This window comes from Eubacterium ramulus ATCC 29099, assembly GCF_000469345.1.
Classification (GTDB): Bacteria; Bacillota; Clostridia; order Lachnospirales; family Lachnospiraceae; genus Eubacterium_I; species Eubacterium_I ramulus.
Genome location: NZ_KI271169.1, coordinates 29,517 through 80,366 on the forward strand (window position 1 = coordinate 29,517; position 50,850 = coordinate 80,366).

Annotated in this window: 48 protein-coding genes and 1 pseudogene; 47 read left to right on the plus strand and 2 right to left on the minus strand. The window is 43.5% G+C overall.

Annotated elements, in window-relative coordinates; genetic code table 11:
* The first annotated feature begins 190 nt into the window (after window positions 1–190).
* The 11 genes from lepA (at window position 191) to thiI (ending at window position 14,614) form a co-directional block, all read left to right on the plus strand.
* A complete protein-coding gene (gene lepA / locus HMPREF0373_RS12480; RefSeq protein ID WP_021740104.1) occupies window positions 191–1,999 on the plus strand; it encodes a translation elongation factor 4 in 1,809 nt (602 codons plus the stop codon).
* 82 nt (window positions 2,000–2,081) lie between these two features.
* Complete coding sequence (gene hemW / locus HMPREF0373_RS12485; RefSeq protein ID WP_021740105.1) at window positions 2,082–3,314, plus strand: radical SAM family heme chaperone HemW; 1,233 nt, start codon at window positions 2,082–2,084, stop codon at window positions 3,312–3,314.
* Window positions 3,315–3,562: 248 nt separating this feature from the next.
* Window positions 3,563–4,606 carry a heat-inducible transcriptional repressor HrcA gene (gene hrcA / locus HMPREF0373_RS12490; RefSeq protein ID WP_022036341.1) on the plus strand — a complete coding sequence of 348 codons (1,044 nt, stop codon included), beginning with the start codon at window positions 3,563–3,565 and terminating at the stop codon, window positions 4,604–4,606.
* A gap of 37 nt (window positions 4,607–4,643) precedes the next feature.
* Complete coding sequence (grpE, locus tag HMPREF0373_RS12495; RefSeq protein ID WP_021740107.1) at window positions 4,644–5,255, plus strand: nucleotide exchange factor GrpE; 612 nt, start codon at window positions 4,644–4,646, stop codon at window positions 5,253–5,255.
* A 74-nt stretch (window positions 5,256–5,329) separates the two neighbouring features.
* A complete protein-coding gene (gene dnaK / locus HMPREF0373_RS12500; RefSeq protein ID WP_021740108.1) occupies window positions 5,330–7,207 on the plus strand; it encodes a molecular chaperone DnaK in 1,878 nt (625 codons plus the stop codon).
* 199 nt (window positions 7,208–7,406) lie between these two features.
* Window positions 7,407–8,576, plus strand: a complete 1,170-nt coding sequence (dnaJ, locus tag HMPREF0373_RS12505) for a molecular chaperone DnaJ (RefSeq protein WP_021740109.1) — start codon at window positions 7,407–7,409, stop codon at window positions 8,574–8,576.
* A gap of 18 nt (window positions 8,577–8,594) precedes the next feature.
* Window positions 8,595–10,304: an ABC-ATPase domain-containing protein gene (locus tag HMPREF0373_RS12510; protein WP_021740110.1), complete on the plus strand. Its 1,710-nt coding sequence runs from the start codon at window positions 8,595–8,597 to the stop codon at window positions 10,302–10,304.
* Window positions 10,305–10,465: 161 nt separating this feature from the next.
* The gene (prmA, locus tag HMPREF0373_RS12515) at window positions 10,466–11,416 is read left to right on the plus strand and encodes a 50S ribosomal protein L11 methyltransferase (RefSeq protein ID WP_044964347.1); all 951 of its coding nucleotides are present in this window, start codon (window positions 10,466–10,468) and stop codon (window positions 11,414–11,416) included.
* A 2-nt stretch (window positions 11,417–11,418) separates the two neighbouring features.
* Complete coding sequence (locus tag HMPREF0373_RS12520; protein WP_044964350.1) at window positions 11,419–12,168, plus strand: 16S rRNA (uracil(1498)-N(3))-methyltransferase; 750 nt, start codon at window positions 11,419–11,421, stop codon at window positions 12,166–12,168.
* Complete coding sequence (locus tag HMPREF0373_RS12525; protein WP_021740113.1) at window positions 12,162–13,325, plus strand: cysteine desulfurase family protein; 1,164 nt, start codon at window positions 12,162–12,164, stop codon at window positions 13,323–13,325. Before HMPREF0373_RS12520 ends, HMPREF0373_RS12525 begins: the two co-directional genes overlap by 7 nt.
* Window positions 13,326–13,426: 101 nt before the next feature.
* Complete coding sequence (gene thiI, locus HMPREF0373_RS12530) at window positions 13,427–14,614, plus strand: tRNA uracil 4-sulfurtransferase ThiI (RefSeq protein ID WP_021740114.1); 1,188 nt, start codon at window positions 13,427–13,429, stop codon at window positions 14,612–14,614.
* 80 nt (window positions 14,615–14,694) lie between these two features.
* Here thiI and HMPREF0373_RS12535 read toward each other — a convergent pair whose 3' ends face one another.
* Window positions 14,695–14,928: an HPr family phosphocarrier protein gene (locus tag HMPREF0373_RS12535; RefSeq protein WP_021740115.1), complete on the minus strand. Its 234-nt coding sequence runs from the start codon at window positions 14,926–14,928 to the stop codon at window positions 14,695–14,697.
* An 89-nt stretch (window positions 14,929–15,017) separates the two neighbouring features.
* On the opposite strand from HMPREF0373_RS12535, the gene mtaB reads away from it, so the two are divergent.
* From mtaB to HMPREF0373_RS12580, 9 genes and pseudogenes are all read left to right on the plus strand, one after another.
* Window positions 15,018–16,301 (plus strand): tRNA (N(6)-L-threonylcarbamoyladenosine(37)-C(2))-methylthiotransferase MtaB, encoded by a 1,284-nt coding sequence (gene mtaB / locus HMPREF0373_RS12540; RefSeq protein WP_021740116.1) that lies wholly within the window; start codon window positions 15,018–15,020, stop codon window positions 16,299–16,301.
* Between the two features lie 38 nt (window positions 16,302–16,339).
* Window positions 16,340–16,603: an IreB family regulatory phosphoprotein gene (locus HMPREF0373_RS12545; RefSeq protein ID WP_021740117.1), complete on the plus strand. Its 264-nt coding sequence runs from the start codon at window positions 16,340–16,342 to the stop codon at window positions 16,601–16,603.
* Window positions 16,604–16,612: 9 nt separating this feature from the next.
* Window positions 16,613–17,050, plus strand: a complete 438-nt coding sequence (ruvX, locus tag HMPREF0373_RS12550) for a Holliday junction resolvase RuvX (protein WP_021740118.1) — start codon at window positions 16,613–16,615, stop codon at window positions 17,048–17,050.
* A gap of 7 nt (window positions 17,051–17,057) precedes the next feature.
* On the plus strand, window positions 17,058–17,315 hold the full coding sequence (locus HMPREF0373_RS12555; RefSeq protein WP_021740119.1) for a DUF1292 domain-containing protein: 258 nt from the start codon (window positions 17,058–17,060) through the stop codon (window positions 17,313–17,315).
* Window positions 17,316–17,410: 95 nt separating this feature from the next.
* Window positions 17,411–19,012: a ribonuclease J gene (locus tag HMPREF0373_RS12560; protein WP_129899184.1), complete on the plus strand. Its 1,602-nt coding sequence runs from the start codon at window positions 17,411–17,413 to the stop codon at window positions 19,010–19,012.
* A gap of 42 nt (window positions 19,013–19,054) precedes the next feature.
* Window positions 19,055–19,279: pseudogene (locus HMPREF0373_RS17810) on the plus strand (YlbF family regulator); the annotation flags it as partial.
* A gap of 23 nt (window positions 19,280–19,302) precedes the next feature.
* Window positions 19,303–19,962: an O-methyltransferase gene (locus HMPREF0373_RS12570; RefSeq protein ID WP_021740121.1), complete on the plus strand. Its 660-nt coding sequence runs from the start codon at window positions 19,303–19,305 to the stop codon at window positions 19,960–19,962.
* Between the two features lie 10 nt (window positions 19,963–19,972).
* Window positions 19,973–21,253, plus strand: a complete 1,281-nt coding sequence (locus tag HMPREF0373_RS12575) for a peptidase U32 family protein (RefSeq protein WP_021740122.1) — start codon at window positions 19,973–19,975, stop codon at window positions 21,251–21,253.
* Between the two features lie 2 nt (window positions 21,254–21,255).
* Window positions 21,256–22,311: a lactonase family protein gene (locus HMPREF0373_RS12580; RefSeq protein WP_021740123.1), complete on the plus strand. Its 1,056-nt coding sequence runs from the start codon at window positions 21,256–21,258 to the stop codon at window positions 22,309–22,311.
* 115 nt (window positions 22,312–22,426) lie between these two features.
* Here HMPREF0373_RS12580 and aroC read toward each other — a convergent pair whose 3' ends face one another.
* The gene (gene aroC, locus HMPREF0373_RS12585; protein ID WP_021740124.1) at window positions 22,427–23,527 is read right to left on the minus strand and encodes a chorismate synthase; all 1,101 of its coding nucleotides are present in this window, start codon (window positions 23,525–23,527) and stop codon (window positions 22,427–22,429) included.
* 152 nt (window positions 23,528–23,679) lie between these two features.
* Between aroC and tgt the strand changes: the two genes are divergently transcribed.
* The 27 genes from tgt to HMPREF0373_RS12720 all read left to right on the plus strand — a co-directional run.
* Window positions 23,680–24,810 carry a tRNA guanosine(34) transglycosylase Tgt gene (gene tgt, locus HMPREF0373_RS12590; protein ID WP_021740125.1) on the plus strand — a complete coding sequence of 377 codons (1,131 nt, stop codon included), beginning with the start codon at window positions 23,680–23,682 and terminating at the stop codon, window positions 24,808–24,810.
* A gap of 144 nt (window positions 24,811–24,954) precedes the next feature.
* Entirely contained in the window at window positions 24,955–25,266 is a 312-nt protein-coding gene (yajC, locus tag HMPREF0373_RS12595) for a preprotein translocase subunit YajC (protein WP_021740126.1), read from the plus strand.
* 99 nt (window positions 25,267–25,365) lie between these two features.
* On the plus strand, window positions 25,366–26,466 hold the full coding sequence (gene leuB / locus HMPREF0373_RS12600; RefSeq protein WP_021740127.1) for a 3-isopropylmalate dehydrogenase: 1,101 nt from the start codon (window positions 25,366–25,368) through the stop codon (window positions 26,464–26,466).
* An 18-nt stretch (window positions 26,467–26,484) separates the two neighbouring features.
* The gene (ilvD, locus tag HMPREF0373_RS12605) at window positions 26,485–28,152 is read left to right on the plus strand and encodes a dihydroxy-acid dehydratase (RefSeq protein WP_021740128.1); all 1,668 of its coding nucleotides are present in this window, start codon (window positions 26,485–26,487) and stop codon (window positions 28,150–28,152) included.
* Between the two features lie 42 nt (window positions 28,153–28,194).
* On the plus strand, window positions 28,195–29,874 hold the full coding sequence (ilvB, locus tag HMPREF0373_RS12610) for a biosynthetic-type acetolactate synthase large subunit (RefSeq protein ID WP_021740129.1): 1,680 nt from the start codon (window positions 28,195–28,197) through the stop codon (window positions 29,872–29,874).
* A 374-nt stretch (window positions 29,875–30,248) separates the two neighbouring features.
* Window positions 30,249–31,334, plus strand: a complete 1,086-nt coding sequence (gene serC / locus HMPREF0373_RS12615) for a 3-phosphoserine/phosphohydroxythreonine transaminase (protein WP_021740130.1) — start codon at window positions 30,249–30,251, stop codon at window positions 31,332–31,334.
* 97 nt (window positions 31,335–31,431) lie between these two features.
* Entirely contained in the window at window positions 31,432–32,595 is a 1,164-nt protein-coding gene (locus tag HMPREF0373_RS12620; RefSeq protein ID WP_021740131.1) for a phosphoglycerate dehydrogenase, read from the plus strand.
* Window positions 32,596–32,674: 79 nt separating this feature from the next.
* Entirely contained in the window at window positions 32,675–33,916 is a 1,242-nt protein-coding gene (locus HMPREF0373_RS12625; protein ID WP_021740132.1) for a DUF1015 domain-containing protein, read from the plus strand.
* A gap of 26 nt (window positions 33,917–33,942) precedes the next feature.
* Window positions 33,943–34,842: a mechanosensitive ion channel family protein gene (locus tag HMPREF0373_RS12630; RefSeq protein WP_021740133.1), complete on the plus strand. Its 900-nt coding sequence runs from the start codon at window positions 33,943–33,945 to the stop codon at window positions 34,840–34,842.
* Window positions 34,843–35,061: 219 nt separating this feature from the next.
* Entirely contained in the window at window positions 35,062–36,300 is a 1,239-nt protein-coding gene (locus HMPREF0373_RS12635; RefSeq protein WP_021740134.1) for a dicarboxylate/amino acid:cation symporter, read from the plus strand.
* Between the two features lie 381 nt (window positions 36,301–36,681).
* Window positions 36,682–36,885, plus strand: coding sequence for a cold shock domain-containing protein (locus HMPREF0373_RS12640; RefSeq protein WP_021740136.1), 204 nt, complete (start codon window positions 36,682–36,684; stop codon window positions 36,883–36,885).
* 213 nt (window positions 36,886–37,098) lie between these two features.
* Entirely contained in the window at window positions 37,099–40,020 is a 2,922-nt protein-coding gene (locus tag HMPREF0373_RS12645; RefSeq protein ID WP_049946844.1) for an insulinase family protein, read from the plus strand.
* 13 nt (window positions 40,021–40,033) lie between these two features.
* The gene (gene era / locus HMPREF0373_RS12650) at window positions 40,034–40,936 is read left to right on the plus strand and encodes a GTPase Era (protein WP_021740138.1); all 903 of its coding nucleotides are present in this window, start codon (window positions 40,034–40,036) and stop codon (window positions 40,934–40,936) included.
* A gap of 58 nt (window positions 40,937–40,994) precedes the next feature.
* Window positions 40,995–41,186 (plus strand): hypothetical protein, encoded by a 192-nt coding sequence (locus tag HMPREF0373_RS12655; RefSeq protein WP_022036329.1) that lies wholly within the window; start codon window positions 40,995–40,997, stop codon window positions 41,184–41,186.
* On the plus strand, window positions 41,125–41,856 hold the full coding sequence (recO, locus tag HMPREF0373_RS12660; protein ID WP_021740139.1) for a DNA repair protein RecO: 732 nt from the start codon (window positions 41,125–41,127) through the stop codon (window positions 41,854–41,856). Before HMPREF0373_RS12655 ends, recO begins: the two co-directional genes overlap by 62 nt.
* A gap of 169 nt (window positions 41,857–42,025) precedes the next feature.
* Window positions 42,026–42,646 (plus strand): hypothetical protein, encoded by a 621-nt coding sequence (locus HMPREF0373_RS12665; protein WP_021740140.1) that lies wholly within the window; start codon window positions 42,026–42,028, stop codon window positions 42,644–42,646.
* A 45-nt stretch (window positions 42,647–42,691) separates the two neighbouring features.
* On the plus strand, window positions 42,692–44,089 hold the full coding sequence (locus HMPREF0373_RS12670; RefSeq protein ID WP_022036326.1) for a glycine--tRNA ligase: 1,398 nt from the start codon (window positions 42,692–42,694) through the stop codon (window positions 44,087–44,089).
* Between the two features lie 267 nt (window positions 44,090–44,356).
* Window positions 44,357–44,701 (plus strand): YlxM family DNA-binding protein, encoded by a 345-nt coding sequence (gene ylxM, locus HMPREF0373_RS12675; protein WP_022036325.1) that lies wholly within the window; start codon window positions 44,357–44,359, stop codon window positions 44,699–44,701.
* A 2-nt stretch (window positions 44,702–44,703) separates the two neighbouring features.
* Window positions 44,704–46,059, plus strand: a complete 1,356-nt coding sequence (ffh, locus tag HMPREF0373_RS12680) for a signal recognition particle protein (protein WP_021740143.1) — start codon at window positions 44,704–44,706, stop codon at window positions 46,057–46,059.
* 51 nt (window positions 46,060–46,110) lie between these two features.
* The gene (gene rpsP, locus HMPREF0373_RS12685; RefSeq protein WP_021740144.1) at window positions 46,111–46,356 is read left to right on the plus strand and encodes a 30S ribosomal protein S16; all 246 of its coding nucleotides are present in this window, start codon (window positions 46,111–46,113) and stop codon (window positions 46,354–46,356) included.
* A gap of 21 nt (window positions 46,357–46,377) precedes the next feature.
* On the plus strand, window positions 46,378–46,608 hold the full coding sequence (locus HMPREF0373_RS12690; RefSeq protein ID WP_021740145.1) for a KH domain-containing protein: 231 nt from the start codon (window positions 46,378–46,380) through the stop codon (window positions 46,606–46,608).
* Window positions 46,609–46,662: 54 nt separating this feature from the next.
* On the plus strand, window positions 46,663–47,172 hold the full coding sequence (gene rimM, locus HMPREF0373_RS12695) for a ribosome maturation factor RimM (protein ID WP_081695270.1): 510 nt from the start codon (window positions 46,663–46,665) through the stop codon (window positions 47,170–47,172).
* A 3-nt stretch (window positions 47,173–47,175) separates the two neighbouring features.
* Window positions 47,176–47,907 carry a tRNA (guanosine(37)-N1)-methyltransferase TrmD gene (gene trmD / locus HMPREF0373_RS12700; RefSeq protein WP_021740147.1) on the plus strand — a complete coding sequence of 244 codons (732 nt, stop codon included), beginning with the start codon at window positions 47,176–47,178 and terminating at the stop codon, window positions 47,905–47,907.
* Between the two features lie 193 nt (window positions 47,908–48,100).
* Window positions 48,101–48,454, plus strand: coding sequence for a 50S ribosomal protein L19 (rplS, locus tag HMPREF0373_RS12705; protein ID WP_021740148.1), 354 nt, complete (start codon window positions 48,101–48,103; stop codon window positions 48,452–48,454).
* A 157-nt stretch (window positions 48,455–48,611) separates the two neighbouring features.
* Window positions 48,612–49,196 carry a signal peptidase I gene (lepB, locus tag HMPREF0373_RS12710; protein WP_336302453.1) on the plus strand — a complete coding sequence of 195 codons (585 nt, stop codon included), beginning with the start codon at window positions 48,612–48,614 and terminating at the stop codon, window positions 49,194–49,196.
* 19 nt (window positions 49,197–49,215) lie between these two features.
* Window positions 49,216–50,067 (plus strand): ribosome biogenesis GTPase YlqF, encoded by an 852-nt coding sequence (gene ylqF, locus HMPREF0373_RS12715; RefSeq protein ID WP_021740150.1) that lies wholly within the window; start codon window positions 49,216–49,218, stop codon window positions 50,065–50,067.
* On the plus strand, window positions 50,067–50,850 hold a 784-nt coding region (locus HMPREF0373_RS12720), incomplete at its 3' end, for a ribonuclease HII (RefSeq protein WP_021740151.1). The genes ylqF and HMPREF0373_RS12720, both read left to right, overlap by 1 nt.

Genomic DNA, 50,850 nt, shown 5'->3' on the forward strand with positions numbered 1-50,850 from the left:
TAGCTACGGAGAAGTCCTGAAAGGACGTTTTGAGAATGGCGCGTGTGAATAGTAACGATTTGTAAGATTTGATTGATCAGTTTTTGTATGGAAAACTTGCTATTTTCCGGCTTCAATGTTAATATTGTCAATATATTGGGCTTTTATGCACTTTTGAGAAAAGAGAGACAATGTACTAGGAGGAATTTTAGTGATAGATCAGAGTAAAATCAGAAATTTTTGTATTATTGCACATATTGATCATGGAAAATCAACCCTGGCAGACCGTATTATCGAAATGACAGGTTTGCTGACCAGCCGTGAAATGCAGTCTCAGGTATTAGATAATATGGATCTGGAGCGGGAGCGTGGTATTACCATCAAAGCGCAGACGGTTCGTATTATTTACAAGGCAAAAGATGGAGAGGAGTATATCTTCAATCTCATCGACACACCGGGGCATGTGGATTTTAACTATGAGGTTTCCCGAAGCCTGGCTGCCTGTGATGGTGCAATCCTTGTCGTAGATGCGGCACAGGGCATTGAGGCGCAGACACTGGCCAATGTATATCTGGCACTGGATCATGATCTGGATGTTATGCCGGTGATCAACAAAATCGATCTGCCTAGTGCGGATCCGGAGCGTGTCATTGAAGAAATCGAGGATGTCATCGGTCTGGAAGCTCATGATGCACCACAGATTTCCGCAAAAACAGGTCTGAATGTCGATCAGGTACTGGAGCAGATCGTGGAGAAAATCCCGGCTCCGACGGGAGATCCGAAGGCTCCCCTGCAGGCATTGATTTTCGACTCTCTGTACGATGCGTACAAAGGAGTTATTGTTTTCTGTCGTATCAAAGAAGGTACGGTTCGTGTCGGTACGCCAATCAAAATGATGGCGACAGGTGCCACAGCAGATGTTGTGGAGGTCGGATATTTTGGCGCAGGTCAGTTTATCCCTTGCGAAGAATTATCTGCCGGCATGGTAGGCTATATCACAGCTAGTATCAAAAATGTACAGGATACCCGTGTGGGTGATACGATCACCAACCGTTCCAATCCGTGTGCAGAACCGTTGCCGGGTTATAAGAAAGTAAATCCAATGGTTTACTGTGGTCTGTATCCGTCTGATGGTGCAAAATATCCGGATCTGCGTGATGCGCTGGAAAAACTGCAGTTAAACGATGCAGCACTTCAGTTTGAACCGGAGACATCTGCGGCACTGGGCTTTGGTTTCCGCTGTGGATTTTTAGGTTTGCTGCATCTGGAAATTATTCAGGAACGTCTGGAGCGCGAATATAATCTGGATCTGGTAACGACAGCCCCTGGCGTTATTTATAAAGTTCACAAAACGGATGGAACCGTGATGGATCTGACAAATCCGTCCAATATGCCGGATCCGTCTGAGATTGATTATATGGAAGAACCGATGGTAAGTGCGGAGATCATGGTAACCAGTGAGTACATTGGTGCGATCATGGATTTGTGTCAGGAGCGTCGAGGCATTTATATCAGTATGGAATATATGGAGGAGACACGTGCGCTGATCAAATATGATCTTCCGTTAAATGAAATCATTTATGATTTTTTTGACGCATTGAAATCCCGTTCTAGGGGATATGCGTCCTTCGATTATGAAATGAAGGGATACACCCGTTCTGATCTGGTAAAACTGGACATCCTTATTAATAAAGAAGAAGTGGATGCACTTTCCTTTATCGTATTCTCAGGCAGTGCATATGAGCGTGGCCGTAAGATGTGTGAGAAGTTAAAAGAAGAGATTCCGCGTCATCTGTTTGAGGTTCCGATTCAGGCGGCAGTCGGTGGAAAAGTCATTGCGCGTGAGACTGTTCGTGCGATGCGCAAAGACGTACTGGCAAAATGTTACGGTGGCGATATTTCCCGAAAGAGAAAACTTCTGGAGAAACAGAAAGAAGGTAAAAAACGTATGCGTCAGGTCGGAAATGTAGAGATCCCGCAGAAAGCGTTTATGAGTGTTCTGAAACTGGATGATAAATAGAAAACGGGTTATGTTGCTAACATACGCATTGGTATATAAAAGCGAAAACAATGCAAAGCAGCGTGATTAACAGGGGAAATATATGAAAGAATTAGAATTATATCTTCATATTCCTTTTTGTGAACGAAAATGTGCATATTGTGATTTCTTATCTGCACCGGCTGATCTGCCGGTGCGGATTTCTTATATAAAGAAGTTACAGGAAGAGATTGCATATTACGGGGCACAATATGGGGAATATCAGGTGAGCAGTATCTTTTTTGGCGGCGGAACACCGACAATCCTGGAAGGATACCAACTCGCAGCTATACTGGAAACGGTAAAAGAGCATTTTAATATAACAACAGATGCAGAAATTACAGTGGAGTGCAATCCAGGCACATTGACAGCAGGGAAAGCGGAAAAACTGGTGCAGGCGGGATTTAACCGGCTCAGTATGGGACTGCAGTCCGCGGATGACAGAGAATTGCAGCTTCTGGGACGAATCCACAATTTTGCACAGTTCCTGGAAAGTTATGATCTGGCGAGAAAAGCCGGTTTTCGGAATATCAATGTAGATCTGATGTCAGCATTGCCGGGACAAACGCTGAAAAGCTGGCAGGATACATTGCAGAAAGTGACAGCACTGCGCCCTGAGCATATTTCTGCGTACAGCCTGATCATCGAGGAAGGCACACCATTTTACGAGCGTTTTGCGGAAGATGAACGGATTCGGGAGGAAGGTGGTCATCCGAGACTGCTGCCGGAGGAAGACGTAGAACGGCAGATGTATGAACTGACGGAAACTTTTTTACATACAAAAGGGTATGAGCGGTATGAGATATCCAATTATGCAAAGCCGGGATACGAATGCCGGCATAACTGCGGCTACTGGATCAGAAAGGATTATCTGGGTCTGGGACTGGGAGCATCTTCTCTGGTGGAACATCAGAGGTTTCAGAATACATCGGAACTGAAGACGTATCTTGAGCAGGAGTATTCACCACAATGTGAAGGTCAGCATGAACGTATAGCAGAAACAATCCAGTTACAGGAAGAAACTGGATTAACCCAGACAGGGCATCATATTCACATAGAAACTTTAGACAAAAAATCTGAGATGGAAGAATTTATGTTTCTGGGCCTTCGTCTGATGGCAGGAATTTCCCGTCAGCAGTTTGAAAAAAAATTTCAGGTCACACTGAACAGTGTCTATGGCGAGGTACTTCGAAAATTAAAGGGAGAACAGCTAATCGAAGAGGTAGCAGGTTATGTGCGCCTGACGGAGCATGGTATAGATGTCAGCAATTATGTGCTGGCGGAGTTTTTGCTGTAATTTTTTATGATCATCAGCAGAATCGTATCGAATAGAAAAAATAAGAAGTAAGATAGAATGTGCACCCGGGGGCTTTCTAAGTGAGTTGTTCTGCTTATAAAACGTAGAAAAAATAAAAATATGAAAAAAATAAAAATAGATGTTGACAAAGAAAAACGATAGTGCTACATTAGGTAATGAAGATATTAGCACTCCAAACAGTCGAGTGCTAACAAAGAAAAAGCATCAATTACAGGAGCATGAAATACATGAGCGAAGGATTGGACGAAAGAAAAACGAAAATTTTACATGCAATCATTCAGACTTATCTGGAAACGGGTGAGCCGGTTGGCTCCAGAACGATCGCAAAAGCGTCTGATCTGAACCTCAGTTCCGCAACGATCCGTAATGAGATGTCAGATCTGGAGGAACTTGGATACATCGTTCAGCCGCATACTTCGGCAGGACGTATTCCATCGGATAAGGGATACCGCTTCTATGTGGATCATCTGATGGAGGAGAAAGACCATGAGATTTCCGACATGAAGGAATTTGTGATTGAGAAGACAGAACGCATGGAATTTGTTTTAAAACAGATCGCAAAGATGCTGGCAGTAAATACCAATTATGCAACTGTCGTATCCGCACCTCAGACCCACCACGGAAAAGTCAAATTTATTCAGCTTTCCGCGGTAGATGATTCCCAGGTTCTGGCAACAATCATGTTGGATGGCAACATCGTAAAGAACAAGATCATTCATACAAGTGAGACACCGAATCAGGAGACAATGTTGAAGTTAAACATTTTGCTGAACGGAAGTTTAAATGGTCTTGCCCTTGAGGAGATTAACCTTGGAACCATCTCCAGATTGAAGGAGCAGGCAGGTATTCACAGTGCCATGGTAAGCGATGTGCTGGATGCAGTTGCTCAGGCCATTCAGGAAGATGAAGACCTTGAGATTTACACCAGCGGAGCAACAAATATCTTCAAATATCCGGAATTGAGTGATTCGGAACGGGCAAGCGAACTGATCAGTGCTTTTGAAGAAAAGCAGGAATTCAAGGATCTGTTCACTGCTGACAAAGAAAACGGAAATCCGGGAACCGGCATTCAGGTATACATCGGAAACGAAAGCCCGATGCAGGGAATGAAAGACTGCAGTGTGGTGACAGCCACCTACGATCTTGGAAAAGGAATCCGGGGAACCGTCGGAATCGTCGGACCGAAACGTATGGATTACGAAAAAGTAGTTGACAACCTGCGAACCTTAAAGGTTCAGCTGGATGATATATTTAAAAAGACAGATGAGTAGTCATTAAAAATGATGAAAGCGGAAAGGTGGAATTTCGATGGCAGAGAATAAAAACATCAGTCCGGAAGAGATGGAAGAAGAAATCTTAGAAAATGAAGAAATAAATGATACAGCAGAGGAAGAAACCGTAGAAGAAGCCGAAGAGGCTGTAGCAGAAGAACCGGAAACTGAGAAAGAAAAAGGGTCTTTTTTCAAAAAGAAAGAGAAGAAAGACAAAAAAGATGAGAAAATCGAAGAACTTACAGACAGAGTCAGAAGACAGATGGCTGAGTTTGATAACTTCCGGAAACGGACAGAAAAAGAGAAGACACAGATGTTTGAGACCGGTGCAAAAAGTATCGTAGAAAAAATACTTCCGGTTGTTGATAATTTCGAACGTGGTCTTGCAGCTGTCACAGAGGAAGAAAAAGGAACTCCTTTCGTGGAAGGTATGGAAAAAATCTACAAGCAGATGATGACTGTGCTGGAGGAAGCAGGAGTAAAACCGATTGAGGCAGTTGGACAGGAATTTGATCCGAATCTGCACAATGCAGTTATGCATGTCGAGGATGAGGAATTCGGTGAGAACATTATCGCAGAAGAATTCCAGAAAGGCTACACATACCGTGATTCCGTGGTTCGCCACAGCATGGTAAAAGTGGCTAATTGACATTGCCATTAACGATTATTCGTTAAATATAAAAACAAGCTAATTTAGGAAACAATATATAGGAGGACACGATTATGAGCAAGATTATTGGTATTGACTTAGGAACAACAAACAGCTGCGTAGCAGTTATGGAAGGTGGTAAACCGGTAGTTGTAGCAAATACAGAAGGAGCAAGAACAACACCGTCAGTGGTAGCTTTTACAAAAACAGGTGAGAGACTGGTAGGTGAGCCGGCAAAACGTCAGGCTGTTACAAACGCAGAGAAAACAATCTCTTCTATCAAGAGAGAGATGGGTACAGATTACAAGAAAGAGATTGACGGAAAGAAATATTCTCCGCAGGAGATTTCCGCAATGATCCTTCAGAAATTAAAAGCAGATGCTGAGAACTACTTAGGCGAGAAAGTATCTGAAGCTGTTATCACAGTTCCGGCATATTTCAACGATGCTCAGCGTCAGGCGACAAAAGATGCTGGTAAGATTGCAGGACTTGATGTAAAACGTATTATCAATGAGCCGACAGCAGCAGCTTTAGCATATGGTCTGGACAATGAAAAAGAGCAGAAAATCATGGTTTATGACCTTGGTGGTGGTACATTCGATGTATCTATCATTGAAATCGGTGATGGTGTCATTGAAGTATTATCTACATCAGGTGATAACAGACTTGGTGGTGATGACTTCGACCAGAAAATCACAGATTATATGATCGCAGAGTTCAAAAAACAGGAAGGTGTAGATCTTTCTACAGATAAAATGGCTCTTCAGAGATTAAAAGAAGCCGCTGAGAAAGCGAAAAAAGAGCTTTCTTCTGCAACAACAACAAACATTAACCTTCCATTCATCACAGCTACTGCTGAGGGACCGAAACATTTCGATATGAACCTTACCAGAGCAAAATTTGATGAGTTAACACGTGATCTGGTTGACAGAACAGCAGTTCCGGTACAGAACGCGTTAAAAGATGCAGGTATCACAGCTTCTGAACTTGGTCAGGTACTGTTAGTAGGTGGTTCTACACGTATCCCGGCTGTACAGGATAAAGTAAAACAGCTGACTGGTAAAGAGCCAAGTAAATCACTGAACCCGGATGAGTGCGTAGCAATCGGTGCTTCTATCCAGGGTGGTAAACTTGCAGGCGATGCTGGTGCCGGTGAAGTATTACTGCTTGATGTAACTCCACTTTCCTTATCCATCGAGACAATGGGTGGTGTAGCTACAAGACTGATCGAGAGAAATACAACAATCCCGACAAGAAAGAGCCAGATTTTCTCCACAGCAGCAGATAACCAGACAGCTGTAGATATCAACGTAGTACAGGGTGAGCGTCAGTTCGCTAGAGATAATAAATCTCTTGGACAGTTCCGTCTGGATGGAATCCCGCCAGCACGTCGTGGTGTTCCGCAGATTGAGGTTACATTCGATATCGATGCAAACGGTATTGTAAATGTATCTGCAAAAGACCTTGGAACAGGCAAAGAGCAGCATATCACAATCACAGCAGGATCCAATATGTCTGATGATGAGATCGATAAAGCTGTAAAAGAAGCTGCAGAGTTTGAGGCTCAGGATAAGAAGAGAAAAGACGCGATCGATACAAGAAACGATGCTGATTCCTTCGTATTCCAGACAGAGAAAGCACTTGAAGAAGTTGGTGCAGGTGTATCTGATGCTGAGAAAGCTCCGGTACAGGCAGATCTGGATGCATTAAAAGCACTCCTTGAGGCTCATCCGGAAGCTGACAAGATGACAGATGCAGAGTTAGATGAGATGAAAGCTGCAAAAGAGAAACTGATGGCAAGTGCGCAGCAGGTATTTGCAAAAATGTATGAGCAGGCACAGGCCGCACAGGGTGCAGCAGGTGCAGGTCCGGACATGAACGCAGGTGCTGGTCAGCAGACAGCAGGCGGTGCGGATGATGATGTGGTAGATGCTGATTATAAAGAAGTTTAATCAGGATTGAAACATACAGATCATCGCAGCAAATGTTATTACTCACCTTGCAGAAGTGGGAGTCTTCTCGACTGAGATAAATAACGCACCAGAGGGCAGAATGCCTTCTGGTGCATTGTTGGATTAATCTCAGCCGGTGTTTGACTGTGGATTGAGACAAAAAGATACGAAAAATTAACATAAGGGATGGAGTTCAGATATGGCAGAACAGAAAAGGGATTATTACGAGGTGCTCGGCGTAGATCGCAGCGCGGACGATGCCACAATTAAAAAGGCATATCGTCAGCTGGCCAAAAAATATCATCCGGATGCAAACCCGGGAGACAAAGAGGCAGAGGCGAAATTCAAAGAGGCTTCGGAGGCATATGCAGTACTGAGTGACTCAGAAAAAAGACGACAGTATGATCAGTTTGGTCATGCTGCATTTGATGGTGGAGCCGGCGGTGCAGGTGCAGGCGGATTCGATTTTTCCGGCATGGATTTTGGTGATATGTTTGGTGATATTTTTGGTGACTTCTTCGGCGGCGGTTCCAGAAGAGGTGCGTCTAACGGTCCAATGAAAGGTGCCAACTTGAGAACCAGTGTCCGTATTACTTTTGAGGAAGCAGTGTTTGGCTGTGAAAAAGAAATTGATATGGTGCTGAAGGACGAATGTACTACCTGTGGCGGAACCGGAGCAAAACCTGGAACTTCTCCGGAGACCTGTACAAAATGCGGTGGAAAAGGTAAAGTTGTATTTTCCCAGCAATCTCTGTTCGGCATGGTTCAGAACGTTCAGACCTGTCCGGAATGTAACGGATCCGGCAAAATTATCAAAGATAGATGTACTTCATGCCGCGGAACTGGTTATACTTCCAGCAGAAAGAAGATCAAAGTGTCTATTCCTGCCGGAATCGATAACGGACAGAGTGTCCGCATCCGTGAAAAAGGTGAGCCGGGTGTCAATGGCGGACCGCGTGGCGATCTGCTGGTAGAGGTTATTGTATCTTCACATCCGATCTTCCAGCGTCAGGATATGAATATCTTTTCTACTGCACCGATTTCTTTTGCTCAGGCAGTGTTAGGAGGAGAAACAAGAATCAGCACCGTAGATGGTGATGTGATTTATGAAGTGAAACCAGGTACTCAGACAGATACAAGAATCCGTCTGAAAGGCAAAGGTGTTCCGTCTCTGCGCAACAAAAATATTCGTGGCGATCAGTATGTTACTCTGGTGGTACAGGTTCCGACATCGTTGAGTGCAGAGGCGAAAGAAGCATTGCGTGCATTTGATGCAGTATCCGGTGATTCTCTGCATACAGGTGCGGGAGAAGGCATAAAACAGGAGAAACATCACAAAAAGAGAGGCTTCTTCAAAAAAGAAGATTAATATAGTATAGGATTACGGATGTATAATAAAATAGATTTAAAAAATAAATTAGAATCGATTCATCGAAAAAGTTATCCGGCATATAAGTCACTGAGGGGAAGTTATACCTTCGGTGACTTTGTGCTGTCTATTGACCATGTGCAGGGAGATCCTTTTGCGGCACCATCTTCGCTGCATGTAGAACTTCCATTGAAAAAAGCAGGATTTCCGGAAAAATACCTGGAAAAAAGACATACAAAAACAGCACTGGAAGATTTGATTTTACGTAGTTTTTCGAAAGCACTGGATCAGTACAGTTTTAAGGCAAAAGGATCCGGAAAAAGTGGTTTGATCTCCACGAGCAGACCGGGACCGGAGGTTATGCGCCGAACAGCAGTGGAATTTAACAATATAGCATTGCTTGTACGATTTGAAGTCGGGTTTCCGGCAAACGGACGTACTATTAACGCACAGGAACTGGAGAAGATTTTGCTGGAATTTCTGCCGCAGATTGTGAAAACATGTCTGTTTTACCAGTCCTGGGAAAAAGCAAAAATTCAGGCTTGCTATGAACTGGCAGAAAATCAGCAGAGGATCCGTGAAGTATTAGAAGAACGAAAACTGGTGGCTTTCTGCGCAAACGGAAGTATATTGCCGAGAAAGAGCGGTGTGTCAAGCCAACCGCTGAAAGATGCCATAGAATTTCAGTCTCCGGAAAGCATGGAGATTTCGATTGATCTACCCTTTGGCAACAGTATCCGCGGCATGGGAATACCGGAAGGCGTGACCTTGATCATCGGTGGTGGTTATCATGGCAAATCCACATTGCTGCAGGCATTGGAACAGGGGGTATATAACCATGTAAAGGGCGATGGAAGAGAATATGTGATTACCAGAGCAGATGCATTGAAGTTGCGGGCAGAAGACGGTCGTGCAGTGTCACATCTGGATTTGTCCCTGTTTATCCATGATCTTCCGAATGGAAAAGACACGCATTGTTTTTCTACTGAGGATGCCAGTGGAAGTACCTCTCAGGCCGCTGGTGTCCTGGAAGGAATTGAAGCTGAAACAAGCTGCTTCCTGATCGATGAGGATACCTCTGCAACAAATTTTCTTGTGCGGGATGCCTTTATGCAGCGCGTAGTCAGCGGAGACCAGGAGCCGATCACACCGTTTATTGCCAGAGTACGTGATCTGTATGAAAAAGTAGGAATTTCTACAATCCTGGTGGCAGGCAGCAGCGGAGCTTTTTTTCATGTGGCTGATACAATTATTCAGATGGATGCCTATCGGCCGAAGGATGTAAAAATGAGCGTAGAGGCATTATTGCCGGAATACCCACCGGCAGATTTATGCAGCAATGCAGAGCCTTTTACTCTTCCAACTGAAAAACGTATGTTTGTGATGGAACGGAAGATAAAGCGGTATGGTCGTGGAGAACGGGAGGAACGTATCAAGACAAAAGTGATGGGAACGGACGGTTTCTCCATTGAACATAATATAGTGGATCTGCGCTGTGTGGAGCAGTTGATTGATACGGAACAGACAGCAGCTTTGGCCGCAATTTTAAAACATATCGTAAAAAAAGGCAGTATTTGCATGGAAATGCAGGAGCTGGTTGCTGAAATCAACACGTTGCTTAAAAAGAAGGGGATGGCAGCTTTCGTGGAAGGAGCCCTTTCCTGTGGTTATGCCTATCCGAGAAAAGAAGAAATCTATCTGATGCTGAATCGTTTTCGCAGAGGATAAACAAAAAAACTCTTGTCGAATGATAGACTTATAGGTTACAATAAAAATATGTATGCATTGATGAGTCCTGTTGCCATGAGATTTTAAATGAGAATCCCTGGATTTCAGGACTAATCGGCATGTTCGGAACTATTGACAAATTGTATGGAGGAATATGTACGATGAAATGGGATAAATATACAATTGAAACTACCACAGAAGCGGAAGATTATATCAGCTGTACGCTGGCAGATCTTGGCATTGAAGGCATCGAGATCGAGGATAATGTACCGTTATCTGAATCCGATACTTCAAAGATGTTTATTGATATTTTACCGGAGCTTCCGCCGGATCAGGGCATTGGTTATGTCAGCTTTTATCTGGAAGCCGGTGAGGATCACAGCGAAAAATTAAAAGAAGTGGCAGAAGCGCTGGAAGAAATGCGCAGCTATGTAAATATCGGAAGCGGCAAGATCACAAGCAGTGAGACAGAGGATATCGACTGGATGAACAACTGGAAAGAATTTTTTCATTCCTTTACGATTGACGATATTCTGATCAAACCGACATGGGAAGAACTGGATCAGGCAGATCAGGACAAAATTTTGATTGAGATTGATCCTGGTATCTCCTTTGGAACCGGAAAGCATGAGACGACACAGCTTTGCATCCATCAGCTTCGTAAATATATGAAAGATGGCGATGAAGTACTGGATGTCGGATGTGGAAGCGGTATTCTTTCTATCGTGAGCCTGAAGCTTGGTGCTGCTCATCTGACCGGTACGGATATTGACGAGGATTGTATTACTTCTACTTATGAAAATTTTGAGGTAAATCATCTGAGCAGAGAACAGGGTGACTTTTATGTGGGAAACCTGATTGACGATACCGGACTTCAGGAAAAAGTCGGTACAGAGAAATATGATGTGGTTGTTGCTAATATTCTGGCAGATGTTATCATTCCGATGGCACCGGTGATTCCGGCACGACTGAAAAAAGACGGTGTATTCATTACTTCCGGAATCATTGATTTTAAAGAGAACGAAGTAAGAGAAGCGATTGAAAAAGCCGGCATGACAGTTCTGGAAGTGACACATCAGGGTGAATGGGTCAGCATCACGGCGAGGAAATAAACATGTATCAGTTTTTTGTGGATGATTGCCAGATTGGCAAAGAATATGTGACCATCACCGGAAGTGATGTCAATCATATCAAAAATGTGTTACGGATGCGTCCGGGCGAAAAAATCCGGGTCAGCAGCAGTTCCAGAGACATGTTCTGTGAGATTGCGGAATTGACAGATGATTTTGTGCAGGCAGATATTCTGGATGAGGAAGCACCGGATACGGAGCTTCCGTCACGGATCTATCTGTTTCAGGGGCTGCCTAAAGGTGACCGTATGGAGTATATCATTCAGAAATCAGTGGAACTTGGCGTGTATGAGATCATTCCGGTGGCGATGAAATACTGTGTGGTTAAACTGGATGCAAAAAAAGCCGGCAATAAGGTGAAACGCTGGCAGGCGATCAGCGAAAGTGCGGCTAAACAGTCCAAGCGCAGCAGAATTCCGGAAGTGCATGCGGTAATGAACTTCAAAGATGCAGTGGAGTATGCAAAACTGCAGGATATGATCCTGGTGCCCTATGAGAATGAGCGTGGTATGGAAGCAACCAGGGAAGCACTGAAAAAAGTAAAACCGGGACAGTCCATCAGCGTGTTTATCGGGCCGGAAGGCGGATTTTCTGAAGAAGAGATTGATGCGTTACGGCAGGATGCAGAGGTACTTTCCCTTGGAAAAAGAATTCTGCGTACAGATACGGCGGCAATCTGTGCCATGTCCATGCTGATGTTGGAACTGGAAGAAAAAACGGAGGGAGAATGCTGACAATGGAAGCATATCTGGATAATTCAGCCACCACAAGGTGTTCGGAGGCTGCAAAAAATAAAATGGTGGAAGCGTTGACGGTGGATTTTGGAAATCCGTCTTCTATGCATATGAAAGGTGTGGAAGCGGAAAAATATGTCAAAGAAGCAGCCACTGCCATCGCAAAGACACTGCGTTGCCAGGAAAAGGAAATTGTGTTTACTTCCGGAGGTACAGAGTCAAATAATCTGGCTATCATCGGAACGGCACTGGCAAACCAGCGTGCAGGCAGACATATTATTACTACCAGTGTAGAACATGCGTCCGTCAAAAACACGATGCGTTTTCTGGAGGAAGAGGGGTTTGAAATCACCTATCTTCCGGTGGATGCAAACGGTGAAATCTCTCTGGAAGATTTAAAACGGGAGCTGCGGGAAGATACAATTCTTGTTTCCATGATGATGGTAAACAATGAGATTGGTGCTTTAGAACCGATAGAGAACGCGGGGGAAATCATTAAAAATCATAATCCTGCCACAGTATTTCATGTGGATGCGATCCAGGCATATGGAAAGTTCCAGATTATTCCGAAACGGATGCATATCGATCTGCTTTCTGTCAGCGGACACAAGATTCATGGACCGAAAGGCATTGGATTTTTATATATTAAAGAAAAAACAAAAATTCGTCCGATTTCTTTTGGTGGCGATCAGCAGAAAGGTATGCGTTCCGGAACGATTAATGTACCGGGAATAGCAGGACTTGGCGTGGCTGCCGCAGAGGCTTATGCGCATTTGGCAGAAAATGCAGAGCATATGTATGAACTGAAAGCATATTTTGCAGATAAACTGCAGCAGATTGGCGATGTGACCATTAATGGGAAAGCAGGGCATGACAGTGCTCCGCAGATTATCAGTGCAAGTTTTTTAGGTGTTCGTTCGGAAGTATTGCTGCATTCCCTAGAAGACCGCAACATTTATGTGTCAGCGGGAAGTGCATGCTCTTCCAATCATCCATCACAGTCCGGCACATTGCTGAATATTGGACTGGATCATGCGCATCAGGAATCTACGCTGCGTTTCAGCTTCTGCCCGGAAACTACCAGAGAAGAGCTGGATTATACTTACGGCGTGCTGGAAGAGTTACTTCCGATGCTGCGTCGTTATACAAGACATTAAAATAATCTGCTGAAAATTATGATGTTTCAGCAGAGAAGCAAAAGAACAGACTTATAGAATCAAAATAGTTTAGAACAAATGAGAGAGGAGAAACAAATTATATGTTGTTTCAGTCATTTTTGATCAAATACGGCGAGATCGGTATCAAAGGAAAGAACCGTTATGTATTTGAAGAAGCATTAATGAAACAGATCGGTCATGCTCTGCAGCCAGTGGAGGGCAGTTTTTCCGTATCCAGAGAGCAGGGAAGAATTTATGTAGATGCTGACGGTGATTACGATTATGATGAGGCTGTGCTTGCCCTGACAAGAGTATTCGGTATCGTAGGCATCTGCCCGTTAGTCAGAGTGGAGGAAAACGGTTTTGACCAGCTGGCAAAAGACGTATTAAAATATCTGGATGATGTATATCCGGATAAAAACAAAACATTTAAAGTGGTTTCCAGAAGAGCCAGAAAAAACTTTCCCAAAAATTCCCAGGAGATCAATGCAGATCTTGGTGAGATTATTCTGGATACCTATCCGGAGATGAAAGTTGATGTACATCACCCGGATATCATGCTGAATGTAGAAATTCGTTCCCAGGTAAATATTTATTCCATGATTATTCCGGGACCGGGTGGTATGCCGGTTGGAACAGCGGGAAAGGCAATGTTGCTTTTGTCCGGTGGTATCGACAGCCCGGTGGCAGGCTATATGATCGCGAAACGTGGGGTTACCATTGAAGCAACTTATTTCCATGCACCGCCTTATACCAGTGAGCGTGCAAAACAGAAAGTAATTGATCTGGCAAGAATCGTGTCCCGTTACAGTGGCCCGATCAAATTAAATATTGTAAATTTTACGGATATTCAGCTTTATATTTATGATAAATGCCCGCATGATCAGCTGACCATTATTATGCGTCGTTATATGATGAAGATCGCTGAGCACTTCGCAAATGAGTCCGGCTGTCTCGGTCTGATCACCGGTGAGAGTATCGGTCAGGTGGCAAGCCAGACAATGCAGTCACTGGCAGCAACCAATGCGGTATGCAATATGCCGGTATATCGTCCACTGATCGGTTTTGATAAGAATGATATCATTGCAATTTCAGAAAAAATTGATACATACGAGACATCTATTCAGCCATTTGAGGACTGCTGCACGATTTTTGTTGCAAAACATCCGGTGACAAAACCAAATCTGAAAATTATCGAGCGCTCAGAACAGCATCTGAATGAGAAAATTGATGAACTGATGCAGACAGCCATCGAGACAACGGAGACGATCACTGTTTGTGAAGAGTAAAAAAAGACCCGGGAAAAATCACAGGATTTTTCCCGGTATCTGGTTTTGAAAATAAGTATGTTTCATTTATTTGTATGAGATTATACAAGATAAGGTTTTAATGCTTCCATGATCTCGCTCATATCTGTGTCACCTGCATGGATTGCAAGATCAATCGGTTTAGAGAGATCAAGACTGAAGATACCCATGATTGATTTTGCATCAATGACATATCTTCCGGAGATCAGATCAAAGTCAAAATTGAACTGTGTGATCGCATTGACAAAGCTTTTTACCTTATCGATGGAATTTAAAGAAATCTGTACTGTTTTCATTTACCAGCCCTCCTGAAATAATATAGTTTATTCTATTCAATAGTAACTTTAAATAATAAAAAAGTCAATACAGTATAGGAGTTGAAACAATGAAAAAAGCAGCATTACACAGCCTTGGATGCAAAGTAAATTCATACGAGACAGAGGCAATGCAGCAGATGCTGGAACAGGCAGGATATGAAATTGTACCGTTCCATGACAGGGCGGATGTGTATATTATCAATACCTGTTCTGTGACGAATATCGCGGATCGCAAATCCCGACAGATGATCCATAAGGCGAAAAAAATGAATCCGGGTGCGATCGTGGTGGCAGCAGGCTGTTATGTCCAGACATCTACGGAGCAGGCAAAAGCGGATGCAGCCATTGATATTATTATCGGAAATAATAAAAAGCAGGATCTTCTTAATATGCTGGCGGCTTATGAAGCTGACCATGGCGCAGAACAGGAAGGTGTGCTGGATATTAATCATACAAAGCAGGAATATGAAGAATTGACGGTCATCCATCCGTCCGAGCATACCCGTGCATTTCTGAAAGTACAGGACGGATGCAACCAGTTCTGTAGTTATTGCATTATTCCATATGCCAGAGGCCGGGTGAGAAGCCGTAAATTGGAAGATGTAGAGCGGGAAGCCCGCAGATTGGCAGAAAATGGTTTTCAGGAACTGGTGCTGACCGGTATCCATTTGAGTTCTTATGGCATTGACTGTGACAGCAGCCTGTTGGAACTGATCCGGACACTGCATGGAATTGACGGTATCGAGCGGATTCGTCTGGGTTCCCTGGAGCCGGGAATAATTACGGAAAGCTTTGTACAGGCTCTGGTAAAACTCCCAAAGGTATGTCCGCATTTTCATTTGTCATTGCAGAGCGGAAGTGCTACTGTATTAAGACGGATGAACCGTCGGTATACACCGGAAGAATATCTGGAAAAATGCGAATTGCTGCGTCAGTATTATGAGCATCCGGCTATTACCACGGATGTCATCGTAGGATTCCCCGGAGAGACATCGGAAGAGTTTGCAGAGACCTGTGCATTTGTGAAAAAAGTGGATTTTTATGAAGTACATGTGTTTAAGTATTCCAAACGAAACGGAACCGTGGCAGCCTCCATGCCGGATCAGATTCCGGAATCCCTGAAGGCTGAGCGCAGCAGTATTCTGATGGAACTTGCAGAAAGACAGAAAAAGGAATTCATTCAGTATTATGAAGGAAAAGAAGTATCCGTATTGTTTGAAGAACCGGTGGAAGTAGACGGTGTGCGCTATTTTGAGGGTCTGACACCGGAATATGTCAAAGTATGGGTACCAACAGAGGAAAACCTGACGAACCGGATAATGAAGGTTGAATTTTTTCCTTATTTATATTAGAATGAAAGACGAGAGATTTTAACGACAGAGGTACAGTTATGCAGGATTTAAGCAGTACACAATATTTTAAAGTAGAAAAAGCACCGGAATTAAAAATTGGTGATGTTCTGGAAATCGTATACAAAGCGATGGCAGAGAAAGGATACAATCCGATCAATCAGATCGTGGGATACATTATGTCCGGAGATCCGACATATATTACAAGTTATATGAATGCCCGCAGTCTGATCATGAAAGTGGAACGTGATGAACTCGTGGAAGAAGTTATGAAAGATTACGTTTCCAAACATGGATGGGATTAGGAAAAACATATGAGAATCATGGGACTTGATTTTGGTTCAAAAACGGTTGGGGTGGCAATCAGTGACCCCTTGTTTTTGACTGCCCAGGGAATCGAAATCGTGCGGCGTAAGTCACAGGGGAAACTGCGTCAGACTCTGGCACGGATTGAGGAACTGAAAGAGGAATATGAAGTAGGAAAGATCGTGCTCGGATTTCCGAAAAATATGAACAATACAGAGGGAGAACGATGTGAGAAGACACTGGAGTTCAAGGAAATGCTGGAAAAGCGGACCGGACTCGAGGTAGTGCTCTGGGATGAACGACTGACCACCGTGGAAGCAGACCGTACTATGATGCAGGTCGGAATCCGCAGAGAAAACAGAAAAGAGTATGTGGATGAACTGGCTGCCATTTTTATCTTACAGGGGTATCTGGATTATCAGGGCAGACAGCACACGGAAGGGTAGAAGTGCGATGGAGAAAATTATTTTTACAGATCCGGAAAATCAGGAAGATCTTGAATTGTACCTTTTAGAACAGACATGTATCAATGGAACGACTTATCTGCTTGCGGCTGAGGAAGAAGAGGAGGATTCTGTTGCATATATTTTGAAGGAAGTACAGACGGAAAACGAAGATGTCATCTATGCAATGGTGGAGGACGATGTGGAATTAAATGCCATCTCTAAAGTTTTTGCAGAGATTCTGGACGATGTAGATATTGAAATGTAAAAAGAACGGAAATAAAACAGGAGGTGCGATTTTTGGCAAATACAAAAAAATCAAAATTAAAGATCATTCCCCTTGGCGGTCTGGAAGCCATCGGAATGAACATTACTGCCTTTGAATACGAAGACAGTATTATTGTGGTGGATTGCGGTCTGGCATTCCCGGAAGACGATATGTATGGTATTGATCTGTGCATACCGGATATTACTTATTTAAAAGACAATATTGATCGTGTAAAAGGATTTTTTATCACACACGGTCATGAGGATCATATCGGAGCACTTCCTTATGTGTTGCGTGAGATCAATGTGCCGATTTATGCGACAAAGCTGACCATTGGCATCATTGATCACAAACTTGGCGAGCATAATATGCTAAATAAAGTAAAGCGCAAAGTAGTTAAATACGGACAGCATATCAATCTTGGATGCTTCCGTGTGGAATTTATCAAGACAAATCACAGTATTCAGGACGCTGCTGCACTGGCAATTTACTCTCCGGCAGGAACCGTTGTGCATACCGGTGATTTTAAAGTGGATTATACACCGGTTTACGGAGATGCCATTGATCTGCAGCGTTTTGGTGAGATTGGTAAAAAAGGAGTTCTGGCACTGATGTGCGACAGTACCAATGCGGAACGTCCTGGCTTTACTATGACAGAGCGGAAAGTTGGCAAGACATTTGAGAGTATTTTCAGCGATCATACACATCAGCGAATTATTGTGGCAACCTTTGCTTCCAATGTAGACCGTGTACAGCAGATTATCAATACAGCCTACAAATTTGGCCGTAAAGTAGTGGTAGAAGGCCGCAGCATGGTCAATATTATTTCCATTGCATCGGAACTTGGTTATCTGAATATCCCGGATAATACACTGATTGAAGTGGATCAGTTGAAAAACTATCCGGATGAAAAGACAGTCCTGATCACTACCGGAAGTCAGGGAGAACCACTGGCTGCATTGTCCCGTATGGCAAATGGCATTCATCGCAAAGTAAAAATCCAGCCAAACGATCTGATTGTATTCAGCTCCAATCCAATTCCGGGAAATGAGAAAGCAGTTTCCAAGATTATCAATGATCTGTATCGTCAGAGCGCAGATGTTATTTTCCAGGATACTCATGTATCCGGACATGCATGTCAGGAAGAAATCAAGCTGATCTACTCCCTGTTACATCCAAAATATGCAATCCCGGTACATGGAGAGTTTAAACATCGGAAAGCGCAGGCAGGCGTTGCAGCAGAACTTGGTATGGATAAAGAGCATATTCTGATGATTTCCTCCGGCGATGTTCTGGAAATTGATGAGAACGGTGCAGAAGTTGTTGGAAAGGTACCGGCTGGTTCTGTATTTGTCGACGGTCTTGGCGTTGGTGATGTCGGAAATATTGTTATGCGTGACCGTCAGCATCTGGCTGAGGATGGTATCATTATCGTGGTACTGACATTACAGGCAGGTTCCGGACAGCTTCTGGCAGGACCGGATATTGTATCCCGGGGATTTGTTTATGTGCGCGGATCAGAAAGTTTGATGGATGAAGCACAGAAGCTGCTCAACGAACATGTGACAGGTCTGACAGACCGTGGCATTACAGATTGGGGCAAGATCAAGACAGAAATCAAAGATTCGCTGGGCGAGTTTGTGTGGAAAAAGACAAAGCGCCGCCCGATGATCATTCCGATTATTATGGAAGTGTAAGAGAATGGAACTAAAGACAATTATCCGGAAAAAGAGTACAGACTTCATGAGTTCAGAAGAAAAAATTATTTTCTGCAGAACAGCAGAGAGCAGCTTGATCTGTTTACAGAGGAAGACCGGCTGGAACAGGAGTATGCGGATGTTTACAAGGATCCACTTCTGGGAGAGTATCTGCCAGCGGAAGTGGCAGTCTGCCGCATTATCCAGCAAGTGAATAAGGAATTGATCGGTTGTCTGGATTTTGAAGCAATTCTGTATGAAGAATAGAAACAGATGGTACAGGATGAATTATGATTGTTGATGAAAGATTTGTGACGTATATCAACTCACTGGATACGGAAAATACATCATTTCTGGAAGAGTTGGAGAAAACAGCAAAAGAAGCTTATGTACCGATTATCCGAAGGGAAATGCAGAGCCTGCTGAAATTACTGCTGGCAATGAAACGCCCGATCCGGATACTGGAGGTGGGCACGGCCGTTGGTTTTTCTGCCCTTTTGATGGCGGAGTATAATCCGGTGGCCTGTGAGATCACCACGATAGAAAATTATGAGAAGCGTATTCCCATTGCGAAAGAGAATTTTGCAAAAGCAGGTCGGGATCAGATGATCACACTGCTGGAGGGGGATGCCGCAGAAGTATTAAAGACACTGCAGGAACCGTATGATTTTATTTTTATGGATGCAGCGAAAGGGCAGTACATTCATTTCTTTGATGATGTCTTGCGTTTACTGGCAGAGGGTGGTATCCTTGTGTCAGATAATGTATTGCAGGATGGTGACATCATAGAGTCCCATTATGCAGTAACCAGAAGAAACCGCACGATTCACAAACGAATGCGGGAGTATCTTTATGAACTGACCCATAATGAGCAGCTGACCACAGCAGTATTGCCAGTGGGAGATGGTGTGACGGTCAGCGTAAAGAAAGAACAATTAGAAAAAGAATAAGGAGCGTTTGATGAAACATCCAGAATTACTGATTCCGGCCAGCAGCCTGGAAGTATTAAAGACAGCGGTTATGTTTGGTGCAGATGCTGTATACATTGGTGGTGAGGCTTTTGGTCTCAGAGCCAAAGCAAAGAATTTTTCCATGGAGGAAATCCGGGAAGGAATCGCATTTGCACATGCTCATGATGTAAAAGTATATATTACAGCAAATATTCTTGCTCACAATGGTGATCTGAGCGGGGTAAGAGCTTATTTTGAAGAATTGAAAGAAATCAGACCGGATGCACTTATTATTTCGGATCCGGGTGTATTTATGATCGCCAGAGAAGTTTGTCCGGAGATTGATATTCACATCAGTACCCAGGCAAATAATACAAATTACGGAACTTACCAGTTCTGGCATCAGCTTGGCGCACGTCGTGTGGTAACTGCCAGAGAACTGTCTATGGCAGAGCTAAAGGAAATCAGGGAGAAAGCACCGGCAGATCTGGAGATGGAGACTTTTATCCATGGCGCAATGTGTATTTCCTATTCCGGTCGTTGCCTGTTATCCAATTATTTCACTGGCCGTGATGCCAATCGTGGGGCATGTACCCATCCATGCAGATGGAAATATGCGATCGTGGAAGAGACCCGTCCGGGTGAATATATGCCGGTTTATGAAAATGAGCGTGGTACTTATATTTTTAACTCCAAGGATCTGTGCATGATCGAGCATATTCCTGAGCTCATTGACAGCGGAATTGACAGTTTCAAGATTGAAGGTCGTATGAAGACCGCTTTATATGTGGCTACCGTAGCCCGTACTTATCGGAAAGCAATTGATGATTATCTGGAGTCTCCGGAACTTTACCGGGAAAATATGGACTGGTATCTGGATCAGATTTCTAATTGCACATACCGTCAGTTTACAACCGGATTTTTCTTCGGAAAACCGGATGAAAGTGCTCAGATTTATGATAATAACACATATGTGAAAGAATACACATATCTGGGCATTATAGGGGAATGCACTGCAGACGGATTATACCGTATCGAACAGCGCAATAAATTTTCTGTAGGGGAACAGATTGAAATCATGAAGCCGGATGGCAGAAACATTCCGGTAGTCGTTCGCAGGATCGTGGACGAAGAAGGGCAGGAGATGCAATCTGCGCCGCATCCGAAGCAGGTTTTATATATTGAACTTGCTGCGGCAGAAAATGGTGCTCTTTCCGGGGCAGATGTTTCGGAGCAGGACAACCATGCAGCAGAACTTTATGACATATTGCGTAGGAAAGAGGAGGAATAGTCATGGCAAAAGATCGTTATGTGGCATATGTCGGTACTTACACACATGGAAGCAGTGTGGGAATTCATATTTTTGATGTGGATGCCGAAAAAGGAAAAATGGTAGAACGTAAGGTGGTTCCAATCAACAATCCATCGGATGTGATCGTATCTACCAGCGGAAAATTTCTTTATTCTATTGCAGATGAAGGTGTACAGTCCTTCCGTATTTTACCGGACGGAGATTTGGAACCGATCAATTCTGTGTGGACAGGCGGCATGCGAGGATGTTACCTGGAAGTAGATGAACAGGATCGTTACCTGTTTGTGGCAGGCTATCATGACGGACGAATCACCATGATGAACTTAAATGAAGATGGTTTCATCGGCGAAATTGCAGATGGCATCTTCCATAAAGGGATCGGTGTAAATATTACGGATCGCAGTTCCATGCCACATGTAACCTGCGTGAAGGTGACACCGGATCAGCAGAGTGTCTGCGCTGTAGACAGTGGATTGGATCAGGTAAAAATTTATCGGATTGACAGAGAACGCAATAAAATGGAATTGGAAGATATTCTGCGTTGTGAACTGGACAGCGGACCTAAGATGCTTCGTTTCGACCGCCAGCACAAATTTGCGTATGTGTTGTGCGAGATGGATAATGTTATTGAAGTATATGAAGTTGGTGCACGGAATGATGATGTTGATCCTTTTAAAATGATTCAGCGTATCAGTACGATTGAACCAGATGAAAAACAGCGTGCGGCTGCTTCCGGTATTGAATTTTCACCGGATGGTAATCATCTGTTTGTGACGAATGCCGGTATTAATACCGTTATCATCTATGATGTAGATAAAGAAACCGGAGTGCTTACGCCATTATTCCATTGTAAGACCAGCGGAGATTATCCGAAGGCTGTGGCAGTTATGCCAGATAATAAGCACTTTATTGTACTTAGTCATGAGACGGATGAGATTTTTATTTACAATATGAACTATGAGGATTGTTACTTCCTGCAGGACAGCAGACCGATTAAGATCGAACAGCCGAACTGTATTTTTATCCATAAACTGTAATTGATCAGAGTCAGGAAAAATCTGAACACAGAGGTACTAATTACAGAAATATTGAATGAATATAAAAATGACTGTCAATGGAACCTGGAACGGGTTTCATATGACAGCCATTTTTTTATTCATAGATTTTCTTTAAATGATCGAGTTTTGCTGTAGTATTGCGGAGCATCAGGTCAAGAATGGTGATAGCTGCCATAGCTTCTACCACAACGACTGCTCTTGGTACAACGACCGGATCGTGGCGCCCACGGATGTTAATGTCTACGGCTTCGCCATCAGCATTTACGGTATGTTGTAACTGCGCAATGGATGGAGTAGGTTTGACAGCGGCACGGAAAACAATAGGGGATCCATCACTGATGCCGCCTAAGATACCGCCGGCATGATTCGTCGCTTTCGTCAGCGGAGCGTTTTCCTGAGGAACAAAGGAATCATTATTTTCAGATCCACGTGCAGTGGCAGCGGCAAATCCATCTCCGATTTCAAAGCCTTTGACAGCACCGATGGAAAAGATTGCTTTCGCCAGACTGGCATCCAGTTTGTCAAAAACCGGATCACCGATGCCGGCAGGAACCCCTGTGATCACACATTCAATAATACCACCGGAGGAATCTTGTTGTGCAATGCAGCAATCCAGAAAAGTCTGAGCCTCTTTTGCAGCATGAGCATCTGGCATAGCAACCGGATTCTGACTGATCTGTGTGGCATCAAAATGGCAGGGATCAATGGTTACCGGTCCGATAGATTTGGTATAAGTAAGGATAGAAATACCCATTTCCTTTAAAAGTTTTGCTGCGATGGCACCTGCAGCGACACGACCAATGGTTTCACGGGCAGAGGAACGTCCACCGCCGCGGTAATCCCGGAAGCCGTATTTGGCATCAAAACAGTAATCTGCATGTCCCGGACGGTAACAGCGGGCAATATCACTGTAGTCTTTGGAATGTTGATTTTCATTTCGTACGATCATGGAAATCGGTGTTCCTGTGGTATGTCCTTCAAAGACACCAGAAAGAATTTCAACCCGGTCTGCTTCGGTCCGTGGGGTTGTATATTTGGACTGCCCTGGTTTTCTGCGGTTTAAGTAAATCTGGATATCCTCTTCAGACAGTGGGAGACCACTGGGGCAGCCGTCCACAACGACACCGACGCCTTTGCCATGGGATTCTCCCCAGGTTGTGATCTGAAAAATAGTTCCTGTATTTGAACCAGCCATAATGTTTCCTCCCTCGATAACTCTATGTAGTACGGTTTGCCCGTTTGATAACCGGGCAGACGTTATGCGTGAACTGTAAAAGTGTTTTTGACACTTATCTTATTATATGATAAAGTTATAAACAGTGCAATGAAAAAGGAAAGGAACATTTTATGTATAAATTATTGAAAAAAGATGGACGCGCGAAGCGTGCCGAAGTGACAACGGTGCATGGAACCATCCAGACACCGGTATTTATGAATGTCGGAACCGCAGCAGCAATCAAAGGTGCGGTATCCACAGATGATCTGCAGCAGATCAAGACACAGGTAGAGTTATCCAATACATACCATCTGCATGTACGTCCGGGTGACAAATTGATCAAAGAACTGGGTGGTTTGCATAAGTTTATGGTATGGGACAAGCCGATCCTGACAGATTCCGGTGGTTTCCAGGTTTTTTCTCTGGCAGGATTACGGAAAATCAAAGAAGAGGGTGTGCAGTTTCATTCTCATGTAGACGGACGTAAAATCTTTATGGGACCGGAAGAAAGTATGCAGATTCAGTCCAATCTCGGTTCTACTATTGCTATGGCATTTGATGAATGTCCGCCTGCCCTGGCTGATAGAAATTATGTGCAGCCATCCGTAGACCGTACGACACGCTGGTTGGAACGCTGCAAGAAAGAAATGCAGCGGTTGAACAGTCTGGAGGATACGATCAATAAGAATCAGATGCTCTTTGGTATTAATCAAGGTGCGATTTTTGATGATATCCGTATCGACCATGCAAAACGTATCAGCGAGATGGATCTGGATGGTTATGCTGTGGGCGGGCTGGCTGTTGGTGAAAGTCATGAGGAAATGTATCACATTCTGGATGTGACCGTTCCACATCTTCCGGAGGACAAACCAACCTATCTGATGGGAGTAGGAACACCGGCGAATATTCTGGAAGCGGTAGACCGGGGTGTGGATTTCTTCGATTGCGTTTATCCAAGCCGGAATGGTCGTCATGGACATGTTTATACCAATTTTTGCAAATTGAATTTGTTCAACCAGAAGTTTGAACGGGATATGCGTCCGATTGAAGTGGGATGTCAGTGTCCGGCCTGCCGTACGTACAGTAGAGCTTACATCCGTCATCTGTTGAAGGCAAAAGAAATGCTCGGTATGCGTCTGTGCGTACTGCACAATCTGTATTTCTATAATACGATGATGGAAGAAATCCGTGATGCCATCGATATGGGCAATTATCAGAATTATAAGGCTGAGAAACTGTATCGCATGGAGCATGGAGAGTAAATAAGTTTCCTCATGCGAGCATGATCATTAACTGAATCTATGTGATGAGTGAACTGAAAAAATAAAAAATATGCAAAATGGCTTGAACAAAAGTTGTATTTTGTGTAAAATACTAAATAGTATCGAAAAATAGGAGGAATTCACATGAACGTATTATCATCCGGAGCAGGAATGGGTATGATGGGAACAATTATCTGGATTGCAGTTTTGCTTGTATTCATATTTGTTTTTATGCTGAGACCACAGAAAAAGGAACAGGCAAGAAGAAATGAAATGATGGCTAAAATGGCAGTTGGCGATACTGTTCTTACTAGCAGCGGTTTCTATGGTACACTGATCGATATCACTGACGATACTGTTATCGTAGAGTTCGGCAACAATAAAAACTGCCGTATTCCAATGCAGCGCGCTGCAATCGCACAGATTGAAAAAGCTGATGACGCAGTAGAAGAGTAAACTGAAAAGAGTAAAGATCAGACAAAGGAGGGCGGGGCATGGATATCAATTGATATCACTGCCCTTCTTTTGTATATTGTTTGTGAGAGGAGAAAGAAAATGAAATACCAGGTTGGAGTTATTGCCGGAGACGGTATTGGACCTGAGGTTGTAGCCGAGGCACAGAAAGTATTAAACTGTGTGGCTGACAAATTCGGACATGAATTTGGGTATGAGGACATTTTAATGGGAGGATGTTCCATTGACGCGACCGGTGAGCCGCTGACTGACCATGCTATTGAGCAGGCATTGCATTCTGATGCGGTTTTAATGGGCTCTATTGGTGGAAACACAAGCACTTCCCCATGGTACAAACTTCCGCCGGAGAAACGTCCGGAAGCAGGCTTACTGAAATTACGTAAGTCATTGAATTTATTTGCAAACTTAAGACCGGCATATCTTTATGAAGAATTAAAAGAGGCATGTCCGTTGCGCGATGATATCATCGGCACAGGTTTTGATATGATGATCATGCGTGAGCTGACCGGAGGACTCTATTTCGGAGCCCGCAAGACCAGTGAGGTAGATGGTGTAGTGACAGCGGTAGATACCCTTACATATACTGAGAATGAGATTCGCAGAATCGCCATCAAAGGTTTTGATATTGCCATGAAACGCCGTAAAAAAGTAACAAGTGTTGACAAGGCAAATGTACTGGATTCTTCCAGACTTTGGAGAAAAATCGTAGAAGAAGTAGCGAAGGATTATCCGGAAGTTACTTATGAACATATGTTAGTAGACAACTGTGCAATGCAGCTGGTAAAAGATCCGAAACAGTTTGATGTTATTCTGACAGAGAACATGTTCGGGGACATCCTTTCCGACGAGGCAAGTATGGTAACCGGTTCTATCGGTATGCTTTCCAGTGCAAGCTTGAATGATACAAAATTCGGTCTGTATGAGCCGAGCGGCGGATCCGCCCCGGATATCGCAGGACAGGGCATTGCAAATCCGATTGCGACTATTTTATCCGCAGCAATGATGCTTCGTTATTCTTTTGATCTGGATAAAGAAGCAGATGCAGTGGAAAATGCGGTAAAACAGGTATTAAAAGACGGATATCGTACGATTGATATCATGCCGCAGGAAGAGGATAAGAAATCTGCCGTAGAACAGGTTGGTACAAGTCAGATGGGCGACTTGATCTGCGAGAGAATATAAAAAGGAGTATGTAAAAAAATGAGAAGTGACAATGTTACAAAAGGGATGCAGCAGGCACCTCACAGATCTTTATTCAATGCACTTGGTTATACCAAGGAAGAGTTAGACAGACCATTAGTAGGTATTGTAAGCTCCTACAATGAGATTGTACCAGGTCATATGAATCTGGATAAAATCGTAGAAGCTGTAAAAATGGGTGTCGCAATGGCGGGTGGTACACCGATTGTCTTCCCGGCTATTGCAGTATGTGATGGTATCGCCATGGGTCATACAGGAATGAAATATTCTCTGGTAACCCGTGATCTGATCGCAGATTCCACAGAGTGTATGGCAATGGCACATCAGTTTGATGCACTGGTTATGGTTCCGAACTGCGATAAAAACGTGCCGGGACTTCTGATGGCAGCAGCAAGACTGAATATCCCAACCGTATTCGTAAGTGGCGGTCCGATGCTGGCCGGTCATATTCATGGTAAAAAAAGAAGTCTTTCTTCCATGTTTGAGGCAGTCGGTTCTTACGCAGCAGGTACTATGACAGAAGACGAAGTAAGAGAGTATGAAGAAAAAGTATGCCCGACCTGTGGTTCTTGTTCCGGTATGTACACAGCAAACTCTATGAACTGCCTGACCGAAGCAATCGGTATGGGACTTCCGGGAAACGGAACTATCCCGGCAGTATATTCTGAGAGAATTAAACTTGCAAAACATGCAGGTATGGCAGTTATGGAACTGTTAAAGAGAGATATCCGTCCGCGTGATATTATGACAAAAGCAGCATTTATGAATGCATTAACTATGGATATGGCACTTGGATGTTCCACGAACTCCATGCTTCATCTCCCGGCAATTGCACATGAGGCCGGTGTAGATATTGATCTTGATATTGCAAATGCACTGAGTGAGAAGACACCAAATCTCTGCCACCTTGCACCGGCAGGTCCAACTTACATGGAGGACTTAAACGAGGCAGGCGGTGTGTCCGCAGTTATGTCTGAGTTAAACAAAATCGGTCTGCTGGATACAAGCTGTATGACAGTCACAGGAAAGACAATCGCTGAAAATATTCAGGGTGTTGTAAATAAGAATCCGGAAGTTATCCGTCCGGTTGAAAATCCGTACAGTAAGACAGGCGGAATTGCTGTACTGAAAGGTAACCTTGCACCGGATTCCGCAGTTGTAAAACGTTCCGCAGTTGTACCGGAAATGATGGTACATGAAGGACCGGCACGCGTATTTGATTGTGAGGAAGATGCAATTGCAGCAATCAAAGGCGGAAAGATCGTGGAAGGCGACGTGGTTGTTATCCGTTATGAGGGACCGAAAGGTGGTCCGGGTATGCGTGAGATGCTGAATCCGACATCTGCGATCGCAGGTATGGGTCTTGGTTCTTCCGTAGCTCTGATCACAGACGGACGTTTCTCCGGAGCATCCAGAGGAGCTTCTATCGGACATGTATCACCGGAAGCAGCAGTCGGCGGTCCGATTGCGTTCGTAGAGGAAGGCGATATTATCAAGATCAACATTCCGGAGAATACGTTGAATGTAGATATTACTGACGAAGAAATGGAAGCAAGAAAAGCAAAATGGCAGCCGCGTGAGCCAAAGATCACAACAGGATATCTGGCACGTTACGCTTCCATGGTTACATCTGGAAATACAGGTGCTATTCTGAAGACAAGTAAATAAGATCAGAAGTTAAGATTAGATAGAAAAGAGGAACAAAAGCATATGCAGTTGACAGGATCACAGGTTGTTATCGAATGCTTAAAAGAGCAGGGCGTGGATACCGTGTTCGGTTATCCGGGCGGAGCAATTTTAAACGTTTACGATGAACTATACAAACATAGCGATGAAATTCACCATGTGCTTACGTCCCATGAACAGGGAGCTTCCCATGCTGCGGATGGATATGCCCGTTCCACCGGTAAAGTCGGTGTGTGTCTGGCTACTTCCGGACCGGGTGCAACAAATCTGGTAACCGGTATCGCAACCGCATACATGGATTCTGTTCCAATGGTGGCTATTACCTGTAATGTAGGTGTGCCATTGCTTGGAAAGGACAGTTTTCAGGAGATTGATATCGCAGGTATCACGACACCGATCACAAAGCATAATTTTATTGTAAAAGATATTAACAAACTTGCTGATGTGATCCGCCGTGCATTTCGGATTGCCCAGACCGGGCGTCCGGGACCTGTGCTGGTAGATATTCCAAAGGATGTTACTGCAGCCACAACGGAATTTGAATTTCAGCAGATTCCACCGGTTGCACGCAAGATCGATAAAATGACTGAAGCTGATCTGGAGCGGGCAGCAGCCATGATCCGTGATGCGAAAAAACCGTATATCTTTGTAGGAGGCGGTACAGTTATTTCCGGAGCAAGTGAAGAACTTGCAAAATTTGCAGAGAGAGTGGATGCACCGGTATGTGATTCCCTGATGGGAAAAGGGGCATTTGACGGAACCAATGACCGATACAGCGGAATGCTCGGAATGCATGGTACAAAAGCTTCCAACTATGGTGTAAGCGAATGCGATCTGTTGATCGCCGTTGGTGTCCGTTTCAGTGACCGTGTCATTGGTGATGCAAAACGATTTGCGAGCAATGCGAAGATTCTGCAGTTTGATGTGGATCCGGCGGAGATCAACAAAAATATCCAGACGGATGCCAGTGTGATCGGAGATATCAAGGAAATCCTGAAACGTGTGAACCATCTGTTAGAACAGCAGGAGCACACAGAATGGATGCAGCATATTAGTGAATTTAAGGAAAAATATCCGTTAACCTACAAAAAAGAAGGATTATCCGGACCGTTTGTTATGGAGGAAATTTATCGCCAGACAAAGGGTGATGCTATCATTGTTACAGAAGTGGGACAGCACCAGATGTGGGCGGCGCAGTATTATAAGTATTCGAAACCGCGTACATTACTGACCTCCGGCGGCCTTGGTACCATGGGATATGGTCTTGGTGCAGCAATCGGCGCACAGGTTGCAAATCCGGAAAAACAGGTCATCAATATTGCCGGAGACGGATGTTTTCGTATGAATATGAATGAGATTGCGACAGCAGTCCGTCAGCAGCTGCCACTGATCCAGATCGTGATCAATAATCAGGTGCTTGGCATGGTACATCAGTGGCAGGGATTATTTTATGAGAAACGTTATTCCAATACGATCTTAAATGATGGTGTGGATTTCGTAAAACTTGCTGAGGCTATGGGAGCCACAGGCATGCGTGCAACGTCACAGGAAGCGTTTGCTGAAGAACTGGCAAAAGCACTGGAAATGAAGACACCGGTACTTATCGATTGTATCATTGACAGTGATGATAATGTCTGGCCAATGGTAGCACCCGGTGCACCGATCAGCGAAGCATTTGATGAGTCTGATCTGAGGAACAGATAATCATCTCAGTCTGAGTTGAGACTCCCACTTCTGCAAGTGGTGAGTAATAACAAGTCTTTCTCAGTGGGAGTACAATCTCCGACTGAGATAAACGCTCCGCGAGGATGTGCAGTGATTCTGAGAAGAATATGTCAGCTTTTGCTGACCAGAATACGCACCAAGTCTCACGTGCGTTCGACTTGAACTGGTTTAACAGTTCAGAATCATTGTGCGTTATAAAAAGTGCATTTGTCTCAGCCGGAGATGTGTAATTTTCTCTGACTGAGATGAAAAGACGCATCCGGGTGGCACTGTACAGGGAGAGTAATCTCTTTGCCACCTGGTATGTGTATAAAAAATCCTGCTGAGGCAGGAAAAATCCAGGAGGTTTTAAAATGAGCAGAGTTTACAATTTCTCAGCTGGACCGGCAGTATTACCGGTAGAAGTGCTGAAAGAGGCACAGGAGGAGATGCTTGATTACCGTGGATGCGGTATGTCTGTTATGGAAATGAGTCATCGTTCCTCCATGTTTCAGGAAATCATTGATGAAGCTGAAGCAGATTTAAGGGATTTATTACATATCCCGGATAACTACAAAGTATTATTTTTGCAGGGTGGTGGCGCATTACAGTTTTCCGCAGTTCCGATGAACCTGATGAAAAACGGTGTAGCTGATTATATCGTGACAGGTCAGTGGGCAAAGAAAGCGTATGAAGAAGGAAAGAAATACGGAAAAGCGGTAAAGATTGCTTCTTCCGAAGATGAGACATTTACTTATATTCCGGATTGCTCCGATCTTCCGATTGATGATGATGCAGATTATGTATACATTTGCCAGAATAATACGATTTATGGAACAGTATATCATGAATTGCCAAATACCAAAGGAAAAATCCTGGTAGCAGATGTATCTTCCTGCTTCCTGTCTGAGCCGATGGACGTAGAAAAATATGGTGTGATCTGGGGTGGCGTACAGAAAAATATCGGACCTGCCGGTGTACAGATCGTTATCATCCGCGAAGATCTGATCCGCGATGATCTGCCGGAGTATGTCCCGACTCTGATGAAATACAAAACACAGGCTGACAAGGGTTCCATGTACAATACACCGCCATGCTATGGCATCTACATCTGTGGTAAAGTATTCAAATGGATCAAAAATCTTGGTGGTCTGGAAGCAATGAAGAAACGCAACGAGGAGAAAGCAGCAATTTTGTATGATTTCCTTGATAACAGTAAACTGTTCAAAGGTACCGTTCGCAAAGAAGATCGTTCTCTGATGAATGTTCCGTTTGTAACAGGTGACAAAGAACTGGATGCAAAATTTGTTGCAGAAGCAAAAGCGGCAGGCCTGGAGAACTTAAAAGGACACAGAACGGTTGGTGGTATGCGTGCTTCCATCTACAATGCTATGCCAAAAGAGGGCGTTATTGCATTGGTTGAGTTTATGAAGAAATTCGAAGCTGAGAACACAAAGTAAAAAAAGTGTGTAGCCGAAAGGCAATAGCTGACTGGGAAGGCGAGATGTCTCAGTCAAAAAAATGAGTTGAAAAAGTTGAAGAAAAGAGGAAACAAAAATGGTTCAGTTTCATTGTTTAAATCCGATCGCAGCCTGCGGTCTGGAATTATTCCCGGATACTTATGAGAAAACAGATGATTTCAATGCGGCAGAAGTTGCATTGGTGCGCAGTGCAGCTATGCATGATATGGAACTTCCCAAACCACTGCTGGCCGTAGCCCGTGCAGGTGCAGGTGTCAACAATATCCCGCTGGATAAATGCGCAGAACAGGGAATTGTCGTATTCAATACACCAGGTGCAAACGCAAACGGTGTAAAAGAGCTGGTGATTGCCGGTATGCTTCTTGCAAGCCGTGATATCACAGGCGGTATCGACTGGGTAAAAGAGAACAAAGAAGATGCAGGAATTGCAAAAGCTGCCGAGAAAGCAAAAAAAGCATTTGCAGGAACTGAAATCAAAGGGAAAAAACTTGGTGTCATCGGACTTGGAGCCATCGGTGTGCAGGTTGCCAATGCGGCGGTAGCACTGGGCATGGATGTGCTTGGTTATGATCCGTATCTGTCTGTCAATGCAGCATGGAATGTTTCTACAAAAGTAAAACATGTGCTGGCAGTAGAAGATATTTATAAAGAGTGTGATTTCATCACGATTCATGTACCACTTCTGGATTCTACAAAAGGAATGATCAGTAAAGAAGCAATCGCAATGATGAAAGCGAATGTAATCGTTCTAAATTTCGCGCGTGATACGTTAGTAGATGAAGCTGCTATGGTGGAGGCTTTAAAAGCCGGAAAAGTACGTAAATATGTCGTAGATTTCCCGAATCCGACTACAGCAGGCGTGGAGAATTGCATTGTAATCCCACATCTTGGCGCATCTACTGCAGAATCTGAGGACAACTGTGCAGTAATGGCTGTACAGGAAGTGATTGATTATATTGAGAATGGAAATATTACACATTCTGTAAATTATCCGGATTGTAACATGGGTGTATGCACAGGTGCTGCGAGAATAGCAATTCTGCATAAAAACATCAAGAACATGATTGGTCAGTATTCATCTGTATTAGGTGAAGCAGGTGTCAATATTGCTGACATGACAAACAAGAGCCGCAATGACTATGCTTATTCACTTCTGGATCTGGATGCTCCGGCAACTGCAGATGTTGTTGAAAAACTGGCTGCAATTGACGGTGTATTAAAAGTAAGAGTGATCAAATAAAAGGATCATTGAGTCAGCGTGGGAACAGGGAGTACAGCTCTGTTTCCACGCTATTGTTATTTCAAAGGAGACATTAAAAATGGCAGAGATCAGACCATTTGCATGTGTGCGCCCATGCAGAGAGAAAGCAGCAAAAATTGCAGCGTTACCATATGATGTATATAATCGCAAAGAAGCAAAAGAGGAAGTATTGCGTGAGCCGGAATCTTTTCTGAAAATCGACCGTGCTGAGACACAGTTTGATGATTCTGTGGATATTTATGCACCGGAGGTCTATCAGAAAGCACACGATATGTTATGGGATATGATAGCAAAGGGGGATTTTATCAGAGATAAAAAATCTTGTTACTATATCTATGAGCTGACCATGAACGGGCGGACTCAGACTGGTATTACCGCATGCGCATCCATTGATGATTATGAGAATAATGTAATCAAAAAGCATGAGAATACCCGTGCAGAGAAGGAACTGGATCGTATTCGTCACGTGGATATCTGTGATGCACAGACCGGCCCTATCTTTCTTGCATACCGTGATAATGCAGCAATCACAGCCATTGTAAATAAAATAAAAACACAGGATGTGGAATATGATTTTACTTCTCCGGATGGCATTCGTCACAGAGTATGGGTAATCGGGGAAGCAGGGGATATTGCAGCAATCCGAAAGGCATTTGCGGATATTGACCAGCTTTATATCGCAGATGGTCATCATCGGGCTGCTTCTGCCGTAAAAGTAGGAGAAAAAAGAAGAAATGAGCATCCGGGGTATACCGGGGAAGAAGAATTCAATTTCTTCCTGTCTGTATTATTCCCGGAGAGTGAATTAAAGATCCTTGATTACAATCGTGTAGTGAAAGACTTAAACGGCATGACAGAGGACGCATTTTTACAGAAAATAAAGGAGATTTTTGAAGTTTCCGAGTTGATTGCAAAAGACAAGCATCCACAAGAGAAAGGAACATTTTCCATGTATTTGAAGGAGCGGTGGTATACCTGTAAAGTCCGCCCGGAAGATCAGAGTGAAGATCCGGTGAAGGGGCTGGACGTTTCTTTATTACAGAATCTGATGTTGACACCGGTACTTGGTATTACAGATCCTAAGACAGATCCGCGGATTGATTTTGTCGGTGGTATCCGTGGAACAAAAGAGCTGGAAAAACGCTGCCATGAAGATGCAAAAGCGGCATTTGCCATGTATCCGACCTCCATTGGGGAATTGTTTGCAGTGGCAGATGCAGGACTTTTGATGCCGCCAAAATCAACCTGGTTTGAACCAAAATTAAGAAGCGGATTATTTATCCATCTTCTGAATGAGTAAAATATAGAAAGAACTGGAGCAAATGTATGCTTAGATTTATATTAGCACAGAATCTGACGGATGAAGTAACGGATGTGGTAACGGACAATGTGACCTTCTGGTCCTGGGACACGATTGTGAAGTACTTTGAGGATTCCTTTCCGACAGTGCTGGACTTTCTGGTGAAACTGGTCATCGCGATTATCGTTCTGTTAGTGGGACGAAAAGTAATTAAACTGGTACGGAAATTTATCCGCAAATTTTTAAATAAAACCAACTGGGATGAAGGGGTCAAACAGTTTCTGGATAATATGTGTAATGTGGGATTGCATTTTGTACTGATCATGCTGGTACTTGGTAAATTCGGTATAACTGCAAGTTCAGTGATCGCAGTCATTGGTTCTGTCGGATTGTCTGTCGGCCTGGCGTTGCAGGGAACTCTTTCCAATTTTGCCGGTGGTGTTCTGATCCTGATTTTAAAACCGTTTAAAGTGGGGGATTATATCTGTGAGGATACTCACGGAAACGAAGGAACTGTTTCGGAAATTCAGCTATGTTATACAAAGCTGCTTACGGTTGATAACAAAACGGTTGTCCTGCCAAATGGCAGTCTGTCCAATTCCAGTCTGACAAACCTGACACAGCAGAATAAACGACGTATCGATATTACCGTCGGCATTTCTTACGATGCGGATATCCGACTTGCAAAACAAGTGATTTCGGATGTGTTGGAGCAGGAAAAAAACTGTATGACAAACGAAGAACCATATCATGTTTTTGTAGACAGTCTCGGTGACAGCGCTGTTGTTATCGGGATCCGCGTCTGGGTAAAGACAGAGGATTACTGGGAAACCAGATGGCGTATCACGGAAAACGTAAAATATGCCTTGGATGAACATCAGATTGAAATTCCATTTCCGCAGGTTTCGGTTTCTGTAAAATCATAAAAGAAGCGGTTATTTCAATATAAAATGAATAAACTTCAAGATAAAATGGAAGAAAATTGTTGTGGAAAATGTGGTTGAAATATGGTATTGTTAATGACAATGTGTTTATCAATGACATGATAAAAACTTTCGTTATTGATAAGTGGAGATATCTTTTGACAAAGTAAAATTGTATAGAGGATATTTCAAAAAATACGTATCTGAAAGGGAAAGTGGGAGATGAATAAACAAAAGAAAAAACTGCCATTGGCAATGCAGATTTTTATTGCATTGATCCTGGCAATCGTTGTAGGTTTGCTAATGCAAAGTCAGGCAGCCTTTACGGAAAATTATATCAAACCATTTGGTACGATTTTCCTGAATTTATTGAAATTTATTGTAGTTCCGATTGTATTATTTTCTATTATGTGTGGAATCATATCTATGAAGGATATTAAAAAAGTAGGTACGATTGGATTAAAAACAGTGCTCTACTACATGTGCACCACAGCATTTGCAATTACGATCGGTTTGATTGGTGGAAATATTTTTCAGCGTTTCTTTCCGGTGATCGCAACCACAGATCTGGCTTATGAGATGCCGGAAAAAACATCTGTCATGGATACGATTGTAAATATTTTTCCATCTAACTTTATCAGTCCGATGGTGGAATCTAATATGCTGCAGGTTATTGTCATTGCCCTGTTGCTTGGATTTTCCATTATTAAACTTGGTGAGAAAAATATTGGGATTGTTAAAGCATGCAATAACATCAATGAAATTTTCATGAAATGTATGGAGATGATTCTGAAATTGTCTCCAATCGGTGTATTCTGTCTGCTTTGTCCGGTAGTTGCAAGTAATGGTGCAGCAATCATTGGTTCTTTGGCTATGGTATTGCTTGCAGCGTACATTTGTTATATCTTACATGCAGTTGTAGTATACTCTGTTGCAGTGAAAACTATGGGAGGCATAAGTCCGGCAAAATTCTTCAAAGAAATGCTTCCGGCGATCATGTTCGCTTTTTCTAGTGCATCTTCGGTAGGAACACTCCCAATCAACATGGAGTGTGTGGAGAAACTTGGTGCAAAAAAAGAAGTATCTTCCTTTGTACTTCCATTGGGAGCTACCATCAATATGGATGGAACTGCAATCTATCAGGGCGTATGTGCAATTTTCATTGCATCTTGTTACGGTATTCATCTGACATTACCGCAGATGATGACCATTATTCTGACGGCAACATTGGCATCCATTGGTACCGCAGGCGTTCCGGGTTCCGGGATGGTCATGTTGGCAATGGTGCTGACTTCCGTAGGACTTCCGGTAGACGGCATTGCACTGGTAGCTGGTGTGGATCGTATTTTTGATATGGGGCGTACTACTGTCAATATTACCGGAGATGCAAGCTGCTGTATTATTGTTTCCAATCAGGAATCTAAGAAAGAACAGCGCAGAGCAAAAAAAGTACAGCCATAAGTTCAAGTCGAACGCACGTGAGACTTGGTGCGTGATTCTGGTCAGCGAAAGCTGACATATTCTTTTCAGAATCACCGCACATCCTCGCGGAGCGTTTATCTCAGTTGGAGATTGTACTCCCACTGAGAAAGACTTGTTATTACTCACCACTTGCAGAAGTGGGAGTCTTCTCGACTGAGATAAAACTGAAGAAAACAGGGTTATTTTGCAGAAATTTAGAAAGAAATATTCAATATTACAGAAAAAGAGCATATGATTCGTTTATTGTGAATAAATAAATAACAGATTTTTCGTATTTTCTTGACAAAAATATTGAAGTGTGATACGTTTAAGTTGTCAATTTTGCACAGATTGTGCGCATGTTTTAGGAGGAAGTATTTTATGCAACAGGGAACTGTAAAATGGTTTAATGCAAAAAAGGGTTATGGATTTATTTCAGATGCAGAAGGAAATGATATTTTCGTTCATTTCTCCGCACTGAACATGGATGGATTCAAAGAGCTGAAAGATGGGGAAGCTGTTGAATTTGAAGTGATCGAAGGTGATAAAGGGCCACAGGCTGCAAACGTTACACGCCTTGGTTAATTTATTTAGATAAATGAATATGACCCCAAGGGGCTGTCCATTAGGACAGCCCTTTTTGAATGAGAAGACAGCAGACAAAATGTGATATGTCTGCTGTCTCTTTACTTTTGGAGGAAAGTGTGTAAGAATAAGAGATACTGGAAAAACTACAGCAAAGTATATTATAGAAAAGACAGTCTGTCAGAAGACAGAAGAAAATGGAGGAAACGATATTTGAAACCAGAATTGAGTCAGTTAAACGCTTATGAAATCAGAGAGGAGAAAAGACTGGATGACATTCATTCAGACGGCATATTGCTGGTGCACAAAAAGAGTGGTGCACGTATCTGTGTTATGTCGAATGAAGATGTCAATAAAGTATTTTATATCGCATTCCGCACACCGCCAAAGGACAGCACCGGTGTACCGCATATCATTGAGCATACCGTATTATGCGGCAGTAAAAAATTCCCGGTGAAGGATCCTTTTATTGAGTTGGTAAAAGGCTCTCTCAATACATTTTTAAATGCAATGACTTATCCGGATAAAACCATTTATCCGGTGGCAAGCTGCAATGACAAAGATTTTCAGAATCTGATGGATGTTTATCTGGACAGTGTATTTTCACCGAACATTTATAAGGAACAGAACATCTTCCGTCAGGAGGGCTGGCATTATGAATTGAACAGTCCGGAAGACGAGCTGACGCTGAACGGTGTTGTATACAATGAGATGAAAGGCGCCTTTTCTTCTGCAGATGGTGTGCTGGATCGTGAGATTTTACGCTCCTTATTCCCGGATACTCCATACAGCAATGAGTCCGGCGGAGATCCGCAGGTGATTCCGGAGCTGACTTACGAGGCGTATCTGGATTTCCATCGTCAGTATTATCATCCATCCAATTCCTGGATCTATCTGTATGGTGATATGGATGTGGTGGAAAAACTGAAGTGGTTGGATCAGGAATATTTAAGCAATTATGACAGAATCAATGTGGATTCTGCGATTCCGGAGCAGGCACCTTTTACAGAACCGGTGGAACATGAGATTCCATATTCTATCTCCAGTACAGACAGTACAGAAAACAATACGTATCTGTCCTGCAACTGGGCGGTTGGAAACAATCTGAACAGAGAGCAGTATATTGCGTTTGATATTCTGGATTATGCTCTGCTCAGTACCCAGGGTGCACCGATCAAACAGGCTCTGCTGGATGCGGGGATCGGCACGGATATCTATGGTGGTTATGACAGCAGCAGCTATCAGCCGGTTTTCTCGATTGTTGCAAAACATGCCAATGCTTCCGATCAGAAGCGTTTCGTCCAGATCATCCGTAAGGTGCTGCAGGAGCAGGTGGAGAACGGAATTAACAAAAAGACATTGCTGGCTGCTATTAACGGTTCGGAGTTTAAGTTCCGTGAGGCAGATTTTGGACGTTTCCCAAAAGGACTGATGTTTGGCCTGCAGATCATGGACAGCTGGCTGTATGATGAGAATGCACCATTCCTTCATATAGAAGAACTGGGTGTTTACGATTATCTGCGAAAACAACTGGAAACGGATTATTTTGAACAGTTGATCCAGAAATATTTTCTGGATAATACACATAATGCACTTGTCCGTGTTGTTCCGGAGGTTGGCCTGACCGGTAAACGGGAACAGGCATTAAAAGAAAAACTGCAGGCATATAAAGCGTCTCTGAGCAAAGAGGAGATTGACAAACTTGTAGAAGAGACGAAGGCACTGGAAATATATGAGGAAGAGCCATCTACCAAGGAACAGCTTGAGACCATTCCGCTGCTTTCCCGTGAGGATATGAAGCAGACAAGTGAACCTTATAAGAATGCGGAAGAAACGATCAATGGTATTCCGTATCTGTGGCATGAGTATCAGACGAATGGTATTGTATATCTGGATCTGCTGTTTGATGCACATCATATTTCTGAGGAACTGATTCCGTATCTTGGCATTTTGAAAATACTGATGGGTAAATTAAATACATCGGATTACAGCTATACAGATTTTACGGATGAAGTCAATCTGTATACCGGAGGTATTTCCAATGAAGTAAATGTCACAGGAGATGTGCAGCGGGCAGACTGCTATCAGGTAAAATATGAAGTCCGTCTGAAGACACTGAAATCCAATCTCAGCCGTGGCGTGGAATTGATCCGAAGTATGATGCTTTCTACACAGTTCACAGATGAAAAACGTATTTATGAGGTGCTGGCACAGGTTAAATCCAGACTTCGCAATGAACTCAGTGACAGCGGTAATGTGGTTTCTGCGACAAGGGCATTATCTTATTATTCAAAGCGGGCAAAATATGCAGACAGCATTCAGGGTATCGGATTTTATGAAAGCCTTGACCGGATTGTGGCAGCATATGAGACAGAAAAGCAGAAACTGATGGAAAAAATGCAGGAAGTATGCAGTCTGATCTTTCAATCACAAAATCTTCTGGTCAGTGTCACCAGTGATGCAGCCGGATACGCAGCACTCAAGGAGTTGTCTGTACAGCTTACCGAAGGATTGTATGCGGATACAGCAAAGGAACATGTGGAAATCTCCCTGCCGGAACAGAAGAATGAAGGATTTCTGGACGCTTCCCAGATTCAGTATGTGTCTCTGGCGGGTAATTTTGCAAAGGGAGGAGCTTCCTACAACGGTTCTATGCGTGTGTTTAGAGTAATCATGAATTATGAGTATCTGTGGCAGAATATCCGTGTCAAGGGCGGTGCTTATGGATGCAGCACAAATATAGGCAGAAACGGGGACGTATGCTTTTTGTCTTACCGTGATCCGAATCTGGGACGTACTTTGGATGTGTATCGTGGTGTGCCGGAGTATTTGAAAAATTTTGAGATAGATGAGCGTGGTATGACCCGCTTTGTCATTGGTGCTTTCAGTGAACTGGACGCTCCGCTGACACCGTTAAGCCAGGGCAGAAGATCACTGCTTTCTTATCTGACCGGTGTAACTTACGAGATGATCCAGGAAGAGCGGCAGCAGGCACTGCACACACGTCCGCAGGATATCAAAGATCTTGCAGATGTTATGCAGACAGCATTGAATCACAGCTATATCTGTGCCATCGGAAATGAAGGAAAATTGCAGGAAGAATCAGACCTGTTTGATGTATTAGAAACGTTGTAAAAGGAGATAACATATGAATGCAAATTTTAAATCAGGTTTTGTGACACTGATTGGCAGACCGAATGTAGGTAAATCTACATTGATGAATCAGCTGATCGGTCAGAAAATCGCCATTACATCTAAAAAACCACAGACCACAAGAAATCGGATCCAGACTGTGTATACAGACACAGACCGGGGGCAGATCGTATTTCTGGATACACCGGGTATTCACAAAGCAAAAAACAAACTGGGTGAATATATGGTGACTGTTGCGGAGCGTACGTTACAGGATGTGGATGTGATTGTATGGCTGGTAGAACCGAGCACTTTTATTGGTGCCGGTGAGCAGCATATTGCAGAGCAGCTGCGCAAATCCAATCTGCCTGTGATCCTGGTCATCAACAAGACGGATACAGTAAAAAAAGAAGAAGTATTGCTGTTTATCGATGCATACCGCAAACTTCTGGATTTTGCTGAGATTATTCCGGCATCTGCGCTGCATGGGGATAATACAGATACGATCATTGATATGATTTTTAAATATCTGCCGTATGGTCCGATGTTTTACGATGAAGATACTGTGACTGATCAGCCGGAGCGTCAGATCGTGGCAGAGATCATCCGTGAGAAAGCGCTGCATGCACTGGACGAGGAAATCCCACACGGTATTGCGGTAACGATTGAGTCCATGAAACAGAGAAAGAACGGAATTACGGATATTGAGGCTACCATTATCTGTGAGCGGGATTCTCATAAGGGAATCATCATCGGAAAAGGTGGAGCGATGCTGAAAAAGATTGGAAGTAATGCCCGTTTTGAAATTGAAAAACTGCTGGAAGGCAAAGTCAACCTGCGTCTCTGGGTAAAAGTGCGTAAAGGCTGGCGTGACAGCGATATCCAGATGAAAAATTTTGGATATAACATCAACGAATAATCCGTAACAGACTGCATACTCTAACAGTATCTGGAGAAGAGATAAGGGGGAGTATGCAATGGAAGATAAAAAATGGCTGAGTTTTGAAAAAAGCGGACGGGTTTCTGATTATCTGACTTACTGTCGCAGCAGTATTGGAAAATATGCAGACTATGAGACCGACAGCCAGGGAAGAAGTGGAATGATTTATGGGGCAGACTTGCATTCTGACAGGAATGATCCTGAATACGATGCCGGTGGGAGAATATGATAAGAGAATTACAATATTAACCCGGGAACGCGGAAAAATCACTGCTTTTGCCCGGGGAGCCAGAAGACCGAAAAGTTCCTTGCAGGCGGCAACGAACCTGTTTTGCTTTGGTACGTTTGAGGCCTATGAGGGACGCAGTTCCTATACGGTGGTGAAGGCGGAGATCAGTAATTACTTCCGGGAACTTGCCATGGATCTGGATAAGACGTATTATGGTTGTTACTTTCTGGAACTGGCAGACTATTTCTGCCAGGAAAACAACGACTGTATCAATCAGCTGAAACTGGTATATCAGACATTGCGGGCACTCAATGTACCGTCTTTGTCACCGAAACTGGTGCGGGTGATCTATGAACTGAAGACACTGGTGTATTTTGGTGTATATCCGAATGTGTTTGCATGTACTTCCTGTGGCAGCCGGGAACAGCTTTGGTGCTTTGATGAAAAAAGTAACGGTGTCATGTGCAGGGAATGTCAGCCGGGTCCCGTGAAATATCCGCTGGATGAAGCAGCGTTATATACGATGCAGTACATAGTGACAGCACCGGTGGAAAAGCTGTACACCTTTACTGTTACGGAGGAAGTTCTTGGACAGGTAACAAAGCTGATTCAGTATTATATGAGACAGTATGTGGAAAAAGAATTGAAGACCCCTGTTTTTTTATCTTAGGAATACTTGCAATCAGAGGCGTAAACCGTTATAATTTAGAAATTGATGTAAAGTAGTATGAATGTGCAGTGATTCTTGGACTGTGGACAGAATGAATGTTCTGCTTTACAGAGAGTACAGAATAGCATAGAAACAGGGCATTCTTGAACCTGAAGCTGGAGGATAAGAGATGAAAAAAAGAATGGCGGCGCTTGGCTGTTGCATCGGTATGAGTGTGCTGCTTGGAGCATGCGGAGCTAAACTGGATGTGCAGGAGAATACGATCGCATTACAGAAAAGCGGCAAAGTTCTGGAAGCAGCCGTAGAATCTTTTGATCAGTCCTATTATGACGAGGAAGAACTCAATACTTACGTGCAGAAAGCTGTGGAGGCATATACACAGGAACATGGAAAGAAATCTGTTTCTGTGACAGATTCAAAAGTAGAAGAGAAAAAGGCATATCTTACTCTGCAATATGAAGATGCAGAGACATTCAGTGATTTTTCAGGTGTTGAGTGCTTTTCCGGAAGTATTGTGGAAGCACAGGCTGCCGGCTATGATTTTGATCTGGATTTTTATCCGGTGACAGAAGGCAAGGCAGACAAGAAATCCGTGAAAGGATCCACGTTGCTGAAAGAGGATGATTTGAAGGTGCTGATCGTAAAAGCAAATTCAGATCTGATCGTTCCGGGAAAAATTGTATATGTATCCGCAGATGGAACTGAAGTGACATCAGAGAAACAGGTAAATGTCACACAGAAGAAGCAGGATACAGACGAAGCGGTACTGGTTTATGTACTATATCAATAGGAATTGAAGGATACTTCAAAATAAATGGAAGAAAGAGGACATATAATGGAAAAGACAATGGAGAAAATTGTGGCACTGGCAAAATCCAGAGGATTTGTATATCCGGGATCTGAGATTTACGGTGGACTTGCAAATACATGGGATTATGGTAATCTTGGTGTAGAACTGAAGAACAATGTAAAAAAAGCATGGTGGCAGAAATTTATCCAGGAGAGTCCGTACAACGTAGGTGTTGATTGTGCAATCCTGATGAATCCGCAGACATGGGTGGCATCCGGACATCTTGGCGGGTTTTCTGATCCGCTGATGGATTGTAAAGAGTGCCATGAGCGTTTTCGTGCAGATAAGATCATTGAGGATTTTGCTGAGGAAAACCACATTGAATTAAAGGGTTCCGTAGATGGATGGACACAGGAAGAGATGAAAAACTTTATCACGGATAACAATGTACCGTGTCCGACCTGTGGCAAACATAATTTTACAGATATCCGTCAGTTCAACCTGATGTTCAAGACATTTCAGGGTGTTACAGAGGATGCAAAAAATACCGTATATCTTCGTCCGGAGACAGCACAGGGCATTTTCGTAAACTTCAAAAATGTACAGCGTACATCCAGAAAGAAAATCCCGTTTGGTATCGGACAGATTGGTAAATCTTTCCGTAATGAGATCACACCGGGTAACTTTACATTCCGTACCAGAGAGTTCGAACAGATGGAGCTTGAGTTCTTCTGCGAGCCGGATACCGATCTGGAGTGGTTTGATTATTGGAGAAACTTCTGTATCAACTGGCTGAAATCTCTTGGAATGAAAGAAGAAGAGATGCGTGTCCGCGATCATGATCAGGAGGAGTTATCCTTCTACAGTAAAGCAACTAGTGATATTGAGTTTTTATTCCCGTTTGGATGGGGGGAACTCTGGGGGATTGCAGACCGTACCGATTATGATCTGACTCAGCATCAAAATACATCCGGTCAGGATCTGACGTACTTTGATGACCAGAAAAATACAAAATATATCCCATACGTTATTGAACCGTCTCTCGGTGCAGACCGCGTGGTGCTTGCATTCCTGTGTGGTGCATATGATGAAGAAAACATCGGAACAGAGGAGAAACCGGATGTAAGAACCGTTCTTCATTTTCATCCGGCACTGGCTCCGGTTAAGATTGGTGTCCTTCCGTTATCCAAGAAATTAAATGACGGCGCTGAGAAAGTATTTGAGCAGCTTTGCAAAAAATACAACTGTGAGTTTGATGACAGAGGAAACATTGGTAAACGTTATCGTCGCCAGGATGAGATCGGTACACCGTTCTGTGTTACATACGATTTTGATTCCGAAGAAGATCATGCAGTTACTGTCCGTGACCGTGATACGATGGAACAGGTTCGCATTCCGATTGCTGAACTGGATGCTTATTTCGCAGACAAGTTTACATTCTAACGTGTGTTCATGAGCAAGTAGCGAAAGCGGATTGCGAATGTCCGCTTTACTATGATATTGCAGCCCTTATGAATGGTGGTCAACCGTTCCTAAGGGCTGTTCTTATTAAAAAAGAAATATGTGCTATTGATGCTTTTAAACGCATAAGGGTGTGATAGCATACTTCCTTGAGAAATTATGCAGAGTGTCAGAAAAAAGTTTTGAAGTGTAAAGAAAAAATACTTGACAGGAAAAAATAAGTGTGATAATCTAGCAAAGGTGATTGACATGGAGAAAATTGGACGTCAGGTCTTTTTGTATGATTTTTATGGAGAATTGCTCACAGAGCATCAGAAACGTGTATATGAAGATGTTGTACTCAATGATATGTCATTGAGTGAGATTGCTGAGGAACTCGGAATCAGCCGTCAGGGTGTACATGATCTGGTAAAGCGATGTGATAAGATCCTTGCCGGATATGAAGAAAAACTTCATCTGGTAGAACGCTTCTGGAAGACAAAAGAAGATGTTTCAAAGATTCGTGATCTGTCACTTCATTATAACAAGGACTGTATTGCACAGACAATGGAGGAAATCAATCAGATTTCCGGACGGATTTTGGAGGAATTATAAGTATGGCATTTGACAGCTTATCCGAAAAACTGCAAAATGTATTTAAAAACCTGCGCAGCAAGGGCCGGCTGACAGAGGCAGATGTGAAAGCTGCCCTGAAAGAAGTTAAGATGGCGTTGCTGGAAGCAGATGTAAACTTTAAAGTGGTGAAGCAGTTTGTGAAATCTGTACAGGAACGTGCGATTGGTGCAGACGTAATGAATGGTCTGAATCCGGGACAGATGGTCATTAAGATCGTAAACGAAGAGATGATCAAAATGATGGGTTCCGAGACAACAGAGTTAAAACTTCGTCCGGGACAGGCAACGACGATCATTATGATGGTTGGTCTGCAGGGTGCTGGTAAAACGACAACAACTGCAAAACTTGCAGGGAAATTCAAACTCAAAGGAAAGAAACCACTTCTGGTTGCCTGCGACGTTTATCGTCCGGCTGCGATCCAGCAGTTACAGGTTAACGGTGAAAAACAGGGTGTGGAAGTATTTACCATGGGCGACGGACATAAACCGGTCAATATTGCAAAAGCAGCGGTAGAGCATGCGGCAAAAAACGGTAATAATGTTGTCATTCTCGATACGGCTGGTCGTCTTCATGTAGATGAAGATATGATGGATGAGCTGATTGAGATTAAAGAAAATGTGGATGTAGCGCAGACGGTTCTGGTAGTAGATGCTATGACTGGTCAGGATGCAGTCAATGTAGCAAGCACCTTTGATGAGAAAATCGGAATTGATGGAGTGATCCTCACGAAATTAGATGGCGATACCAGAGGTGGTGCCGCACTTTCTATCCGTGCGGTAACCGGAAAACCGATTCTGTATGCTGGTATGGGAGAAAAGCTTTCTGACCTGGAACAGTTTTATCCGGAGCGAATGGCTTCCCGAATCCTTGGAATGGGTGATGTACTTACTCTGATCGAGAAGGCGCAGGCAGAGATGGATGATGAGAAAGCTGCAGAGATGGAAAAACGTTTCCGAAAAGCAGAGTTCACATTCAATGACTATCTGGATTCTATGAGTCAGATGAAGAAGATGGGCGGTTTTGCGAATGTCCTGAGTATGATGCCGGGAATTGGCGGCGCACAGATGAAGCAGATTGAAGATGCGATGGATGAGAAGAAGATGGCGCGTATTGAAGCAATCATCTATTCCATGACTCCGGCGGAGCGTGGGGATCCAAATCTGATCAATCCAAGCAGAAAACGTCGAATTGCGGCAGGTGCCGGTGTGGATATCAGCGAAGTAAACCGTCTGGTAAAGCAATTTGAGCAGGCTCGCAAGATGATGAAACAGATGCCCGGTATGATGGGCAAAGGTAAACGTGGCGGTAAATTTGGAAATTTCAAGTTTCCTTTTTAACCATATAGCGCGTATGCGCAGTGAAGTAGAAAATTGAGGAGGTGAAATGACATGGCAGTTAAAATCAGATTAAGAAGAATGGGACAGAAAAAAGCTCCTTTTTATAGAATCGTAGTAGCAGATTCCAGAAGCCCGAGAGATGGTAGATTCATCGATGAGATTGGATATTATGATCCGACAAAAGAGCCGTCTGAGATCCGCGTAGACGAAGAAGCAGCTAAAAAATGGTTAGCAAACGGAGCACAGCCTACACAGACAGTTGAGAAAATTTTAAAAACAGCTGGTATCGAGAAATAATAGATTAGTGAGGGAAACGTGATGAAAGAATTAGTAGAAGTAATTGCAAAATCACTAGTCGACAATCCTGAAGAAGTTACTGTGACAGAGACAGAGAAAGACCGGGCAACCGTTCTGGAGCTGCATGTTGCACAGGCCGACATGGGAAAAGTGATCGGTAAGCAGGGCAGAATTGCGAAAGCAATCCGTTCTGTTGTGAAAGCTGCTGCATCTCGCGAGGACAAAAAAGTTATCGTAGAGATCGTACAGTAAAAGGCGATAAGGGACATGGTGTTAAACTATGTCCCTTTTTTTGAAAGGGAGAACATGGAAGAATTTTTACAGGTAGGTGTGATTTCAAGCACACATGGAATTGCCGGGGAGGTCAAAGTATTTCCTACCACGGATGATGTGAAGCGTTTTAAGAAATTAAAAGAGGTTATTTTAGATACCGGTAAAGAACGAATGACACTTCATATCTGCCAGGTGAAATTTTTTAAACAGATGGTGATTCTGAAGTTCAAAGAGTTTCAGAATATTAATGAAGTGGAACGGTTTCGTGGGAAAAGCTTGTATGTGACACGGGAAAATGCTGTGAAGCTGCAGAAAGATGAATATTTTATCGCAGATATGATCGGTATGCGTGTGGTTTCCACGGAAGGAGAAGAACTGGGAACATTGACCGATGTGCTTCAGACCGGAGCCAATGATGTCTATGTAGTAGAGCAGGATGGTGCATCACAGCTTCTGCTTCCTGCAATCAAGGATTGCATTCGGGATATTGACATGGAACAGATGGTGATGACAGTATATCTGATGCCTGGATTGAGGGATTAGTCAATGAGATTTCATATTTTAACATTGTTTCCTGAGATGGTGATGCAGGGACTGAATACGAGTATTATCGGAAATGCTGTAGAGCAGAATCTGATTGAAATAAATGTGATCAATATCCGGGATTTTACCAAGGATCGTCATAAAAAGGTTGACGATTATCCTTATGGCGGAGGAGCTGGAATGGTTATGCAGGCACAGCCCATTTACGATGCATGGAAGAGTATCGTGGCGCAGGTGGGCTATGAACCGCGCTGTGTGTATCTGACGCCGCAGGGACAGGTGTTTGCACAGGGGATGGCAAAGGAATATGCAAGAGAAGAAGATCTGATCTTTTTGTGCGGGCATTATGAAGGCGTGGATGAACGTGTGTTGGAGGAAATCGTGACAGATTATGTGTCCATTGGTGATTATGTGCTGACCGGCGGGGAACTTCCTGCCATGGTTATGGTGGACGCAATTTCCAGAATGGTTCCGGGTGTGCTGACCAATGAGGAATCCGGATCTACGGAATCATTAGAAGGCGGTCTGTTGGAATATCCGCAGTATAGCCGTCCGGCGAACTGGAACGGAAAGGAAGTGCCGCAGGTACTGCTTTCCGGAGATCATAAAAAGATTGAAAGCTGGCGACATGAGCAGTCTGTGCAGCGGACGCTGCGCAACCGGCCGGAATTGCTGGAGGAAGCAGAACTCTCGCGGGCAGATGTAAAGCAGATTCTAAAGCAACTGAAAAAATAGAGTGTGTACATCCGCTTTACTTACTTTTTTTACTGTCCACGAATGAATTGTCAAAAATACAATGTAAAAGCAGTATTTTATGTTGATTTTTATAAATAAGTATGGTAAACTATCATACGTTGTGAATTAAAAAAGAGATGGTCCTCTGCTACATTATGTATTAAGAACATCCAAATAACAGGAGGTCACAAAAATGAACGCAAATGAAATTATCAAAAGCATCGAAGCTGAGCAGCTGAAAGCTGAAGTACCGGAGTTTTCCGTAGGAGATACTGTTCGTGTATCTGCAAAAATCAAAGAGGGTAACCGCGAAAGAATTCAGGTTTTCGAGGGTACTGTATTAAAGAAACAGGGCGGAAGCAACCGTGAGACATTTACAGTTCGTAAATTCTCCAACGGTGTAGGCGTAGAGAAGACATGGCCATTACACTCTCCGAACGTAGAGAAAGTTGAAATCGTTCGTTACGGTAAAGTAAGACGTGCAAAACTTTACTACCTGAGAGACCGTGTAGGTAAGAAAGCTAAAGTTAAAGAGTTAGTAAAATAATTCGCTTTTGAATGCTGAATGATGATAATCCCCTGAGTTGATGTGTATGCATCTTCAGGGGATTTTTTCGTTTGATAGGAAATTATGTTGAATTTTCTATCAAACAAATCTCTTTTCTGGTACAATAGGGATGCATGTTATGAAAGGGAGGAAAATGATGATGTTATTTCGAACCAGCGGTCTGAATTTCCGGAGAAAGCGCAGAAAAATGAAGTTGTCTACGGCGAAGAGTGCAGCTGCATGGGCAGTGGAGATTCTGATCGTGTTACTGGTGGCATTTGTGCTGGTGTATTGTGCGGGAATGAGAGTGACTATGGTGGGAAATTCTATGGAGTCTACCGTATCAGATGGCAGTCAGATACTGGTAAACCGGTTTATTTATAATGTTAAGAGTCCAAAGTCCGGCGATGTGATCGTTTTTTTGCCAAATGGCAATGAAAAGAGTCACTATTATGTAAAACGTGTGATCGGTGTTCCGGGAGATAAGGTGCAGATTAAAAGTGGTCTGCTGTATGTCAATGGGGAACTATATGATACGGAAGATACAGATACCATCAAAAATGCAGGTGTGGCAGAAGAAGAGATCACAGTTGGTGAGGATGAATATTTTGTCCTGGGTGACAACCGAAACAGCAGTGAAGATAGCCGTTATGCAAATATAGGAAATATTAAAAAAGAATATATCAAGGGAAAAGCATGGTTTGTGGTTCGTCCGTTTAAGAAAATGGGAAGGATCCGGTAAGAGAAAGAAGGAAAAAGATATGAATTTTCAATGGTACCCGGGGCATATGACAAAAGCAAAACGTCAGATGCAGGAAGATATAAAACTGATCGATCTGGTCATTGAGCTGGTAGATGCGAGAATCCCTCTCAGTAGTCGGAATCCGGATATTGATGAGCTTGGGAAAAATAAAGCACGACTGATTCTGCTGAATAAATCAGATTTGTCTGATGAGCGGAAAAACGAGACCTGGGCTTCTTATTTTAAAGAAAAAGGATTTTATGTGGTAAAGCTGGATGCTCGCCGACGAAATAGTATGAAAGAAATACAGAATGTGATTCTGGAAGCATGTAAAGAAAAAATCGAGCGTGACCGTCGCAGAGGTATTAAAAACCGTCCGGTGCGCGCTATGGTTGTGGGAATTCCGAACGTAGGAAAGTCTACTTTTATCAATACTTTTGCTGGAAAAGCATGCGCGAAAACTGGAAATAAACCGGGTGTGACAAAAGGAAAACAGTGGATCCGCCTCAATAAGGATGTGGAACTGTTGGATACACCGGGTATCCTCTGGCCGAAGTTTGACGATCAGATGGTAGGGCTTCGTCTGGCTCTGATCGGCTCCATCAAAGATGAAATCCTGAATATTGATGAACTTTCACTGGAATTGATTTCTTATCTGAAAGAAAACTATGCTGGGACACTGGCGGCTCGTTATGAAGTGGAGGAAACTGTGGAACGTCCGGTGGAACTTCTGGAGGCAATTGCACAGAAACGCGGCTGTGTGCAACGTGGAAATGAGATTGATTACAGCAAAGCTGCTGCGCTTGTTGTTGATGATTTTCGCTCCGGACGTCTCGGTCGGATCACCCTGGAATTACCGGAGGCAGAATAATGGAAGTGCGGAAAATCGGTGAAATCAAAGAAGAATTAAAAGCAACGGCGGATACAGAATTGTCGGAATTTATCCGAAGATATGCCGCAGATGAGCGTGCCGGAGTCAGAACGATGCTGGCCCAGGCACAGAAGCGGCAGGAAAAGTATGAAAAAGAAATATTGCGTATAGAAGCATTGAAGGTTTATGAGCGCAAATACGCAGATTATGCATTAATCTGTGGAATCGATGAGGTAGGACGAGGACCTCTGGCTGGCCCAGTGGTGGCCGGTGCGGTAATCCTGCCAAAAGACTGCAATATTTTATATATCAACGATTCTAAAAAACTCAGTGAGAAAAAGAGAGAAGAACTGTACGATGTAATCATGGAACGGTCAGTTGCCACTGGTATTGGAATGGCATCTCCGGCCCGGATCGATGAGATCAATATTCTGCAGGCAACTTATGAAGCAATGCGGGAAGCTATCAGCAAACTGGATCCGCAGCCGGATCTGCTATTAAATGATGCTGTAACAATTCCACAGGTGGAGATCCATCAGGTGCCGATCATCAAAGGGGATGCTAAGAGTATTTCCATCGGTGCTGCCAGCATCATTGCGAAGGTGACCAGAGACCGGCTGATGGTGGAATATGATAAAGTGATGCCGGAATATGGTTTTGCATCTAATAAGGGATATGGATCTGCAGCTCATATTGATGCACTGAAAAAATACGGTGCGACACCGATTCACAGGCGGAGTTTTATACATAATTTTATCTCAGTCGAGAAGACTCCCACTTCTG

Bases quoted from the DNA above. Each gene is read 5' to 3' on its own strand.
- HMPREF0373_RS12535 (WP_021740115.1), bottom strand. From the start codon at position 14,928: ATGAAAACAGTACAGATTTCTTTAAATTCCATCGATAAGGTAAAAAGC.
- hemW (WP_021740105.1), top strand. From the start codon at position 2,082: ATGAAAGAATTAGAATTATATCTTCATATTCCTTTTTGTGAACGAAAA.
- serC (WP_021740130.1), top strand. From the start codon at position 30,249: ATGAGCAGAGTTTACAATTTCTCAGCTGGACCGGCAGTATTACCGGTA.
- HMPREF0373_RS12510 (WP_021740110.1), top strand. From the start codon at position 8,595: ATGTATAATAAAATAGATTTAAAAAATAAATTAGAATCGATTCATCGA.
- rimM (WP_081695270.1), top strand. From the start codon at position 46,663: ATGGAAGAATTTTTACAGGTAGGTGTGATTTCAAGCACACATGGAATT.
- mtaB (WP_021740116.1), top strand. From the start codon at position 15,018: ATGAAAAAAGCAGCATTACACAGCCTTGGATGCAAAGTAAATTCATAC.
- HMPREF0373_RS12635 (WP_021740134.1), top strand. From the start codon at position 35,062: ATGAATAAACAAAAGAAAAAACTGCCATTGGCAATGCAGATTTTTATT.
- recO (WP_021740139.1), top strand. From the start codon at position 41,125: ATGGGGCAGACTTGCATTCTGACAGGAATGATCCTGAATACGATGCCG.
- rpsP (WP_021740144.1), top strand. From the start codon at position 46,111: ATGGCAGTTAAAATCAGATTAAGAAGAATGGGACAGAAAAAAGCTCCT.
- dnaK (WP_021740108.1), top strand. From the start codon at position 5,330: ATGAGCAAGATTATTGGTATTGACTTAGGAACAACAAACAGCTGCGTA.
- HMPREF0373_RS12570 (WP_021740121.1), top strand. From the start codon at position 19,303: ATGATTGTTGATGAAAGATTTGTGACGTATATCAACTCACTGGATACG.
- ruvX (WP_021740118.1), top strand. From the start codon at position 16,613: ATGAGAATCATGGGACTTGATTTTGGTTCAAAAACGGTTGGGGTGGCA.
- ilvB (WP_021740129.1), top strand. From the start codon at position 28,195: ATGCAGTTGACAGGATCACAGGTTGTTATCGAATGCTTAAAAGAGCAG.
- dnaJ (WP_021740109.1), top strand. From the start codon at position 7,407: ATGGCAGAACAGAAAAGGGATTATTACGAGGTGCTCGGCGTAGATCGC.
- ylqF (WP_021740150.1), top strand. From the start codon at position 49,216: ATGAATTTTCAATGGTACCCGGGGCATATGACAAAAGCAAAACGTCAG.
- hrcA (WP_022036341.1), top strand. From the start codon at position 3,563: ATGAGCGAAGGATTGGACGAAAGAAAAACGAAAATTTTACATGCAATC.
- HMPREF0373_RS12630 (WP_021740133.1), top strand. From the start codon at position 33,943: ATGCTTAGATTTATATTAGCACAGAATCTGACGGATGAAGTAACGGAT.
- leuB (WP_021740127.1), top strand. From the start codon at position 25,366: ATGAAATACCAGGTTGGAGTTATTGCCGGAGACGGTATTGGACCTGAG.
- HMPREF0373_RS12620 (WP_021740131.1), top strand. From the start codon at position 31,432: ATGGTTCAGTTTCATTGTTTAAATCCGATCGCAGCCTGCGGTCTGGAA.
- HMPREF0373_RS12520 (WP_044964350.1), top strand. From the start codon at position 11,419: ATGTATCAGTTTTTTGTGGATGATTGCCAGATTGGCAAAGAATATGTG.
- ffh (WP_021740143.1), top strand. From the start codon at position 44,704: ATGGCATTTGACAGCTTATCCGAAAAACTGCAAAATGTATTTAAAAAC.
- yajC (WP_021740126.1), top strand. From the start codon at position 24,955: ATGAACGTATTATCATCCGGAGCAGGAATGGGTATGATGGGAACAATT.
- aroC (WP_021740124.1), bottom strand. From the start codon at position 23,527: ATGGCTGGTTCAAATACAGGAACTATTTTTCAGATCACAACCTGGGGA.
- HMPREF0373_RS12625 (WP_021740132.1), top strand. From the start codon at position 32,675: ATGGCAGAGATCAGACCATTTGCATGTGTGCGCCCATGCAGAGAGAAA.
- HMPREF0373_RS12555 (WP_021740119.1), top strand. From the start codon at position 17,058: ATGGAGAAAATTATTTTTACAGATCCGGAAAATCAGGAAGATCTTGAA.
- grpE (WP_021740107.1), top strand. From the start codon at position 4,644: ATGGCAGAGAATAAAAACATCAGTCCGGAAGAGATGGAAGAAGAAATC.
- HMPREF0373_RS12690 (WP_021740145.1), top strand. From the start codon at position 46,378: ATGAAAGAATTAGTAGAAGTAATTGCAAAATCACTAGTCGACAATCCT.
- rplS (WP_021740148.1), top strand. From the start codon at position 48,101: ATGAACGCAAATGAAATTATCAAAAGCATCGAAGCTGAGCAGCTGAAA.
- prmA (WP_044964347.1), top strand. From the start codon at position 10,466: ATGAAATGGGATAAATATACAATTGAAACTACCACAGAAGCGGAAGAT.
- HMPREF0373_RS12560 (WP_129899184.1), top strand. From the start codon at position 17,411: ATGAACATTACTGCCTTTGAATACGAAGACAGTATTATTGTGGTGGAT.
- HMPREF0373_RS12580 (WP_021740123.1), top strand. From the start codon at position 21,256: ATGGCAAAAGATCGTTATGTGGCATATGTCGGTACTTACACACATGGA.
- trmD (WP_021740147.1), top strand. From the start codon at position 47,176: ATGAGATTTCATATTTTAACATTGTTTCCTGAGATGGTGATGCAGGGA.
- HMPREF0373_RS12665 (WP_021740140.1), top strand. From the start codon at position 42,026: ATGAAAAAAAGAATGGCGGCGCTTGGCTGTTGCATCGGTATGAGTGTG.
- HMPREF0373_RS12575 (WP_021740122.1), top strand. From the start codon at position 19,973: ATGAAACATCCAGAATTACTGATTCCGGCCAGCAGCCTGGAAGTATTA.
- lepB (WP_336302453.1), top strand. From the start codon at position 48,612: ATGATGTTATTTCGAACCAGCGGTCTGAATTTCCGGAGAAAGCGCAGA.
- HMPREF0373_RS12640 (WP_021740136.1), top strand. From the start codon at position 36,682: ATGCAACAGGGAACTGTAAAATGGTTTAATGCAAAAAAGGGTTATGGA.
- HMPREF0373_RS12545 (WP_021740117.1), top strand. From the start codon at position 16,340: ATGCAGGATTTAAGCAGTACACAATATTTTAAAGTAGAAAAAGCACCG.
- HMPREF0373_RS12670 (WP_022036326.1), top strand. From the start codon at position 42,692: ATGGAAAAGACAATGGAGAAAATTGTGGCACTGGCAAAATCCAGAGGA.
- ylxM (WP_022036325.1), top strand. From the start codon at position 44,357: ATGGAGAAAATTGGACGTCAGGTCTTTTTGTATGATTTTTATGGAGAA.
- ilvD (WP_021740128.1), top strand. From the start codon at position 26,485: ATGAGAAGTGACAATGTTACAAAAGGGATGCAGCAGGCACCTCACAGA.
- era (WP_021740138.1), top strand. From the start codon at position 40,034: ATGAATGCAAATTTTAAATCAGGTTTTGTGACACTGATTGGCAGACCG.
- HMPREF0373_RS12525 (WP_021740113.1), top strand. From the start codon at position 12,162: ATGCTGACAATGGAAGCATATCTGGATAATTCAGCCACCACAAGGTGT.
- thiI (WP_021740114.1), top strand. From the start codon at position 13,427: ATGTTGTTTCAGTCATTTTTGATCAAATACGGCGAGATCGGTATCAAA.
- tgt (WP_021740125.1), top strand. From the start codon at position 23,680: ATGTATAAATTATTGAAAAAAGATGGACGCGCGAAGCGTGCCGAAGTG.
- HMPREF0373_RS12655 (WP_022036329.1), top strand. From the start codon at position 40,995: ATGGAAGATAAAAAATGGCTGAGTTTTGAAAAAAGCGGACGGGTTTCT.